Annotated in this window: 47 protein-coding genes and 1 tRNA gene (1 of these 48 running past the window's edge); 26 read left to right on the top strand and 22 right to left on the bottom strand. The window is 36.5% G+C overall.

The window, feature by feature from the left end:
* The first annotated feature begins 194 nt into the window (after positions 1–194).
* The 17 genes from QSE00_RS09295 (at position 195) to QSE00_RS09215 (ending at position 9772) form a co-directional block, all read left to right on the top strand.
* A complete protein-coding gene (locus QSE00_RS09295) occupies positions 195–713 on the top strand; it encodes a DinB family protein (RefSeq protein WP_286105722.1) in 519 nt (172 codons plus the stop codon).
* 28 nt (positions 714–741) lie between these two features.
* Positions 742–951 carry a hypothetical protein gene (locus tag QSE00_RS09290; protein ID WP_286105721.1) on the top strand — a complete coding sequence of 70 codons (210 nt, stop codon included), beginning with the start codon at positions 742–744 and terminating at the stop codon, positions 949–951.
* Positions 952–1044: 93 nt separating this feature from the next.
* Positions 1045–1920 carry a hypothetical protein gene (locus tag QSE00_RS09285; protein WP_286105720.1) on the top strand — a complete coding sequence of 292 codons (876 nt, stop codon included), beginning with the start codon at positions 1045–1047 and terminating at the stop codon, positions 1918–1920.
* Positions 1921–1985: 65 nt separating this feature from the next.
* Positions 1986–2822, top strand: coding sequence for a hypothetical protein (locus QSE00_RS09280; protein ID WP_286105719.1), 837 nt, complete (start codon positions 1986–1988; stop codon positions 2820–2822).
* Positions 2823–2953: 131 nt separating this feature from the next.
* A complete protein-coding gene (locus tag QSE00_RS09275; protein ID WP_286105718.1) occupies positions 2954–3493 on the top strand; it encodes a hypothetical protein in 540 nt (179 codons plus the stop codon).
* A gap of 197 nt (positions 3494–3690) precedes the next feature.
* Positions 3691–3915 (top strand): hypothetical protein, encoded by a 225-nt coding sequence (locus tag QSE00_RS09270; protein ID WP_286105717.1) that lies wholly within the window; start codon positions 3691–3693, stop codon positions 3913–3915.
* Positions 3916–3918: 3 nt separating this feature from the next.
* Positions 3919–4491 (top strand): hypothetical protein, encoded by a 573-nt coding sequence (locus QSE00_RS09265; protein WP_286105716.1) that lies wholly within the window; start codon positions 3919–3921, stop codon positions 4489–4491.
* A gap of 140 nt (positions 4492–4631) precedes the next feature.
* Positions 4632–5594, top strand: a complete 963-nt coding sequence (locus QSE00_RS09260; protein WP_286105715.1) for an endonuclease/exonuclease/phosphatase family protein — start codon at positions 4632–4634, stop codon at positions 5592–5594.
* Positions 5595–5603: 9 nt separating this feature from the next.
* Positions 5604–5813, top strand: a complete 210-nt coding sequence (locus QSE00_RS09255) for a hypothetical protein (protein ID WP_286105714.1) — start codon at positions 5604–5606, stop codon at positions 5811–5813.
* A gap of 15 nt (positions 5814–5828) precedes the next feature.
* Positions 5829–5966: a hypothetical protein gene (locus QSE00_RS09250; RefSeq protein WP_286105713.1), complete on the top strand. Its 138-nt coding sequence runs from the start codon at positions 5829–5831 to the stop codon at positions 5964–5966.
* Positions 5967–6459: 493 nt separating this feature from the next.
* Positions 6460–6702 carry a type II toxin-antitoxin system ParD family antitoxin gene (locus QSE00_RS09245; RefSeq protein WP_103442986.1) on the top strand — a complete coding sequence of 81 codons (243 nt, stop codon included), beginning with the start codon at positions 6460–6462 and terminating at the stop codon, positions 6700–6702.
* Positions 6689–6982 carry a type II toxin-antitoxin system RelE/ParE family toxin gene (locus QSE00_RS09240; RefSeq protein WP_215950066.1) on the top strand — a complete coding sequence of 98 codons (294 nt, stop codon included), beginning with the start codon at positions 6689–6691 and terminating at the stop codon, positions 6980–6982. The genes QSE00_RS09245 and QSE00_RS09240 overlap by 14 nt, the downstream gene beginning before the upstream one ends.
* A gap of 106 nt (positions 6983–7088) precedes the next feature.
* Positions 7089–7244: a hypothetical protein gene (locus QSE00_RS09235; RefSeq protein ID WP_247095232.1), complete on the top strand. Its 156-nt coding sequence runs from the start codon at positions 7089–7091 to the stop codon at positions 7242–7244.
* A 7-nt stretch (positions 7245–7251) separates the two neighbouring features.
* Positions 7252–7587, top strand: coding sequence for a DNA-directed RNA polymerase subunit alpha C-terminal domain-containing protein (locus QSE00_RS09230; RefSeq protein ID WP_286105712.1), 336 nt, complete (start codon positions 7252–7254; stop codon positions 7585–7587).
* Between the two features lie 648 nt (positions 7588–8235).
* Entirely contained in the window at positions 8236–8697 is a 462-nt protein-coding gene (locus QSE00_RS09225; protein WP_286105711.1) for a JAB domain-containing protein, read from the top strand.
* A gap of 43 nt (positions 8698–8740) precedes the next feature.
* Positions 8741–8974: a hypothetical protein gene (locus QSE00_RS09220; protein ID WP_286105710.1), complete on the top strand. Its 234-nt coding sequence runs from the start codon at positions 8741–8743 to the stop codon at positions 8972–8974.
* Positions 8975–9286: 312 nt separating this feature from the next.
* Positions 9287–9772, top strand: coding sequence for a hypothetical protein (locus QSE00_RS09215; protein WP_286105709.1), 486 nt, complete (start codon positions 9287–9289; stop codon positions 9770–9772).
* Positions 9773–9784: 12 nt separating this feature from the next.
* On the opposite strand, the gene QSE00_RS09210 is transcribed toward QSE00_RS09215, so the two are convergent.
* From QSE00_RS09210 to QSE00_RS09140, 15 genes are all read right to left on the bottom strand, one after another.
* Positions 9785–12823, bottom strand: coding sequence for a TraQ conjugal transfer family protein (locus tag QSE00_RS09210; protein WP_286105708.1), 3039 nt, complete (start codon positions 12821–12823; stop codon positions 9785–9787).
* An 11-nt stretch (positions 12824–12834) separates the two neighbouring features.
* Positions 12835–13374 carry a conjugal transfer protein TraO gene (locus QSE00_RS09205; RefSeq protein ID WP_215950072.1) on the bottom strand — a complete coding sequence of 180 codons (540 nt, stop codon included), beginning with the start codon at positions 13372–13374 and terminating at the stop codon, positions 12835–12837.
* A 2-nt stretch (positions 13375–13376) separates the two neighbouring features.
* Entirely contained in the window at positions 13377–14351 is a 975-nt protein-coding gene (locus QSE00_RS09200; RefSeq protein WP_286105707.1) for a DUF4138 domain-containing protein, read from the bottom strand.
* 2 nt (positions 14352–14353) lie between these two features.
* Complete coding sequence (traM, locus tag QSE00_RS09195; protein ID WP_286105706.1) at positions 14354–15364, bottom strand: conjugative transposon protein TraM; 1011 nt, start codon at positions 15362–15364, stop codon at positions 14354–14356.
* A 10-nt stretch (positions 15365–15374) separates the two neighbouring features.
* The gene (locus tag QSE00_RS09190) at positions 15375–15992 is read right to left on the bottom strand and encodes a hypothetical protein (protein WP_103441834.1); all 618 of its coding nucleotides are present in this window, start codon (positions 15990–15992) and stop codon (positions 15375–15377) included.
* Positions 15993–16038: 46 nt separating this feature from the next.
* Complete coding sequence (locus tag QSE00_RS09185; RefSeq protein ID WP_286105705.1) at positions 16039–16950, bottom strand: TrbL/VirB6 family protein; 912 nt, start codon at positions 16948–16950, stop codon at positions 16039–16041.
* A 7-nt stretch (positions 16951–16957) separates the two neighbouring features.
* A complete protein-coding gene (locus QSE00_RS09180) occupies positions 16958–17575 on the bottom strand; it encodes a hypothetical protein (protein ID WP_286105704.1) in 618 nt (205 codons plus the stop codon).
* 12 nt (positions 17576–17587) lie between these two features.
* Positions 17588–19294, bottom strand: a complete 1707-nt coding sequence (locus QSE00_RS09175) for a TraG family conjugative transposon ATPase (RefSeq protein ID WP_286105728.1) — start codon at positions 19292–19294, stop codon at positions 17588–17590.
* 9 nt (positions 19295–19303) lie between these two features.
* Entirely contained in the window at positions 19304–20122 is an 819-nt protein-coding gene (locus tag QSE00_RS09170; RefSeq protein WP_286105703.1) for a hypothetical protein, read from the bottom strand.
* Complete coding sequence (locus tag QSE00_RS09165) at positions 20107–20430, bottom strand: DUF4133 domain-containing protein (protein ID WP_286105702.1); 324 nt, start codon at positions 20428–20430, stop codon at positions 20107–20109. The genes QSE00_RS09170 and QSE00_RS09165 overlap by 16 nt, the downstream gene beginning before the upstream one ends.
* A 12-nt stretch (positions 20431–20442) precedes the next feature.
* Positions 20443–20763, bottom strand: a complete 321-nt coding sequence (locus QSE00_RS09160) for a TrbC/VirB2 family protein (protein WP_286105701.1) — start codon at positions 20761–20763, stop codon at positions 20443–20445.
* On the bottom strand, positions 20735–20965 hold the full coding sequence (locus QSE00_RS09155) for a hypothetical protein (RefSeq protein WP_286105700.1): 231 nt from the start codon (positions 20963–20965) through the stop codon (positions 20735–20737). Before QSE00_RS09155 ends, QSE00_RS09160 begins: the two co-directional genes overlap by 29 nt.
* 129 nt (positions 20966–21094) lie before the next feature.
* A complete protein-coding gene (locus tag QSE00_RS09150; protein WP_286105699.1) occupies positions 21095–21541 on the bottom strand; it encodes a hypothetical protein in 447 nt (148 codons plus the stop codon).
* A gap of 11 nt (positions 21542–21552) precedes the next feature.
* Entirely contained in the window at positions 21553–22236 is a 684-nt protein-coding gene (locus tag QSE00_RS09145; protein WP_286105698.1) for a ParA family protein, read from the bottom strand.
* 459 nt (positions 22237–22695) lie between these two features.
* Entirely contained in the window at positions 22696–22923 is a 228-nt protein-coding gene (locus QSE00_RS09140; protein ID WP_286105697.1) for a hypothetical protein, read from the bottom strand.
* A 163-nt stretch (positions 22924–23086) separates the two neighbouring features.
* Between QSE00_RS09140 and mobC the strand changes: the two genes are divergently transcribed.
* From mobC to QSE00_RS09110, 6 genes are all read left to right on the top strand, one after another.
* Positions 23087–23470: a plasmid mobilization relaxosome protein MobC gene (mobC, locus tag QSE00_RS09135; protein WP_286105696.1), complete on the top strand. Its 384-nt coding sequence runs from the start codon at positions 23087–23089 to the stop codon at positions 23468–23470.
* A 1-nt stretch (position 23471) separates the two neighbouring features.
* Entirely contained in the window at positions 23472–25766 is a 2295-nt protein-coding gene (locus QSE00_RS09130) for a relaxase/mobilization nuclease domain-containing protein (RefSeq protein ID WP_286105695.1), read from the top strand.
* A gap of 173 nt (positions 25767–25939) precedes the next feature.
* Entirely contained in the window at positions 25940–27025 is a 1086-nt protein-coding gene (locus tag QSE00_RS09125) for a Fic family protein (RefSeq protein WP_286105694.1), read from the top strand.
* A gap of 265 nt (positions 27026–27290) precedes the next feature.
* A complete protein-coding gene (locus tag QSE00_RS09120) occupies positions 27291–30443 on the top strand; it encodes an Eco57I restriction-modification methylase domain-containing protein (RefSeq protein ID WP_286105693.1) in 3153 nt (1050 codons plus the stop codon).
* 2 nt (positions 30444–30445) lie between these two features.
* Positions 30446–30877 carry a hypothetical protein gene (locus tag QSE00_RS09115; RefSeq protein ID WP_286105692.1) on the top strand — a complete coding sequence of 144 codons (432 nt, stop codon included), beginning with the start codon at positions 30446–30448 and terminating at the stop codon, positions 30875–30877.
* A gap of 252 nt (positions 30878–31129) precedes the next feature.
* Positions 31130–32197: a hypothetical protein gene (locus tag QSE00_RS09110; RefSeq protein WP_286105691.1), complete on the top strand. Its 1068-nt coding sequence runs from the start codon at positions 31130–31132 to the stop codon at positions 32195–32197.
* A gap of 41 nt (positions 32198–32238) precedes the next feature.
* On the opposite strand, the gene QSE00_RS09105 is transcribed toward QSE00_RS09110, so the two are convergent.
* The 5 genes from QSE00_RS09105 to QSE00_RS09085 form a co-directional block, all read right to left on the bottom strand.
* Positions 32239–32637 carry a hypothetical protein gene (locus QSE00_RS09105; protein WP_286105690.1) on the bottom strand — a complete coding sequence of 133 codons (399 nt, stop codon included), beginning with the start codon at positions 32635–32637 and terminating at the stop codon, positions 32239–32241.
* Between the two features lie 21 nt (positions 32638–32658).
* Entirely contained in the window at positions 32659–35184 is a 2526-nt protein-coding gene (locus QSE00_RS09100) for a type IV secretory system conjugative DNA transfer family protein (protein ID WP_286105689.1), read from the bottom strand.
* Between the two features lie 74 nt (positions 35185–35258).
* Positions 35259–36857, bottom strand: a complete 1599-nt coding sequence (locus tag QSE00_RS09095; protein ID WP_286105688.1) for a toprim domain-containing protein — start codon at positions 36855–36857, stop codon at positions 35259–35261.
* 24 nt (positions 36858–36881) lie between these two features.
* Positions 36882–37724 (bottom strand): hypothetical protein, encoded by an 843-nt coding sequence (locus QSE00_RS09090; RefSeq protein ID WP_286105687.1) that lies wholly within the window; start codon positions 37722–37724, stop codon positions 36882–36884.
* Positions 37725–37847: 123 nt separating this feature from the next.
* On the bottom strand, positions 37848–39071 hold the full coding sequence (locus QSE00_RS09085; RefSeq protein ID WP_286105686.1) for a hypothetical protein: 1224 nt from the start codon (positions 39069–39071) through the stop codon (positions 37848–37850).
* 61 nt (positions 39072–39132) lie between these two features.
* Between QSE00_RS09085 and QSE00_RS09080 the strand changes: the two genes are divergently transcribed.
* Complete coding sequence (locus QSE00_RS09080; RefSeq protein WP_286105685.1) at positions 39133–39972, top strand: M23 family metallopeptidase; 840 nt, start codon at positions 39133–39135, stop codon at positions 39970–39972.
* A 262-nt stretch (positions 39973–40234) separates the two neighbouring features.
* Here the strand turns inward: QSE00_RS09080 and QSE00_RS09075 are convergent.
* Positions 40235–40308: transfer RNA gene (locus tag QSE00_RS09075), tRNA-Met, on the bottom strand.
* 135 nt (positions 40309–40443) lie between these two features.
* On the opposite strand from QSE00_RS09075, the gene QSE00_RS09070 reads away from it, so the two are divergent.
* Positions 40444–40827 (top strand): START-like domain-containing protein, encoded by a 384-nt coding sequence (locus QSE00_RS09070; protein WP_110357155.1) that lies wholly within the window; start codon positions 40444–40446, stop codon positions 40825–40827.
* A 53-nt stretch (positions 40828–40880) separates the two neighbouring features.
* On the top strand, positions 40881–41729 hold the full coding sequence (locus tag QSE00_RS09065; protein WP_110357154.1) for an aminotransferase class IV: 849 nt from the start codon (positions 40881–40883) through the stop codon (positions 41727–41729).
* A gap of 2 nt (positions 41730–41731) precedes the next feature.
* Here QSE00_RS09065 and QSE00_RS09060 read toward each other — a convergent pair whose 3' ends face one another.
* Positions 41732–42004, bottom strand: partial view of a YqgE/AlgH family protein gene (locus tag QSE00_RS09060; RefSeq protein WP_110357153.1) — the 3' end only. Its footprint extends 288 nt past the window's final position; the window shows 273 of its 561 coding nt (coding positions 289–561); its start codon lies beyond the right edge, outside the window; it ends in the stop codon at positions 41732–41734.

The following is a 42004-nucleotide window of genomic DNA, read 5'->3' as shown; positions in this document are numbered from 1 at the left end:
ACGAACCGAAATCACTGGCGCAAAACGAACCGAAATCCCTCAGGGAAGTGGCGCAGTTTGAACCGAAATCACTGGCGCAATGAAACCGAAAAGCCTGGCGCAATTTGGTCCGAAGTATCCAATAACTCCCGACCCACATTTATTTGTTTAATTTTAGAAAGAATATTTTGGAATTGATAAAGTTCAATAACAGGATGAGAATCATATTGGCTATAAGTATTGGGTTATTCATATTGAACTGTCGTGCTCAAAATGAGAATCCGGCAATAAGAACTTTGCTTCTTGAGCAATTGAAGCATACGCATAACAAAGAAGACTGGTTCGCTCCAATAAATGTTGCTTTGGACGGGGTTACGGCCGAACAATCGAATTGGAGAGACAGCTCGGAAAATCACTCAATTGGGCAATTGGTGTCGCACTTGATATTTTGGAACGAACGATTACTCAATGCCTTTGAAGGAAATACCCTCCCAGATTTTAATGATGACAATAATATTACTTTTAATCAGTATAAAGTTGAGGAATGGCCTCTAGCGATCAAAATGTTGGATAGCATTCAAACTGAATGGGAACAGAAGGTACTATCGGCCTCTGACGAACAACTAAAGGAATGGAGCTCGAATATTGCGAATGTTTGTTCCCATAATGCCTATCATATAGGGCAAATAGTCTATATTAGAAAGAGAAATGGATGGTGGCGCAAAACGGAATGACCACTAAATTATAGTTTAAATAAACAGTATGTTAGAAGATGGATATAGGTCACATAGATATAGTGATATATTGGACAACTTAAGCGAGAATGGTTTTCTGACCACTGAGGATGTTGGTAAGCTGCTAAAAGAATTTACAACCACCCAAAAAATTACTTTTGATTGCATAAGCAATGAAAAAGCCAAAATAGTTTCAGAAGCATTAATTGATAATTATCAACGTTCAAAGTCTAATTAAACTATATTATTCTAAATTGGGTATTTAGAGGAGTATTTTACATATCTAGAAAAAAACAATTTACAAAGGCTCAACTCATGAAATAAAATTGACATGGCCAGAAAAGTATATTACAGCAGACCTCTTAAGCATTTTTGGGATAACCTTTATAGGAAGCAAAAGCAGTTTACTCCAGATTTTACAGATGATCAAATATTTGAGGTGCTCAGAAATAACATTTTAAACACCCCAGTAACGGCCTACGAAACGTATGCCTCGAAACAATTGATAGTATCAGGTTGGGAAATGTGGAGAGTCGATTCAAAAGGAGAATTACTACATGTTTTTTTCGTTGACAAACACTTGCGAGACTTCCTTGAAAGTACAACTTTGTCAGATTTGGAGGGTATCAAACACTTTCTTTATGAAAACGGTCAAAACCGAAGTGTATTTCATTTATATTCCAACAAAAAGATTAATCATGTGGTATATCAATTTGCTTTGCACATCCCATATGAATCTGAGGGATATGCCTTTTCTCTTAGTGTGGAAGAAGATGGTAGCCTTGAGCTATACTATTCACTTGGAGAACATGGGGGAAGAATGTCAGATAAATTCTATATTGATGTCAATAAGAAAAATGACAATATCTCATTAACTCATACCAAAATGTTCAGACTTGTCATTAATACAATAGCCTACATGAGTTGCTTCCCTGAATGTGTTGATGATGGGGTTCCAAAGAATTTGTTGGAAAGAAATGAAGATTTGTCAGCAAGAAACTTTTCATTACAGTTATCTGACAAGATTAAAGAAAATGAAGGTTCAAAGCTCTCAAAAAGGCCACATTTCAGAAAGGGTCATTTTAGGCACCTCAGATCAGAAAAATTTGTTAACAAGAAAGGACAGGTAGTATTTATCTCTGAGACCATGGTTAAAGGAAAGGCAAAAACCGTTTCGACTTCTCCTGAAATGGGTAAATTAAAATAAATAAATATATGAACATTATGCCTTTCCAAAATTATAATCTAACCATAGTCAAGTTCAATTAAACGATGAAAATTAAAGATGATTCTAAGGAATTAGCTACCGAAGTCATTAATACTCTTTCTCAGATTTTTATTGGAGTAATGACTGCCATAGCTTCTGGCTCAGACCCATATACGGTCGGTGCAGGGACATTCTTCGGCCAAATAGCCGGTCTTCGAAGTAAGCTGAAAATAAACCGTGTTGAAAATTTTGTTTTGGAACTGGGAAAATATATGGAATTGAAGAATGTTTCCTTTGATTGGGAGAACGTTAATAGCGAGGACTTTGGAGATTTTTTCGAAGAATTGCTGGCATCCATAGCCAAAACCAATTCAAAAAATAAGCTAGACAGATTTAAACGATTGCTTTTTTCTCAAATTGAGAAACCAGCTGATCCTGACATGGCTTCAAGATACCTTGTGCTGACAAGTGTACTTGATGATGGGCATATATTGATTTTGAATCATTTTTTTATGCTCGAAAGAAAATTACATTCTTATAGAAAGTCGTTGGAGAATTTGCATACCTATTCAAATAATTTATTGGCTAATGGCCGTACAGCATCAGAGCTTGAGTCATGGTTTGAATATACACATCCAGAAAAGCACAATAAAGCTGAATCATTAGCTTCGGTTATTCAATTCTATCAGGGTAAACTTGATTTAATTAGTGAAAATAGAGAGAATCTATTCAATCAATTTGATGAGGGGGAGCTAAGATATCTGACCAATGATTTGAAAACCAGGGGACTTTTAATGACAAATGATGGTACTATGGGCTCTCTTCGAAAAGGAGCAATCTTTGGGCATCACTCGATTTCAGCTTTTGGCACAGGGTATATGGAATACGTCAATGATATTTAAACATTAAAAAAATCTTGTACAAAGTATTAGATTCAAAATATCTTGTACTAAACAATGTTCAAATAAAGGATTATTATTCTACTTTTAAACAGTTCGGTTTTACGGGGAGGAGTTCATTATAATAAAAAAATATGTGTAAGAAACTACTAGTTTTTGGGGTAATAGTGTTTATCAGTCATAATATATTTTCTCAGAAAGACAAATTTAAAGACTGGCATCCTACCGAAATTGAATATTACAAAAATCTAAAGAAGTTGGCATACTATGTCGGGGTGAAACCTGACGCTGATTTTGAAATTTCTAAAGATTCAATAATTCAGAAATATTTATATATATATATAAATGAAGAATCAAAGGATTCGATTCATAAAAACACAGTCTACAGTATTGAGTATAAAAATGGATTGTTCAATACTTATTTTACGAAAGCAATTGATAAGCACGGTTTAGAGAACTTGGATGCCCAACCTTTAAGGTTCTATAAAGAAACGGACTCGATTTATCGCCCTTTTAGAAAAGCTTTAAATAAAGTGTCACAGTATGTTCTAGTATATTATCTAAAAGGAAGCCCCGAAAAACCTATAGGAACTCTGGTATTTGAACCGAAATCAAAAAAATTGGCTTCTTGGATTCTATTAAGTCAAGGAAGCTCGGGGTGGTTTTATTTATAATTGTTTTCGAAATTTTAAGTTGGTTATAAGATATATGCCTGTTCTTATAAGTTACACTGCATAGTAAACACAATCATTTATAATAACCACTTATGTAATATAGGTCTCTTGAAACTGACCTCCTCCGCCCCCGTTAAACTAAACAGGCCATAATTCAAAATCATTACTTTAGTAAAGTTTAAATAAACGTAGAAAATATGTCCGAGTTAGAATTAAAAAATGGCAAAACCTTTGTCTTCATTGATCAATACGAAACGGTTGAAGCTAAGATATCTTATGGCAAAACACTTGAAGGATATAATGCGTTCAAAATTTGGTTTAATGGTAAGTTTGTGGTAATATCTAAAACAATTATTCCAATAGTTCATAAATTGAATGAATTGGCGGATAGATACCAGTTAGAAGAATCTAAGTTTAAATAAACGATGATGACAGATACGCCAACATCAATTTTAATATCATATTCAAAGGTTTTATCCAATGCCTTGGTGAAAGTTTATGAAAATGGTCCAAAGAAACATAAAACTTTAAAGATTGATTTAACCGACTTAAAAGGACTTACTCACGAGCAGCTGATTAACTCTAATCAATATTCTGAACTAGTCCAAAAATTTAACACCCTAAAAGACCCCTGTGTGTACTGGTTTGAGATTTTGGGAAATTATGATATTGATACTGTTTGGAACGCCTTCCAAGCATTTAAGGGTAGCCGCACGCACAAGCTTCCAAGAAGTAAAACTAAGGCCCCTAGAGATACAAACATTTTATATTTAGGAAAGGTGAAATTTAATCTATTAAGGCGAATGAAGGAGCACCTTGGATTCACGACGGCAACAAAAACACAAAGTCTACAATTGTGTCACTGGGCTACCGAATTAGGTCTTGAAATTGAAATAAATGTTTTGGAGTTTGAGCAAGAAACTTCAAATTTAGTGGGTGCTTTTGAATTCAAATTAGCTAGGGAGATGAAAACAATTCTTGGTAGTCATTCAACTTAATGGTTCAAATAATGGAAGAGTTAGGACACATTGTCGGCGAACCAATATAAAATGAAAGGTCGAATAAAGGATTTTCAAATATTAAGGTGTTTGCATTGATTAGCTGAGTGATAAGCGTGAAAATAGCTTAAATTTAAATAATGAACTCCATAACCGACATTCCGCCCATTGAGGTCTTAGAAAATCTTGATCTATTACGATCAGATCTGGGATCAAAGATCCCACCAAAAAAACTTGACCAAAATTTATTAATTGCCTCATGGAACATTCGGGCCTTCGGTAATTTGACCCGAAAATGGGATTCGGATGAAAATGATTCTCCCAAGCGTGATCTTCATTCCATTCTCTGCATTGCCGAGATTATCAAAAGGTTCGATGTGATCGCGGTCCAAGAGGTCAAGGACAATATCAGGGCCTTACGGGATACACTCAAAATTCTTGGCCATAATTGGTCCTTAATACTTACGGATGTTAACAAGGGCAAGGTTGGTAACGGGGAACGCATGGCCTACCTGTTCGACACCAGAAGAGTCCAAATGTCCGGACTTGCCGGAGAATTGGTTGTCCCTGAAGAATGGGAGGACGACATAAATGATGGCGCATTGGCGAAACAATTCGTACGATCTCCTTACGCTGTAAGCTTTCAATCCGGTAAGCACACTTTTATTTTGGTGACCTTGCATATTTTATACGGGGACAGTCCTAAAAGCCGTATCCAAGAGTTAAAGGGAATCGCGAAATGGTTATCAAGCTGGGCGAATGATATGAACGCTTATCATCATGACCTTATTGCCCTGGGAGATTTCAATATAGATGAACGCGGGGATCTTTTGGACAAAACGTTCTTATCGGAAGGATTGTACGTGCCCCCTCAGCTTCGGAAAAAGGAAGTGACGAGATCGATTTTTGACCAAACCAAGTACTATGATCAAATTGCCTGGTTCGATGGCCCGCCGAACGGGCCAAAGCTTTCAATGGAATTCCTGAACGGAGGCAACTATGATTTTGTTCCAATAGCACTTCAAAACCGTGGATTGACCAAAAACAGCCTTTCTTGGCTCATATCGGACCATTATCCGCTATGGGCGGAATTCAAAGTTTAAAATAACGAAATGTTAGAAGATGGATATAGGTCTCATAGATATAGTGATATATTGGACAATTTAAACGAGAATGGTTTTCTGACCACTGAGGATGTCAGAAGGCTGCTAAAAGAATTTACCACCACCCAAAAAATTACTTTTGATTGCATAAGCGATGAAAAGGCTCAAATCGTGTCGGAAGCATTAATTGATAATTATAATCGGTCAAAGTCTAATTAAACGATTATCAAGAACATGAGATATAAAGTTGCTCAAGGCATAATAAGCTTTGTTATTCTTACATTAGTTGGTTGCACAAAAGAGGAAGAATGTACAAGGATTGATAAAATTGGTGGTGGATTATTACACGAACAGGAAATTGAAGTCCCATGAGATTTTCCAGAGCCCAAACCCTTAGGCACGCTTCCAAATCAAAAAATCTAAATTGGGGTGAAGTAATCCCGAAACATAAAGTCTAAATAAACGATATTACATGACCATAAAAGAACCAATCATATAATTCATGATGATGAAGTTGAAATAGATTCCTTTCAATTGCAAATAATGTTTGGTCCTTCATATAAAGAGGACATAGAAATTGCGGTGAACTCTATATTTTGTAATTGTGGTGCCCAAAGTAAAAAGTTGGTCAACTATAAAAGTTATCTAAATAACCTTAATGACGTTATTTTAAAAGGGTTGTGCAATTCTTGCAATACCTTTGCCGCAAGATATATCGAGACGGGAGAGCGCAAGGGCATCGAGAAAATCGCAAACCGAATCAGAAAATTAAACAAAGCTTAAAATTCAAATAAAGGGTGGTTAGAAAACAAGTAGTTTTGAATATGGTGCAAAAAAGAACTATATTGCACCATAATTTAAAATTATGGAAACAGTAAGAAAATCAATCACTTTTACCGATCAACAGGATGGTTGGATAAAGCTTAGGGTTCAGGCGGGGGACTTTACCAATGATAGTGAATACATAAGAGATTTGGTAAGAAAGGATCAAGAACAGAATATGAAGCTCCTAGAACTTAAAACTGCCATAGATGAAGGGTTGCAAAGCGGAAGAAGCAATCTGAAAATAAGCGACATTATCGCAAAAGTGGATAATGGGGAATTATAGTTTATCTGCAAGGGCACAATATGACCTAGTGGGTATGTATAAGTACGGAATAAAGTTTTTTGGCCCTGACCAAGCGACCAAGTACTTACTCGATCTGGAAGGTTTTTTGGAAGAACTAGCTGAACGACCAGAATTGGCCAAAGATGCCTCGACAATTGCCGATTCCTTAAAATATTTCAGTTATAAAGCCCATGTAATTTTTTATCAATTTCACAATGCAAACGAAATTTTTATTATCAGGATTTTGGGCAAACGCATGAACTTCATTGAACATTTATAAAGTTTAATAAAATGATGAAAGACCAAAAGGGCATATTGATAAAATGCATCAAAAATGATGTCCCGGCGTTCGTGACTGTCGGTCACGATTTGTTTACCGTGCCAACTTGGAGGCCTATTATCAGGTCGCAAAGGAAAACGGGGCGGATACCGAGTTTTTGAAGGACATGAATCTTGTCGTACAGGAAATAAAAGATTTTCAACAGCAGGAACCGGATAGGGTACGCATACCCAAGCTAAAAGCGTTCGAGATCGAAAAATAAAAAGAACATGATCAGTTACTATGAATTTTTGGAAGCCCTATCCACCATAAGAAAATTCAAGAAACAAGTTCCTCTCCTTTATAAGGAAATGGAAGAGGAGGTCAACTTGATATCCAAATTTGTCAACGTCGACAAGAACACCAAGATCTGCCAATTGCCGTTGTCCACCCGGGCATTGAACGTATTGAAAGCAATAGACCATATCGACATATGGGAAGGAACGACCCAGGACTTGGCCAAGCTCTCGATGAAGAAACTTTTGGGCACCAAGAATGCAGGAAGAAGAACTGTCGACGAGATAAAGGAACTTTGTCTGTTCGCCAATCTGCAAATGAAACCTTAGCACATTAATCTTCTAGCCAAACTTTCAGCAGTTCTTTTGCTACTTGTAATAGTTCTATTGAATTTACATATGTAAATATGTAAATTATTCCCAATCCCAAACTTACTTGCCATCATTTCCATTTAGGAAACTTTATCTCTATTTTTTTTATTCTTATCATTTTTTCCATTTAAAAGACAAACATTTTGACCCTCTACTAGCAAGATATCCATTTGATATATGCAAAAAAAAGGACATCGGTTCGAGTTAGCGTGTAACATGAACATTGGGATTCCGTACTTGCGTAATTTTTCAGGAGTAAGGGATCGACTATGGGCGGAATCGTCCTAATATCAATATTTTATAGTTACAATTAATTTCTATACCGATCTAACTGGGTTCGTTTTAAAAAGGGAATCGAACCCTTCCAAAATGATCTGGGAGTTTCTTATATATAAGGGTAGGTGCCAGCCTAAAAATTCATTTTTCATACTTATGCCGCAATTTAATCAAGCCGCATTTGCCCTGTCCATGTAGTATTTGAAAAAATGGGGTATCCCTCCTGTCGGGGGAGCCCACCACAATTTTTTAAAATCTCCACATGGACTTATCCCCACCGCTACGCTCCTGTTGATTTTTTTCGCCGCATAATCTTAAAAACATACTATTATGAAAGAAATTCGAATCGCAACCTTTAAAAATTTCGTTGGAGAGCTAACGGCCATTTACAGGAGAACAGAACTACCCACTTTTCAAATAACCTCTTCGAGTTCCGTGAGAGAGTTCATTTATCCATATTTTGACGATGTAATGGACGATCACGAAGAAGTGAAGGTCATACATTTGAACCGTAAAAATCAGGTGGTGAACATACACCATCTAACATCTGGCACCGATAACGGTTGTCTCATTTCGACAAAGGATGTGCTGCGACATGCAATCCTGATTAAAACAAGCTCCCTGATCCTGGTTCACAACCATCCATCCGGCAATCTGAAACCTTCAGAAGCAGATAAACAGATCTCCAACAAATTGAGGGAAGCCTCTAAGTTGGTGGACATATCAACCCTTGATAGTATAATAATCACAAGGGAGGGATATTTCTCTTTCGCAGATGAAGGGCTTTTTTAAGTCCTTCAATTTGATTAAAATATATAATTTAAATTGTACGCTTTTGAGTACATTTGTAATAAGTTCAAAAATTTATACCACTATGGATTATAAGTTTATACCCCTAAGAAATTGGTTGTTAGAACGGGAAGCTCTCTCTATTAGGAAGTTGGAGGACAACTGTAAAATGCCAAGAGATACCCTACGCCATTTCCTGAATGAAAGAAGGAACTTTCCTGAAAAGCATTATGAATCTTTATTGAAAGAGTTGGTAAAGTATGGGTTTAGTCGGGATTAAATGCTCTACTTAAGAATTTAAAGAAACAAAACCCTAAAGCCAGAGCCATGAGGCCACACAGGGCAACAGGTGCTACACTAAAGGGTTTTTGTAAATTTATGGAAGTTTAATTAAATGAAGATATAATTAGAGTTTTAATTATTGCCATACCTACGCTCATAATATTTATCTTTATGCAAAGGTCTAAAACATGTTCTTATGAAATAAGCCATGACAATTCTTGATATCAACGCGATGATTATTGGCGAATTACACCCGCCTGAATGAAGTAGTCGGGCAGGTCTGACCTTTTAAAAACAAAAAAATAAACAGATGAAAATTATTACTAATGTTTTTCTCATTTTTTCTATTTTGATATTTTTTGCATGTAGTAATGATAATGACCATGTTTCAGAATCGGACAGGGCTCAAGCGCTTCTGGGCCAATGGGAATATCAATCTATTATCACGGACAGAGCAGTGGATATCAATGGGGATGGATCGGTAAATATCGACTTGTTCAATACTCAAGAAATTAGGCAATGTTTAAAGGATAATCTTACTTTTTTTACAAAAATGGGAGTAGGGGAGAAAGGGGCATACGCTATCAACGAAAATGGCTTGTCATGTGATGATCAAGACCCTTATTCAACAATTGAAGAGGATAGCTACCAATTAATAAATAATTGGATTATTCAATTTGATATGAGAAATGAGATGCGGATTCTCGAGCTTAACAGAAGTAAGCTGCAAATTGAAACAAATGATAATTTAGGTGGTCAGAATGTTATTGTAACAATCACATTTAAGAAAAGCTAGTTATAAGAAAATTTAAACACGAATGATATTTCCAGTAGCCTTTTCACTCCATTGCCCATTAGAATCAAAAACCCTAACTTCATAAGGCTGGTCTTGATATCGAAGTCTATTCTCCCTTGGTTCTTCCTCTAGTTCAAAATAGCGTTCAACACCTGATCCTCGTGCGTCATTGTAATTGAATAGCATTGTATCCCATCTACTTGTATTTCTATTGAAGATTCGCACCTCCACCTGTTGTAAGGTGGCACCATTATAAGCTTCTGAACAATTTGCAGCAAAACAGGTATATATCCGAACCACGTAGTCACAGCCATTAAGACCACCACATCGTATATTATGCTTCTCTCCTTTGACGGCTGCTGTGGGCTTTTTAAGCATTAAAATCGATTCACTGGCAGTCTGTGATATCCCGGTTGAATTTTCGACACGAAAATTAATAGTAAAACTGTCGTCAATTTGTGGATAAAATTGCATGGCAACTGAACCATACTCCAAGGGAATAACCTCACCTTCCCTATATATCTTTCCCTGGTGATTTATATAACCCCCATTCATATCGGCAAATTCAAATGTCATTTGGTACATGACAAATGTATCGTGTCCAGATGTGGCATTTGTGACCACATTTAATAGGAAGGGTTGATTTTCATATTTGTCTAGTGTTGATTGTCCGATGGTAAGTTCAAAAAATTCTTCATATTTTTCAAAATTGATATTTACATCTGCTGTTTTTTCAACCTCTGAAGATGATCTGACCGTAAACTCAATATTATGGTTGGATTCAGATATACCAGTATACCTTCCTTGAAAAGAGCCAACTGGAACGTTAAAACTTTCTCCTGCGGCATAGGTATCGCCTTGATATTCAAAGCTACCATTACTGCTTCCCGATGAAAAATACATCACATAGCTATCACCTCCAATGCCCAATTCACTGATATTGAAATTAATATCAACAATCTCTCCTGTATATACCTGTGATTGTGTCGCGTTTGCATTAAAATTATAATTCTTTGGTGTTACGTCGATGGATATAGTAACCGTTTTTTCAAGACCGGTATCGTTTTGAACATAAAAAGTCAAATTAATACTGCTCTCGTCGGTGCCTTCCAGGCTCCAGTTGAAATTTCCTTTGGGAATATCATAAATATTTCCTGCACTCACTTCTGTGCCATTTTCATTCCTAATAAGGGCATTGCTGTTTGAGCTATATCTGATATTATATTCTGAAGAACCAATACTTTCCGAAATGTTGAAGTTAAGCGAGGTGATTTCTCCGACTGAAATATCTGTTTTTTGACTTCCACCTGTGAACAGAAAATCCACTTGGTTGAAGTTCACCATAGTATTCGCAGTATGCGTCACATTTGCACTTGACTCTACACTCAGAACAATATCATGCTGCCCCGCTTCTGTACCGGTGTAGACCACATTATTATTATTAGGACTCAATTGGAATTTCTCTCCTGGCCCATACTCCGTTCCGTTTACCCGCAATGAGCTATTCTTGCCGGATGAATAAAAGGCTTCATAAGTATCATTGGTTCCTTCAGGTATTTCATTGATATCGATAATTACATTTACCGGTAAATTTGCAAATTCCGAAGTTTTCGATGGGGTCATATTTACAGTAAAATCGTTCTGTTTGGTTTCAAGGTCAATATTTACTGGCCCCACTTCCTGCCCGTAATTGTCGGTTACAATAAATGTAATCTGGTGCGAACCTAAACTTTCAGGAAAATAGAAAAGTGAAAAGTTACCAAGTTCCACGGGATAGCCTGTTGAGTTCTGTAGGGTGTTGCCATTCATCCCGGCCAGCTTTCCGTTGCCCTCCACAATTTCATAGGAAATATTGTAATCTATGTTCTCTGTATTGCCATTGGATTTAATATTAAAATTAAGTTGAGTACGCTCATTTAAAAAAACTGAATTACTTTCCGAATTACCAGAAAAAGTAAATGGGATGTTCGCCACCTCGATTTCAACGCTGTCCTGTTTTATCTGTCCGTTGGAATCCCTCACATCAAAGAATATTGTCCGTTTTCCCAGTTCAGTACTCGTAAAAGTGAAATTGTAGGAATTGGGAATTATAGGCCTATATTTACCTGGATCCATTACACCACCGTTCTGGTCGCGCACGGTACCTGCACCTTCGCTAGTAGGTGAAAAGGAATGGGTAATTTCATATGCTACGTCAGATTCTTCGTCTTGGGTCCTCAGATCTATGGCGACGGCCAAATTAGTATTCAATTCCACTTGAGTCGATGCAGCAGTGGTATTAATTGTAAAGCCGAGGTTAAGTACAGTAAGAAGAAGAACCTCGGTCAAGGTAGCACCATCAGGAGCTTTGGCCGTAACGATTAATCTATGTTCGCCCAAGGTGTCCGGAAGGTATCCCATCTCCGAAATTCCTTTTGGTAAATTAAATGGTTTTCCAGCGTCAAAAGCTTCTTCTTTCAAATAGAGTTTCCCGGTTCCATTTTCAATCTGATACGTTATTTCAAATTCCCCATTATTATCCGAGTTTTCGGTTTCCTTATCCCTAAGTAGGGTTACGTTCACAGGATTCTTGGAATTGATGATAAAATCGTTGACCCCTTTGTTCAGCAAAAAGCTAAAACTCGCGTATTTGGCATAGTGCAATAGTTCCAATTTTTTCTCCCTGGCATTTGAATCCCAAGCAATGAAGTTAATTTTATGCATGCCTGTATCGATGGCGACATAATTATAAGACCACTGCTTGTCGATAATGTTCAGCGTATCATTCTCAAGGATAGTATCGCCTAACATGTTCATGAAGTATCCTTTGCCCTTCAAAGTCGTATATCGCGCATAATAATGAACAGTACTTATTTCTTTTTCAGGAACAATTGAAAATAAAGTTTTGGCACTTTCAAAAACGAAACTGGTTTCCGGCTGTTCAATGGAGAAATTGAAATCAAAATCATCCAAAATAATATCCTCAAAATCCTTGCTACAAGCAATGATAAGCACTGATATTAAGACGACAAGCCCCAGTACTACTTTAGTAACTTTTTTGTAGTTTTTCATCTTCAATGAGTTTAGAACAGAAAATAGCGAAGACCGATTCCGACATAAGGATAAAAATTTCCTATATCGCTATTGACGTGATAGTATTCGTTGGCCTTTAGTAAAAAGGAGAAATCATTGCTGAGGGTTATTTCCCCTTCCAGTCCCAAATAGGCTCCATATATAAATTGACTTTTAGCATCTATGATAGCTCCGTTCTCAAGCAAGTTGCTGCCATTGTTAATGACCTCGTATCCGATAATTGCCCCACCGCCAAAATTGACGGCATACCGTTTAAAATTTTTCTGTTCCCAAATTTTGATGAAGTATCCGGGCTGTACAGTGAAAATGTTATAAGGAATATCAAACGTACCTTTATCCTCTGCAATGGCGGCGAATATGCTTAATTGCACATAACGCTCTCTGTTTACGTGGTAATTGAACGTGGCCATTATACCATAGCCATCCTCCGCGTAACCCCCGCTTATTCCGACCGATGAGGCATAATTGCCGCTTTGCGTGTATGCCGTTGTCGTAATGAAAAGTGCCAAAACGGCTATAGAGTTCCTCATTTTTAAAAGTTTATGGGATTATTGATAATTTCATGGCCAATGCGCAATGAAAGATTGCGGTTGCCGGACTCTTCGTCCAATTCCACCAGAACCTCTTTTTTCTCATCCAAGGCAAACTTTTTAAATACCACAACAAAATGGTTCTCGCTTTTTCCTGCTATGGTTTTAGGTTGTTTGTAGACAAAAACCGGTTTGAGCTCCATTTTTTGGTTACTACTGCTATTTTTATAGTTGGTTGCAATTTGATGCTTTATAAAATTGATATCCATATCAAGGCCTTCCTTGTTTTCTATTCTATATTGAAAATAAAGCTCGTCCTCGTTATAGTAGACACCTTTTAGCCATAGGAAAACATTGTCCAATCTAGAAAAATACCGACTGATTTTAGGCTTGTCGAATTGCATATAATAACATCGAAGGCGATAATATTCCAAGGGGTCGGATAGGTACAATTCTTTGGTAGCACTATCTTTAGAATTACCAGCAACTATTTTGTCGGAGTTTTTAATATAAGAAATAGTGTCCATTTTCTCCATTTCATTGTTAAGCTTCTCAGGTGTTGCTATCTGCCGCTGATTTTCATTCCTTTTTTCAATTGGTTTTCCCTCAATGTTGGCAACGGCCATTTCTTGAGTGATGTACCATGTCGTTTTTTCCGGAACCGCAACCAATTCCAATACAAAATCGTAAACGTTTCCAGTATCAGTAATGACCAAATAGTTGGTTACATTTTCTTTTTCGATGGCGAGTTCATCGTAATAGAGTTTTATTATTCGGCCACTAAATTTGCCGCCTTCCGGTTTTGGTAAGTCTACAATAAAACCGAAATCGTTGCCGATACTACTTTCCGAAATGTTTTCAGGAAAAATAAGAATGGTCTTGAAGTCCTTGGATATTTGCAAGGTATCGCTAGAGGCTTGGCCAACCAACGCATACCCTGAAAATAGGACCGATATGAGCAATAGTGCATTCATCATCTCTATATTTTTTTTGGTTTTAGAATTACACGGTCTCCATTTACCAAAAGTATCTTGTCTTTCTGTTTGTATTTTTTCTTTTGGAAAAAATTGCCAAAGGTGCGTACCAGGTTTTGTGCCAATGGAATTTCTACTGTTTCGCCGACAGCCTCCGATAATTCGTTTACACTTTGTTGTTGAATATCGGCTGTGAATTCCTGCAACAATTGACCCGCTCGCTCATTGTGCAGTCCGACCATGCCATCTTCCTGATCAATTGCGGTCAATTCCATTTCCAAATTGTCAATATTGGTTATCTCCAATAAAACCCTTGATCCTTTCACGTTGGCTGTTGCGTAAACAAATGTATTCCTAGGGAATCGCCTACCCTTGTAATAGATATCATCCTTTAACATTAGGGTAACACGGTTACCCGGTAAAATAAACTGGTCACGGTAAATTGCTGCATCGAATGCTATTGAATTTGTCTTTGAGTCGGTGGATGGTTCTGTATATGGAGCGGAATAATCCTGACTACGGGCAAGCCTTTGATCCCTTGCTTGCATTAATAGATTTCTGTATTCCAGTTTTTTTTGTGCATCCGTAGTTTTGGAAGTGTACTCGGGAATAATTGTTTCGGGATATGAAGTGTCCTTGACACTCCTATTGCTACTGTTTTCTTTTTCATCCAAAGAAAAGTTATTGAGTTCCTCTAAAATACGTTCTAACGAATCATTCTCTTTCTTGGTTTCTAAAATGCTCTTGAAGAGTCCTTTTGACCTCAATTGATCTAGTGAATCTTGTTGTAACTTTTTGTAAATATCGTTAGGTTTCGTAGCATCGAGTTGTTTGTTATGGTCTGGCAAATTATTGTTGTACGCATCGTCACTGTTACTTTTTTGTTTGTCCTTACCCATAGAACTGATACTGGTCATTACAAAGAATACTGCCAGAAGAACTATAATAGGGGCAAAGAAAGCGAACAGTCTATGCCGTTTTATCCAAAGATTGAATTGGTCAATTTTGCGGTTCATAGGTTGGTAATTATAAATCTTGGTTGTTTAAAACGTCGAACTTTATAATCTTAAGTCCGTTCAAATTATTTGGAGTTGAGTTGGTCTCTACCAAGTACCCTTTGGTTATCATATTCCGATATTCCACATTGCCACTCTTTAAAATCCTTTGTTTTCCAACGAATCGAAATGGAAATGGATATTCGGAGTAATCCACGAAAATTGAATCCTTTTCTATCTCTATCGAATAGCCACTTTTGGCGATATCCTCGTAATAGTTTTGATCGATCAAACGATTGTACAGCCTTTGTACCGAATGATCGGCCATATACAGCGCCTTATCTTCGATATTTCTCTTGATATGGCGTAAATCGGGTTCCAACGCAAAAAACAATTCATGGAAATTGGCAATATGGCCTTCACATAAAATATCTATTGCCCGCTTGTAGTCCTTTATCCTGACGGCAGCCAGCTTCTGGCCGTTATCGAGCAGATAGAAATTGTTTTTGGCGCTCTCGTTCGTCTTGTAGGTATAAAAGATATTGAGGATAGTGGTTACGAACGTGAGAATTAAAGATACATATAGCACTTTGTTACTCCTACTACCAATCTTGCTTAAATCGTTGAAAATCTTATAATTACCGTCCATCTGTTTTTTTGATATCGTTTAAAGTCGATTTTTATCGTTAAACTGCTTATTGTATTAGGGTTCTTACTCCCTTTGTAGCTCCTCCCGTGTTGGCATCAACTGTCGTTTGTGCTACTTTTTTCACATAGTGTTTAGTCTGATCCTTCAAATGGCTGGCACTGACGTTCATTCCCTGCACGATGAAGTTGGATAATATAGGGGCCTTTAGATAAACGAAAACGTTCATTAACATCAACAAACCGCAGGTGAGCACTAAACCTAAATTTGCATCTCCTTCGGACAGTAATGAGTCTATCAGCTTATCCAATACGTGCAGCATAAAGTTATCAATAAGGTGAAGCATGGGTATCCAGAGGCAGACACTCATGAATTTTTGTAGCCATGCCTTCCACATACCTGAAAATACTGGTATGAAGGACAACCCTAGATTCAATGGCCCAAATATTATCAACACGAACAAATACACTACGGACATCGCTTTTATTCCCACAAATACAATTGCAGAAATAACGGATGCAATGGCAGTAACACCGGAAGTGAAAGCCCCGAGAACAAGTACTTGTATAGCCTCCGGATCTCCTTGTAGAAGTACCCAGGAAACACCAAAATCTACCATAGCTGTTGTCTGGGCCACCAAAATTTTAATATGGAGGACGTCCCATGAAATATCATTAGCCTTTAGGGACATTCCAATTCCTTGGTAGAATTCAAGAATGGTCCTTGTCAGGGCCCGATAATTAAAAAGGACAAAGGCCAATGGCACCCATTTGAGATGTTCGAAAATATCAGCTCGCTTATCCTTATTGAGAAACACTAGAATGGCATAAACCGAGATACCTATACATGCGAAAACCTGACCGATTTCTATCATCGGGTCTACAACTTCGTAAGCATCTAAAATATATTGATCAAAAAGTTCATTGACCGATTCCCGTATTCCTTTGTCAGTGATGTTCATACCATGATTAGTTTTTATTCATATTGATCAGTGTACGGCGAGATTCTCGGAGGGAATTGATTTGTGATAGTTTATGATTGTAAACAATTAGGTTGTCCAAAATGGTTTCCAGTTTAAGGTTAATGGCATCGACCTTCTTTAACCGTTCTTCAGGCAAAATGATGGCTTTGGTATTTATAATTTCATTGCATTGTTGAAATAGATTTTTAGTCTCCAAAAGAGCATTGGTGGCATAACCAATAAATTCATCGATTTCCTTTCGCTCCAAATATTCCAATTCTTGGACGGTCTGTTTGGAAGTTCTATATGCTTCGAGAATCTTTGTTTTTAGTTCTATGGCCAAGCTCACATCTGTCGATCCGGTCACATATTTGGGTGCCTGTTTCTTAGCTTCCAATTCTTCTTTCAGAATTTCTCTGGATTTGGAGGTTTCATTATTGTTTTTCTCCATTAGATTAATCAACTGGGACAAGTTTTTATTGACAGCTTTTAGCTCTATGTTGATATTCATGAGCTGGCTGTTGACCATTCCAACGCTAGCGTTTGTGGCAACATCTGTTACTGGAATCTGGGAAAAAAGCGCCAGGTGCAGCAATAGGCTCAGAATTACTGGAGTTAGTTTCATTTTTTTTTGGTTTTATGGAGTATTGTCAAAGGCATATGCCTTAGCCGTCAACTCCCAATTTTTATGATTTTTATTGTATAGTTGTTTGATCTTAGCATTTTCGGTGGGGTTGGTTTCATAAATACACTTTTCTTCCAAAGACGTTTCCACGCCATACACCTTTACCTTGTCCATCCAACAAAATGCAACCTCACGGAATTTCCTGTCTTTTGGTAGGTCTTTGTTGAGAGAAAGAATGAGTTGTTTCTGTTTTTCACCCAATCCCATTAGGGACTGTATTTTATCAAAGGATCGGGCAAAGTCGCGCATATCCGAAAACACTTTTATATGCGAATTGACCACTATGGCATTTTTGATGATTTCAGAGGACATAAAATCATCAACTTTTTGGGAAATGAAGATTGGCTGGCCGCCCAACTTTCTGGCCATTCTGGACTGGCTGTTAAAGTAGTGTACAAGTTCCGGTCTTACTAGAGCCTTCCAGGCTTCGTCGACGGCCAGTATTTTATTAATGGATAATTTTGTAGGGTCGTGCATCTTCTTGTTGAATATTTCCATAATCATCAAGGCGGTAATAGGAAATAGCAGTTCGTTATCGATCAATTTGCCCAATTTGAAATAAATAATCTTTTCATCACTTAGGCTGGAAATCCGATCGTCCAATTTGTTCAGTAAGTTTCCCCTAGTGCCATTGGCATAGTATTTTTCCAAAAGGAACATGAACACATCAGAATCGAACTTTTCCTTTGGGACTTTTTTAGTTTTAATATAGGTTGCAATGTGGATTTTGCAGTATTCAAAAAAGGTATCGAACTTATAATTTTTGTCTCCATTTTTCCACATCCATTCGTAATAGTCGGTAATCAAAAATTCCAAAACGGTATTTGTTATTTCTGATCCGCCTATATTCCCATCCTGACCAATAATCAATTTTAGAAGGGTTACAAGGTAAACTAGCTTTCCTTGAGCTAAAGTTTTGCCCTTGACGTCGCCTTCAAGAGAATCATATTTGTCCAATAAAAAGGGGTTGAATGTAAACGCCTTTTCATCATCGTGCTGCAACGTTACACCGCCAAATACTTCAGTAAGTCTATCGTATGAGTTGCCATCTTCCATAATTATGGCCTCAGCGCCCTGTCTTAATTCGGAAGCAAAATAATGATTGGCTAAATAAGACTTGCCACCACCCGACCCTGAGGCGACCAACATGCCCCGATTGAAGATCCAATCTTTTTTTTCTGGTTCCCTGTACACAGATACTGAAAGCGGTTGGCCAGTAACACGGTCAACCAATCGCAATCCATCAACAGCCCTGGTTGCATCTTTATAACCGCCTTCAAGATAGAGTAGGGCCGTGGCCATATCGCTGGGCATGGGCAAGTACATATCGGAAGATATCCCGATCGCGTTACCAGCTATTCCTGCAAAGAAAAGGTTCTTTCGGTCTATGGTGTTGTGTTTGGCATTTATCTTTAGTTTTTTGAAAGCGCCTGTAATGGAGTTTTCCATTTGCTTGGGCTGATTCCCTACTTCTTCAAAACCAAAAACATTGAGATGGTAAAAAACAGATTCCTTATGATTTTCCAAAATTTCTTTGGTATAATCATAAATCTGGTCCGCATAGATGGCATTGCTGTCATCTTTTTTGCCATTACCGAATCGCAGAAATCTTTTAGCTTTTTTTCTTAAGCCTGTGAGGACTTTTTCTTGGTTCGGAATATAGATATATTAGTTAATAACGTGCTCATGAGGAACTTTGAAACCTAAAGAAAAAAGATTGCCTATAGGAAACCGATTTTGTCGGGTAGTGAACTTTCCATAAAATTCGTAGGTACCGATATGGTCCTTATTAAACTGGTCCAAGTTTTCAAGGGTAAAAAATTGTCCTTGTTTATTTCCCACATGTATGGTGTTGTTGTCAAAATCTACATCCACCAGATTTGTGTTATTTTCCTTAAGACCAAAATATTTGGCGTAAAGTCCATTTTCGGAAAATAAGTCGTTGTATTCAAGAATATGCGATGCTATGAGTCCAGAGGAATTGATCAGATTGTTCACGTTCTGTACCTGAGCTTCAAAATCTGCTAGCAAACTACTATTGATGAATTCATCGGGAACGGTTTGGGTCAAATAGAAATCACGGTTTTTCTCTAAAAAGGAGTTCGCCCGTTTGGAACTGTATTTGATATAGTTTTCTGGAACAACACTGATATATAAATAGTGCGTTCCGACTAAATAGGGGCGACCTTGAAAATGCTTTTCGTTTGCCCTTTCCATCATATCGCCCTGCAGTCTTTCTGATAGGGGTGTATAGTTTTCCTGGAGGAAGAAATCTTGCCTATGCAAGAGTCTATTTGGGCCTAAAATATTTATGATGTTCAAGAAAAGTTCTTGAAGGGTTCCATAGTCTTTGGTGTCCAATGTGAACACTTCGGGAAGAATAAGCTGTAATGGAATTGTTAAACATCCCCTTTCTTTTGATATTAATGCCTGCCGTTCATATCCGTATATAGGGAATGCATCCCAAAGAGCTACCTGTTTTCCCATAACAATAGATTTTTATAGTCATTGGCTATTTTGATGGAATCAGGTTTGGAAGCATCGGCAAGTTTTTTAACAAAGCCATTGGCGCCATAGGTTTTGGAGTAAAACAGCAAAATCATGAATACGACGACAATTGCTATACCAGTTATTAGCAAGGCCAACAACATAGAAATAAAAGCGGATAGGACAAGACCGGTTATAATGGCGGCCGTACCAAGGTATACACAGTAAAAAATGTATTTTGCATTGAGACCTTTATAATAGACATCTTTTTGCAGCCCTTTCTTTATAGGAATGTGGCAGTTTTCCATAATACGGGAAATTTAGATGTTAGCTATTTCCTCACCTATGGCGATCAGAGCAAAAAAAATGGCGATACCAATAATAATCTTGCCCAATTTATTGGCCAGGTCCGTCTGCTGATCTCGAATATATAGATAGGTCAAACCGGTTATGGCAATGGCCACACCAGCAATAACCTTAATAATATCGACAATTTCCCTGGAGAGGTTTTTCGAATCGTTCTTGAAATCCTGTGCTTCCTGAAGCAGTTGATCGAATTGACCATAGGAGCACATGGTTATGGATAAAAGAATTAAAAATAGAAGAAATGTTTCAATTTTCGGATTCCGGCGGTATTTCATCGGCCGTATCCTTGTTGCGGATGACTTTGAGTTTTTCATGCTTTTTGCGAGTTATGGAATTTGAATCATCTTCAAATGAACCCTCTCTAAAAGCCTCCAAAAGTTTAGAAGTGTCTTCCACTTCGGTTATCTGGTCGAGTACAGCGTTTAAATCGGTCTTATCATTATCTGATTTATATACAAATTTATCATTTAAACGCAAATAATCTAATTTTTTTGAATGTTTTTTCGTTTTTATAGTTTTTTTGGATAGTAGCACCCACAAGATATACCCGTACCAAACAAGGGCAAGACCGAACAATATGTACCAGTAACTGCTCAAATTTCAGTTTTATTTTTGCTCAATGAGTGCAATTAATTTTTCATAATTTCTATTCGTAAAATCAAGTAAAACCTTTCGAATCAAATCGTTCCTTGAGGTCTTAACGCCCATTTTATAGGAGATACCCATTGCCAGTTTTTCATATTTCATCGCACAATCGTTGTTGATGGTCATAAAAAAAGTTTCTTTTTTATTTTTCAATTTATCGGTTTGCAATAACACATCCAGCTTTTTTCCTATACTAGGATTGTTTTCAGAGGGACTCTCTTGCTCTGGTTTCCCATTTTTCTCCAACTTGTTGATATCGTCTTCCTTTCTAACGTTTTGGGAGGCCGTTTGTTGTTTTAGGCCCAAACGATCCAGTTTAAGCTGCTCTAGCGCGCTTGATGTATCCTGGTTTTTATTTGCCATTTGTTGGAGCAGATCAAGTGTGTTGATTTTTTTCTGTTTTCCCATTGAAATCTAGTTTATAAATTTGATAACTGTTCTAATTCTTCGAAGAATTTTTTAATATCCATATCCCCTTCTTCCTTATTTTCGGGAATGGGGTAGAGGGTATTCCTATATTGTTCCTTGTAAATGGTCCTGTCCTTGACCACACTTTTCATGATAGGGATGCCGGCTTTTTCGAACTGTTGGCGGAGCAGTGAAAACTTGTTTTTCCGTACCAATTTAAATTTGTTAAAAAATAAGTTGACACTTTTGAGTACCCGCTCCTCATTATCCAGAAAGTTGTTTTTTAGGGTAAAATAGAAATTAGAGGTGCTGTCTATCTCCAATTCGTCGTGGCTAAATGGGATGAAAATATGTTCCACATATAAAAGGCCCTTTACCATTTCTACGTTGAGACTCCCAGGGAGGTCCAGTATAATATAATCCATTAGACCGTAATATTTCATAATTGTGTCTTGGATAGATCCTACTGTTACCCGTTCTATAGTGTAAGGTTCCAATTCCTTAATTTCCGAAGCATCCAAAAAACTAAGTTCACGTTGTCTTTTTTTATAGATGGAATACTGTGGATTGTCTCCATCAAGGAGCACTACTTTTTTTCCTTTCGCATAATGAAGATTAGAGGCAAGGATAAGGTTTAAGGTCGTTTTTCCAATACCACCTTTTTCACCTACGATACTTATAATTTTTGTTTCCATGATATAGATATTAATTTTGATATATACATATATTATTAATCAGTTATAATCATATTTTGGAATAAGAATATATATTTATAGGGATATATGTACATATAAATATATTTGACTATGCACCTATATTTAAGTTTAAATATAGGTATATAATTAATTAATAATCAGGTTTTTATATAATATATTTTACTGTAAGTCCATATGAAACCATATCAAAACAGATAGGTACAGCGGGAGGTTCCATATGGTTTTATGCATTGGTTTTTTGATGAGGATTCTTTGTACCTATTACCAATCATATAGAGAATATTATTTCCATTTAAAACACCTAGATAAGGTTTTGATTTTCCTTTCATCACCTCAATATGGTTTATTCCATTATTAAGTTTTTGAAGGGACGGGATTTAATAAAATGTTGGTTTCTGTATAGTTCCAAATCCCTCCGGAAGTCGAGCAACCCTTCCACTACAATCCTCCCAATGCGGACACGCTTCGCCGGTCCTTTTTGGAAGTCTTTCCGTTCCTGTTTTCCTCGACACCCTCGGTACCGCGCAAAAGTACAAGCGCCCAAAAAGTCGCTTGACCTTTTTTCACCCGACCCACAAAAAATAGTTGTATTTCATTATTTCTCAACATTTCCAAGGCATCAAATAAGACCATATAATTCTTATGCCTGTACCCATTTATATCCATATGGCCTGATATGTATTTGAGACATAAAAAACTGATTGTTAGATTGTTATAATCAATTTTATTCTACTATATTTATCCGTGTAGACGGATAGCAAGTTATGTTTTAAGCATCTTAAAACGCCTACTTCTGACGAAGTGAAAACTGATAATTTAGAGGGAGAAAATGGCAATCAACAAAGGCGGGAGAAAACGTTTGGGGGACAGGAAGCGGGAGCATACCATAACGCTTAGGTTCAATGGCCGGGAACTTGAAAAAGTAAAGACTATCCTGCAGTCCTATAATCTTGATTTTCGGAAAAGGGGAACTGTTGGGCCTTTCCTAAGAAAGTTTATCCTTAACAGGGAAACGATAAAAGAGAAGCGGATTCCTGATAGTATCTCGAACCTCAATTACCAATTGAACAAAATAGGATCCAACATCAACCAACTGGTAAAGGTGGCCAACTACAAGAATATGCGAAGCCCCAATGCGAACCTGGAACGGGAGATCGAAAAGGCCAACGAACTGATGCTCGAACTTATAGAAACGATCAACAACGGAAGTTAAAATGATAGCAAGGATACTATATCGGAATAATGTGCAGGGGGTAATGAATTATGTATTGGGCAAGGCCGATAGCACCATACTCGGCTTCCAGAACACCTATTCGGATACGGATACCAACACAGCATTTTTCGGTAGGGTCCTTTACTATCTCGGCAATCGGCACGATTCTGAAAGACGATATGTACATGCGACTATCAATCTTCCCCGAGGCGAACATTTGGAAGACATCGACTTTTTCGAAATGTCCAAAGCGTACATGGTACATATGGGCTATGGAGATCAACCTTATATGGTGGTACGCCACCATGATACCAAGCACGAACATGTCCATATAGTCTCGACCACCATAAGGGAAAATGGTCTGCAAATAAACCTTTCCAATGATTTCAAGAGGAACGTAGCGATACAGAAATACCTTGAAAAACAGTTCGGGCTCTCCCCGTCGCCTGAAACACGACAGGACAGGGAGCTACCGATATATCGGATCGCGCAATTCAAGAACGAGGACATTAACGGAGTCAGGTACTATATACAGGATATCACAAACAACATGCTGCAGAAATACAAGGTGCGAGGCTTTAAAGAATTGTCCGAAATATTGAGACCGCACCATATCCATTTAAGGACGGTAGACCACAATGGCAGGGATGGCGTATCTTTTGGCATCGAAGTTGAAGACGGTTACAGATCAAGATTTATCAACGGGTCCACTGTACATCCACAACTTAGCGGTCCAAAATTGCAAAAGGTCTTTGAGCGGAACAAACGATCCAAACTATTGCCAATGGTTAAAAAGCGTTTGGAAAAGCAAATAATGACCACATTTAAACTGTTCGAGAGCATTCACTTTGAAGACCTTCCAGATGTACTAAATTCCTATCAGAATCTAGATTGTGAATTGCTTTATGAAAAGAAAAGCCAACTAAGTGACGTTATCATCTATGATAAATCAGGATTTATATGTAGTACTTCGGAAATAGGTTCAGAAATAGATGTCGTAAACCATCCACAGATAAACAATTCCGAGGATGGGGAAACCAGCATAGATGTGGATAGCAACCAGTTTGTTCTTGAAATACAAAAACTAATAAAAAATGCCTTTTATAAATCCTACTTGGATGCCAATAAAGGTAATATGATGTTATCGGAATTTGTAACAATAAAAAGCTTTAAGGATTTGCTGCCCTTTTTAGCTAGTTCTGAACAATATTCATTTCTAAACCATTATATGCCCGAAAATAATGGTAGTACCTTATTGATTTCGGTACAAAAGGAATTTGAGAGCATGCGAATGATGTTGGGTATAAAGGAATCGAAAAAAGAACTAAAAACACTGGAAAACAGGGTTTCGATTTTAAAAAAGGTATTGGAAGCCAATGTATTCGATATTTCTGGGAGCCAAACTACCTTATTTCATTTGCTACAGGGTTTAGGCCTCAAATATAGTAATGGTTCAATTTCCTATAGCAACTCCAATGTCCATTCCGTTAAGATGTTCCTGGACAATTATCATATTCCAAATGAGAATGAAGCCTACATATCCTTTGGTTGTATCAATCAAAATGAAAAGGTATTGGAAGTGTTAATGGAAGAAAAAGGGTGTAAGGCTCTTGATTTAAGCGCCACCGCTTTTTTCCTTCCCATGTTACTGCCCCAATTATACAGTTCAATGACTCTGGATTATGGAAAGCGGTTTGAAGAACATAGCTTAAAGGCATATCTCCATAAAACGGAACGGCTCCATTTGCCATACGAAAAATCCGCAAGCGATTATATAAAACTGTTCAACGCCAAGGGATTTAATTTTAAGCAAATAGAGGATGATATTTGCATCAGCTCTATTTATTCAAAACATGGGGTCAGTATTCCGTTAGCATTAAAAACCCAGGCATATCTTAAATCGATCAAGAATTTGGATCAAGTGTTGAACGAGCAACCCAAAACCATATCCTATATAATGGACGAGGGTAGGGGACAGCTCAAAAATTTATGGCTTTCTTATTTGATAGAAAAAGAATTATACGGTAAAGCTGCTTTTATGATGATCTACGATAAATTACGTCCAAATTTGGATAAGGACGTTATGGAATACCATTTAGAAAAGGGGTTGCGGGAATGGTTACTTCAAGTATCCAAACAAAAGTTGAATTCACAACAGGCAACTATTTTCCGTAGGAGTGCCTTTGCCTTCAGTTCTCTTTTGGGAGGTAGCCATTATAAGGAGGAAGAAGTATTTAATGGGTTTAAAGACGAGCTTACGGATTATTCCAAGCGAAATGGAATTTACCTCTCCTGATTAATTGATTATTGAGGATATGAAAACATAGCAATGGCAATTATGCAAGAGGGAACAGGTTAATCTAAATTATGAACAAGAGTAAGTTTTACCCTTATATCGATAACAAAGGTAAATTTTCGTTATATTTACCCTCGTTAATTCAACGTAAGTAATAATTACTCTTGTTCAAAATGACAGCATTTAATAGAAATACGCCATACAATAACCTACCCTTATTGCCACCGAAAGCAACCTTGGAAACTACAAAGGTGTTGCGTAAGACCATTGATGCCAGTAGGGCATTGGCACAACTAAATGGTATGCTCACCAGTTTACCAAACCCAACGCTGTTTTTGGACACCATACATCTACAAGAAGCAAAAGCGAGTTCCGAAATAGAGAACATTATTACCACCAATGATGATCTGTATAAATCTATGGTGGCGGATAAAAAGTTTGATAATCCTGCAACAAAAGAAGTGATAAGCTATAAAGAAGCCCTTTGGAATGGACTGCGCGATATAGAAAAACGCCCTTTTATAAGTACAAATTTGTGCATTGAAATTGTTCAAAGTATTAAAAAGAATACTGCTGGCATTAGAATAACACCAGGAACTGCTTTAAAAAATCCAAAAGGTGAAACTATCTACACGCCACCTATAGGTGAAAATGTGATAAGAGAGAAATTGGCAAATCTAGAAACCTTTATTAATGGTGAAGATGCTATGGACCCATTAATAAAAATGGCATTAATGCATTATCAATTTGAAGCCATTCACCCCTTTAATGATGGTAATGGAAGAACAGGACGTATTTTATTGTTACTCTACCTAAAACTTGAAAAATTGTTGGATACACCTGCTATTTACTTAAGTGAGTATATTATAAAAAATAAGGCGGACTATTATAACAAATTACGTGAGGTTACCGAAAATAATGCATGGGAATCGTGGATAATATATATGCTCGATATGGTAGAATATACTGCTAAAAAGGGATTACAGCGTTTAAAGGACGTAACCGATTTAATGCAAATAATGACCACAGAAATTAAAGAAACCTTGCCCAAAGTATATACTAAAGAGCTTGTGGAAATATTATTTAGATTGCCATATACTAAAAGACAATTTTTAATCGATGCCAAATTAGGAACACCCAAAACTGTTGGTAATTATCTAATAGCATTGGAAGAAGCTGGGTTTTTAATATCTGAAAAAGTAGGAAAGGAAAAATTATATCTCAACCATAGATTAATGGCCGTTTTAGAAGCCTCTTAAGTGTTTAGTATCGGTTTAGGAAATGTGCAGTAAAAGTGCAATTTATTCATATTATACAACCTCATTTTTTAAAGATTCACATCAAATCCATAACCCAAGGAATGCTAAAAATAGGGACATTTGGAAAAATGGATAATGGTTTGAAACAGTGTAGTAAATAAAATTGAATTTTGTAAATAAAATACTAATAGCATTATTAGTTTAAAGTATTAATGCTCATTAAGTTTTACTATTTTAGAGGTTCAATATTACTCTACAATAGTTAATGGCATTATTCCAATCATCCGTACTTAAATCACATCTAGCTTTACTTAATCAAGCAACAGTCGATAAAGCATACAAAAAGTATCAAAAATACTTCTGGAACACTACGATACAAGAAAATATCAAAAGTGCAAAAGAAGAACAATATCAAGCTACATTTCTGAATGAATTATTCGTCAATATATTAGGATATACGTTATTTCCTAACCCTAACTCAAACCTGACTACAGAGTTTAAAAACGAAAAGAATTCACGTAAGGCAGACGGTGCAATTTTGAAAGATGGAAATGCTATAGGAGTTATTGAGTTAAAAGGGACCAATACAAAGGACCTAGAGAGCATCCGAAGACAAGCGTTCGATTATAAAGCAAATCAAAAGGGATGTGTCTATGTAATCACATCAAATTTTGAAAAGCTACGATTTTATATCAACGATGCCACGGAGTTTGAAGAGTTTGATTTGTTCACACTTTCAAATGACAGATTTAAACTACTGTATTTATGTTTACATATTGATAGCATTCTTAAAAATACTTCACTTAAGATAAAGGAGGCATCTGTTCTTAAAGAAGAGGAAATCACCAAATCTTTTTATAAGGATTACTCAATTTTCAAGCGTGAACTATACCGTGATTTAGTTAAAAGGAATGCTAAAAGTGTAAAAATCAAGTTAGGGGCAATTGAAGGTATAGAAAATCAAGAAGATGTTACACGTCTAGAGAAGAATGTAAAATTAACCTTGTTCAAAAAGTCCCAAAAACTTATAGACCGTTTCCTGTTTGTATTTTTTGCAGAAGATAGAATGTTATTACCTTCTAATTCTACGCTTCAAATATTAAATAAGTGGAAAGATGATTGGGATTTCGGCGATGAACGTCCGTTATACAATCTTTTTAAGCAGTATTTCAATTTTCTGGACATAGGCCGGAGAGGAACAGAAAAACGGGCGGAAATCTACGCCTACAACGGAGGTCTGTTTAAACCGGATACCATTCTTGATGCATTGGAAATCGATAATGAACTTTTGTACAAATACACAACCAAATTATCTAATTATGATTTTGAAAGTCAGGTAGATGTCAATATACTAGGACACATTTTTGAAAATTCACTAAACGAAATTGAAAGTATTAACGCTGAAATAGAGGGTGATCATTTTGACAAAAAGACCAGCAAGCGTAAAAAAGATGGTGTTTTCTATACTCCCAAATATATAACCAAGTATATTGTAGAAAATACGGTAGGTAAACTTTGTGAAGAAAAGAAAAATGAGTTAGACTTCCACGAAGATGAATATTTCAAAGGACGGAAAAACCGTAATAAAACCACCATTGCAAAACTTGTCAATATACTTGATGAATATCGAGAATGGTTATTACAATTGACAATTTGTGACCCTGCCTGTGGTTCTGGAGCGTTTTTAAACCAAGCTCTTGATTTTTTAATTAAGGAGCATACATATATTGATGAACTAAAAACCAAAATTTTAGGTGGTGGTTTGCAGTTTCCGGATATTGAAAATACCATTCTTGAAAATAACATTTATGGTGTAGACTTGAACGAAGAAAGTGTGGAAATCGCCAAACTTTCCCTTTGGTTACGTACTGCACAACCACGTAGAAAACTGAACGATTTAAGCAGGAATATCAAATGTGGCAACAGTCTAATCGATGATAAAAAAGTGGCTGGTGACAAAGCTTTTAAATGGGATACCGAATTCCCTGATGTTTTTGAAAATGGAGGATTTGATGTAGTTATAGGGAATCCGCCTTATGTTCAATCTCACGCTATAGATGGAAAAATTAAAGATTATTTTTATAAAATTTACCAAACTGCTGAGTATCAAGTAAATCTTTATGGATTATTTTGTGAAAGAATAATTTCGATAATTAATAATAATGGCTTGTACAGCATTATTATACCTAATTATTGGATATCCACAAAGTATGACGAGAAATTGAGGAACTTCTTATTTAAACTCAATTTTTGCTCAGAATTAATTAATCTTTATCGGGTTTTCGAGGATGCCACGGTAGATACTCTAATTATTACTGGTCAAAGAACTAACGTGCCTATTTATCCGAAAATCACTCACATGCATAGTGTTAGTAGTTCATTAAGTTCAATTAAAGAAAGACTTTTGGCACTCTCTCATAAGGACTGGGAGCTTTCTAAACAATTAATAATTGAGAATAGTTCGAATAAAGTAAATATAAGTTTCAATGTCAATCTAGAACTGAAAAGCACTAATATCTTTGGAGATTTTTTTGAAGGATATCAAGGAATGAAACCTTATGAAAAAGGGAAGGGAACACCTCCTATGACAAGAGAGATGATGCAAGCACGTATTTATCATTCTGATGTGAAAAAGACTCAAATGCATTTCCCTTTAATCGGTGCTAGCAATGTTCAAAAATATTTCATAAAACAATTTGACAATTACATTTTGTATGGTAAAAATTTAGCAGCACCAAGAAAGTTAGAAATATTTGAAGGTCCAAGGATTTTATTGAACAGAATATTATCTAGATCAACCATAGATGTAACATTTACTGAAGAAACTTTTATTAACAATACAGATGTATTTATAATTAAACCTAAAGAAGGGTATGAAGAGAGAACCTTGACTGCATTAGCAATATTGGGAAGTAATCTGTGCGCCCAGTATTTCAAAAAAAACAATGTTAACTTGGGCAGAAAAGCTTTTCCAAAACTAAATGTCAACAATATTTTAGATTTTCCAATATCGGATAAGAACCTTGACAATAATTTAATCAAAAAACTTTTAATAATATCTGATGAAAATGAGATATTGAGAATTAAATTTTTAAAATATTTAAAACAAACTTTTAGAATAATTAATTTATCTCGTAAACTCGAAAACTGGCACGAACTACCTTTCGGAGATTTCATCAAAGAACTCAATAAAGCTATTAAAGCAACAAATAAAGAAAGAGCTAAGGAAAATCTCGAGCTTGTTCCAGAATTGTCTAAAAAGGATGAGTTTGAGTGGATGGACCTCTTTGAAGAAAATAAGAAAAGAGCACAAGAGCTACAAAATCAAATAGCCACGACAGAAAAGGATATAGACCAGATGGTTTATGAGTTGTATGGGTTGAGCGAGGAGGAAATTGGGATTGTGGAGAATAGTTAATTATGGGAAAATCTAAAGAAGAAATCGAAGAGTGGAAAGAATATCGCTTATCTGTATTAGAGCAGAAAAGCAAAAGCGATGATGACTTTGAAAAATATATTACTTTTATTGCTTCTGGCGCACTTGGTTTAACAATTACTTTTATTGACAAAATAAATCCAATAAATGAGTCTATAGCTATTTGGGTAATAGCTACTGGGTGGGTATTGTTGGCTCTTACGCTATTCATTAATCTGCTATCACATTTTTTATCAAGTAAATTCAACGAGAAAACTGTTCAAGATATTGATGATGAAATTGAATATGATGTTTTAATAAAAAGAATAGACAGTAGAAATAAAATTATTTCATATTTGAATTTATTATCAATAATCCTTTTGGGTTTGGGCATTATTTCAATTTTAATTTATACAATCATTAACGCATATCACTAATGGCAAAGCAAAACATTCCAAAACCAAGTCAGAAACCTTCAGAACCACGTCATGGAGGTAATAAAGGGCGTACAACGCCAAAACCATCGATTAGACCGAAACAATCACCATCTAAATAAGTATTACTATGGCAAAGCAAGACAAATCAAGTAAAGCAAAAACGGTAAAAATTGATTTAGGCAGAACAACTTCAAAGCCGACAAACTCTTTGAAGCCAAAAGATAACAAGACTAACAAATAATATTGAAGGTATTGGAATCACTTCTACTTTACAAAAAGGTCATAAAATGGATATTTTGGGCTACAATAGCATTAATCATATTTTTAACCTTTCAAGCAATATATGAAACCGATAATTGGAAAGTATTTGATATTGATTTTAGTACTAAAGATCACATCATTTCGGCTTATGGAGCTCTTGTAGGTGGTGTTTTGGCTTTTTTATCTATTCTATTTGTTTTGTATCAAGTTTATGAACAACGAGAACAAATTTTAATTGAAAAACAAGATTCTATTGAGGAAAAAAGCCAAGATTTAAAAGATCGCCTATTATTGCTAACCAATTACTTAAAAACGTTGGAAAAGGATATAGTAAACCATGGTGAACGTATGGAAATATTTTTCAAAGCTGAAAAAAATTATCCTTCAACCATGAATACTATGTATTTTAATACAAACAAAAACTTTGAGCGAGTAATCGAAATGGATATTCTTTCTAATTTCAAAGCTTTTCAAACTTTCTTTGGAAATGATGAAGAAGATTGGCAAAAACAATTTATTAACCTTTATGAAATTTCGGATTTCTATAACGAAGCATTTAAGGATTTAAAGAAAAAGTACACTTTTCATATTGAAGATAAAGTAACTAAACAAAAACAAATTGCCGCTGATATGATGGAACTTTTAAACCAAAACGGAAGATTAATAGATGATTACAGGATAAAATTTGGTGCAGATGACTATTTGACAAAACCGTGGTCAAGTTTAATCAATGAATATAATCCAGCCCATTATGGTTATTTACAAGAAGTACAAGAAACTAATGATGTGCCCGATTTTAGGTATATTTCAGACAACTTATTATTACCCTTTATAGAAGCGGCAATGGATATAAGAAGGGATGAAGGATACGATGATCTAGGTAGTCGAAACATTATTGAACTAGCCTCTACAATTAGAAAGAAAATATGGGATGTTGAAGTTTACAGTCTTCAATATGCGGGTGATATAGAAAAACAATTTAATAATTATTTTAGTCCAGATAATGAAAGTATAAAGGAGCTTCAAAATATAAAATCCAAAATTGATGCTAAACTATAAATAAAAGATATTTTTATTTACTGCCCTTGATTAATCTATTTTTAAATTTTCTTCTTAAACTCCGTAAGGGCGGTGACAATGGCATATTCCAAATCCTTGTATTCCTCTTGTACATCGGTCTGGTACACTACATTCTCCCCAATATTGCCCTTAGGTATAAACTCGTTATCCTCTGTGAGGATCCAAGCTGGATTATATCCCAGTGAGTAATAATATAAAACCAATTTTATGGTGGTCAAGGATATGGCCCCACGTTCTACATTGACCAAGGTATTATAGTCCATGTCAAAACGTTCGGTTATGGATTTAATAGAAAACGCGCTTGAACGTTTATTGCCGGTATCCTTTTCTATCAGTTCTTCGCGAATCATCCTTAAACGTTCGCTGATGTATGCGAAATCCTCGGTGGAGGCTCTCATCATCTCGTCAATATCTTTCATGTTTTTAATTTTAAATATAGATTATTCCTTGTACATTTCTATAGGATAGCTGGACAATAAGGTTTCCAAACTTTCCAAAGAATCAGTAAATACGTCTGTTTGGTTAACCGTCGAAATGCTCTCAAAAGTAGGTGTTTCATATTGCCTACGAAAGGCATCTGCCAACTCCCTACTGGATTTACTGCGGTATTTCTTCATAAAATCTTTTGCAATGACCTCGTCCTTTTCCAGGGATGCCGCCATTTTCTCGCCAATTTTGAGTTCGTCAAAAATAGCCAACTTTGGTTTATTTCCAGTACAATGAACGTATTCCCGTTCAACAAGCTCATTGATATCTTTGATCACCTTCAGAAAATTAGCGTCCAGAATCCTATCTATTTCCTGGTCTATGTACATGCGATCTATCAGGTTGGCAATATAATGCTGTATATTTTCTGTATGGTCGGAATGATTCTTTGTCAATTCCTCCAACTTTTGTAGATGGTCGAACAATTTTAGCTCATGGGCCAAAGGGACAAATTGCATTTGCTTTATATGATTATCGTATTGATCTTCTGCAAACTTCTTAATGTAAGTGGTATAAAATTCTAAATAATTCGTTTGACCAAAATCGAGGTTCCGTACAACATCAAAAAAGTCAAGGCTGTGTATCAGTTTCATCTTCGAATCCACCAATTCCTGATGATTTTCACTTTTAAATTTGTTATGCACTGGCATTTCGTATTTCCCTTGAATTTTTTTGGATTCCAAATTGGGCTTTAGCAAACCAAAACACAGCTTTTGCTTAATAGGATTTTCAAAGGTATCTGCCACAATACCCCCAAAATGGCCTGTAGACATACTAGTAATCTTGCTTTTTGGCAACAATTCCGAAAGAATGGTACTGAAATTTACAGTGGTGTCGTTGTTGGAAATTGCCTTGCTTTTTTTTCCTTGATGTATACGTCCAAATATCTCACTGATCCTTCGGGCCGTTTCCCCTTTTGCAGCTCCACTGAACACATTGGAGCAGTTGTCAAAGATGACCTCTGCCAGTTCCCGGCCATAATCGGCTATCAATTGCGTAATGCTCTGTATCCCCAGTACCGTGGCAATATAATGGGACCTTCCGGTATCGATTATCTTGCGAAGTCCCATAATGAAAACGGTTGGGAGTTCATCCAGGATAAGACCCAAAGACCTACAGCCAGGTTTATTTACCACTTGCAAAACCTTATTAATATAGAGTCCTATGGGAGCGGCATAGATTTCAGAACGGTCGGGATTATTTTGAATACAGACTATTTTAGGTTTTTGTGGATTATTGATGTCCAACCTAAAATCGTTGCCGGTCATGATATAATAGATTTCCTTGCTGGCCAGCATGGAAAGTGATATTTGGGCGCTTGCGGTCTGACCGGCCAGCTGCTGGCCCGCTTGCCGCTCCATGGCATCCTTGAAAGGAATCATCAGACTGCGGACTTCTACTTCCCTCATCATAATTTCCAACAAGTATTCAATGTTTATGGTGGATAACGTTATGACATGTGGCAAAGTGCAGATATTCTCACCCGTCTCCTCGGATTTTTTCTTCAAGTACCAGATTAGCCCCGAAACAAAACTAATGGCACTTTTTGAAAAGAAATCACTGCGCTTTATCCAATCTTTGTTCAGATTTTTCATGATAATTGTAGCAGCATCTGCGGCATCGGTCTGGTTTCGCATTAAATATGGGTCGATAGGGTTACAGCGATGCGATTTTTCTATATTGTCAAAACTCAAGGTAAAAAACTCGGGTAGTTTGGATTTTTCTTGGACATCGTTTGTGCGCTCCATTTTTCTTCGCCAATAGTTGTAGGCAACCTTACTAAGCGTATCGAATTTAAAATCATAAATCAATAGCGTAAAGTTTTTTTCAATCATTTGCTCTATAATCTCTTCAATCAATGCAAAAGATTTTCCACTGCCTGGTGTGCCTATGACCAACAAGGCCCGGAATAGATTCACAAAATTTATCCATCCTTTCCGCACTTGCCCTTGATATTGGTATTCATAGGGAATGTTTACGGAATACTCTGTATCTATGCGTTCTTCCATCTGCCGGAACGTTTCGTTCCGATCGTTAAAAGGGTCATCCTCGGCATTATTGACAAAGTCCATCACCTGGAAAAGATGTACCGAACCAGAAACACAAAACAGGAAACCGATATTATATAAAATCAAAGAGCACCAGAGCAAACTTATTTGGGAAGGTTTAAAATATCCTGTTATAAATAACAGTACACAGCCAATTCCAAAATACGTTAGGCCCGTCAAAAATGATTTGCCCTCTTTTTTTCTGGGATTATATAGCATGACCGAACCTAAAATGAAAATCAATAACATTGTTCTTCCCGGTAAGGGCTCTTGCAAAGGCTTAAATCGAATAAGGAAATTATGTATGATTTGTGAAAGTTGTGAATCCCATTCCAGATATTGCACGATCGGGTAATAGGCAATAAAGCCTATAATAGCAAAAAAGGTTACCGAAAGTAGCATGGCTGAGAATGCCAGATTCTTGTCGTTCATAATGAAACTAAGGTGTTATAAATTTACCTAGTACAGATTGTCCTTTAATTCTTCTAATAAGGCGTCTATGAGTATCATTCTATCAAGTTTTGTAAGTTATTGTTCTTCTTTATTTCCCCTTTCTTTTTTTCAGGAGTAAGGGCTGCATTTTTCTTTAAAAACGTCCGGATTTCCGAAAAGGGAATGGTATAGTTATATTCCAATCCAAAATCGCATTCCACGCTGTTGCTATTTATTGATTTTATGATACCAAGGTTAGGTGCGCCTTCAGGCCCTTTGGTTGTTTTCAATTCAATTTGATCCCCGATGCCCATAAAATCTGTGTTTATAGTTTCAAATTTTACGTATTTGGCATTCTTGTAATCCTTAAGGTCATCGTTCCAATCCTTTCCTTTAGATTTATGTATAGTGGCTGGGAACATTAGATAAATATCGGTAATGGTTTCTATCAAGGATTTGAACAGATTTTTACCTCCGTTAACTTGATTAAGTTTTATGATTTCAGGTAAGGAAAATGCCAATATAATCTTGTCTTTATATTTTATCCATTTAATCGAATTAGAAATAAGCTTATCCCTAACTTTGAGTGACTTAAATTTTACCTCCAGCAAGGTGATATGATTGGTCAATTGAACCCCGACTTCTGAGGTGTTGTTAATGGTTAGCCTTACATTTCCGTGGCTATATGAACTTTCCAAATATACCTTTGGATTAAAACGGTTGATAAGGCTGCTAAACAACTTTAGGTCGAACTCGAAACCTTTGATATCATTGTCCATTATGGATATCATGGATACACTGTTTGTCTTAAGGTAAGGTTCGGTTAGTTGACCGAAGAAATCTAACTTTTTTTGATACACGTTGCCACTAAAGGATACATAAAAATTATCTTGACTACCATGTAGTTCATGGTAGGAGAGGAGGTCTATGCCACTTTCCGCTACTATTATTTTTGAAGGATTCTTGATGGGGTTGGAATAAAATAGGAAATGATCTTTTTGGTTCAAGACTAGGCGAAACTTTTTAATTTTATTGTCCCTTCTACTTCTATATGTTTTGTTGTAAAGAATATAATTTTGGGGATGGTCGTCCAAGTCGTACTTTGGAAAAGCAATATTGGCATTTTCATAGCCCTTGTCCCTTATGGAATAGGCATTTAGCAAACGGCCCTTAAACAATGGATCGGTAATAGTGGTCTTTGATATAAAACGTTGCTGCCTTAGATAATTGGAGTTTCGCAATGGAACGATATTAAAATTTTCCTCTAAGGGTTTCCTTACTGCCTTGTAACTTTGAACTTCCATAGGTGAATTTTCTATAGTTCCAATTCCATTCACGATTTCGAGACCGGCCTCAACAGCCTTATAAAAATTAATGTTACGCTTCATTAAGAACATAAAGAAAAGCCCTTTGTCCTGGGAATCATTTCGGTTAAAATAGGTTACTGGTTTCCGGGCCATTTGCAGTACAATGCGATCTTTGTCATTCTTAAATTCCATGGAACCTGTACTTTTCTTTATCAATTTGTACCCATTTTGATGTAAGTACATCGGAAAATTGGCCTCAGTATTGATTTTAGAAATCAATCTTTTATAATGATCAGGGTCGTCTATGTAGGTAGGACTTTGCATGTGTGTATGTAAAATGGCCGACACCTCAAGCATGTTGGCCATTTGCATTAGTTAGTATGAATTGAGTTACATGCTTATGGCGTTTTTAGGCTGTTTCTTTTTTTTTTCGCCTTCAATGGTTTTGTGCTCCTTGACCTCTTTATCAAAAATATTGGTTTTCTCCCAATTTTTATAAAGAAATCGCTGGTTTTTGGCACTCCATCTTACCAAATACGTTAAAGGTCCTTTTTGTGTCTTGCGAATGGTGATCTTCACTTCTTCGCCTTTGTTCAAACTGTCAGCCTGTTGCTTGGTCAATATTTGGCCCAGAACATACATATTTGCAGACACAGCCGATTTTATACGGATATCGTTCAATTTTGGCTCGTAATAGGCCAGTTTTTGGAACGTATCACCGCTCAAGGAAGTGCCAGTAAACTGAATGGTCTTGCCTTCCTGTACCATGGCATGGTATTCATCCTTGGTAAATTGATATTGAAAGGCATTGGCATCTTCAAGTTTAACCTGTTCCTTACGTCTGATCTGTACATCCAGTCTGGAACCGTAAGTGGAGTTGTATAGCATTTGGACCATCTTGACAGTTTCCTTTAATTTGCCGTCATTGATGTACGTTGTCTCGATCAACTGCTCCTTACCTTCTAGAATTGACTCTTGAATGTTGGGTTCCAACTTCTCAAAACTTATGTAAGCCCCTTCCAAGCGTCTTTTTGCGTCAGCTTCGGCAAATTGTTGGTCCTTGTTTTTCATAACCTCCACATTCCTGCTGTCCTTCAACATTTCAAAGGATGGATAATTACCGGCTTTTATTTTGAAGGTCTTATCGTCTATGGATATTGCTTCGGCCTTTTGCCAAACCTGGTTGACATTGACGAATACTTTTTGAATCGTGTTTTCTGCTTGATTTTTCATTTTTGAGTGATTTTTAATTGTTACGGAATTTGAATTTGTTACTTTTGAATAACTTTCAAATCAGGAGTGATTTGTGAGTTACGGAATTTGAAGGAAAGAGGGCGGGAGCGCCCTTTTTCCATTTTATAAAGCGATTCTATATTCTTTCAATTGCACCTCCTTCCCTTCATTAACTTGGTTTTGAGTATTTTTCCATTCAGTATACCAATTGTCAGACTTTGGCTTTAGAATATCTATCGTTTTGTTCAGATAGTTTTTGTAATAAGACCAAACTATCAATTTAATAGCATTGGATTCAAGAGGCAACCTAATTTTAATGTCTTCATTATCCTTTGAAACCAGAATACTGTATTTGTTCAGCCTGTTTTGGTCGATGATTTTATTAAAGTTCAAAAAGCTTTGGGCCAAGTCTTGGTTAAAGCGTCTGGTGTGATCGTAAAAGCGGGAGAAGGATTTTTCATTTGACAAGGGGAAGCGTAATAAAATATCCCTATCGGTCAAGGTTAGATTAAAATCGGAATCTTTTGTATATGATATAAAGTGGAGATCCCGTAAATAACCCTCAATTTTTTTATTTCCTGTAAAGCTTAAAAAGAGTTTGTCCATTTTCGTTAGCCGCTGTATCTGGAAAAGTATGTCGGTCGTATGGGAATTTATTTCTCCCAACGCCATGTAAACCACATTTTTTAATCGGAATTTTCTATGGAAGGCCAAAGCTTCCTTAGGATCTTTAAAAAGAAAAAGACCCTCTATTTTCTTTGGAATATTGGAGTACCAAAGGGAGTGTTTTATCGCCGACTCTTTGTAAGGAACTACTTCTTCGTCCGTATCTAGGAAATATCCACAGACCTCGTTCTGCAGATTGAACAAGGGAAAAAGGGGACTACCTTCATGATTTTGGAAAACACGCCCTGAAAAGGGAATAGAGCTTTGCACACCCTGATACAGGTCTTTCGAAGTATCTTCGAGCGGTGACCTGTATGATAAAAAATGATTAAAGTCTTCAGGTACTATTTTAAGCTTATCAATCGGGTTATTGGCTATTAATAGGGTTTCCGTTTCCAATACTTGGTTATATAGACCATCAACCTTATCCCAAATCAGCTCCTTGCCAATCCCTTCAACTTTTGAAACATGTTCAGTAACTAGGTCGGATGCGGATAGTTTTTCCTGTGGCCGTTGCACCTTATAATAAAAATATCCTTTTTCGGTATTTATGATCACATAGTGCTTACCACCATTCTTAAGTATAAGGTGGGTATTTTCGGATTGCACAACTCGGTACCCAAAATGTTCAAAGAGATTTGGAAGGTGTATTAGGTGGTCTTTTGATAGCCAGTTGTTCATCTTAGTCTAAAAATTTGTTTATTTGTATATAAATAGTTACTTTGTGTATAATTACAAATATATGATTTTTTTTGAATATACAGCTTTTTGGAGGAATAAATTGGGTTTTACTAAACCAAAGCCAATTAAAACCTTAGGAAAAAAGGAACTATCCTATATTCTTTTTCTGATCATTATATGCCTGTCCTATATAATATGGCACAGTCCTAATATTTCAACTCAACGACTGCAGGATAACACGGATACAATGGACCTTTATGAAGAACGCCTTCAAATTAATTTAGAATCTACATTAACGGATTCAGTCCTTATAGAAAGGGAACGAAATCAGTTGCTTATAGCAATTGAAGAACGAATAGTTGGATTTTTATATCAAATCCCTGACTATTCCTATATGGGTTCATTAGAGACCTACCTAAAATACCAGCCTCAGTTGCTAGAGCAATTTCCATCCGCTGTTCCGTTGGAGAAAGGCAATTATTCCATTACTAGTAACTATGGTATTCGTGTCCATCCTATATCAGAAAAAGAGAAAAAACATTTTGGAATCGATTTGGCAGCCCCACCTGGAAAATATGTTTACGCCTCGGCATCAGGTACCATCCAGGATATCCTCTATTCAAAAAAAGGCTATGGCACACATATTATTATAAAGCATCGCTTCGGTTTTGAAACATTATATGGACATCTAAACAAGGTGCTTATCCGAAAAGGGCAAACTGTAAAACAGCACGAGATCATTGGCACGGTGGGCAGTACTGGAAGTTCTACTGGGTACCATTTACACTATGAGATACTGAAAAACATGATCCAAATAGACCCAAAACTTTCACTCAACCTAAAGAAGAATATTTACACCCATTTAATTGAATCAAACAAGACCAAAGATAGAGTTGATTAAGAAAAAAATCTTAATGGACCAAAGGTGATAATTCGTCATATTTAAGATTTTAGTAAGTTGATTTAACGGTTTTTTGAAAATTATCTCCCCAATAAAATTGAGTCAAAAACCAATTTATTAGAAAAATTAGAGTGAAACGTGTAAATCTTGCTTTTTTGAAAGTCAAAGCAATTTTTACAATAAAATTTAAAATGTTGTACATATGTTGTACAGAAGTAAAAAACCCAAGAGCATAAACTCTTGGGTTCCTTGTTTTTACTTGTAGCGAGAACGAGAGTTGAACTCGTGACCTCCGGGTTATGAATCCGACGCTCTAACCAACTGAGCTACCTCGCCATGCCGTTTTTAACGGGTGCAAATATAAAGTTAATTTTCTGTCCTTTCCAAATTAGATTGCTAAAAATATTATCTCGGTTTTATTTTTTAATCATTTATAAATATATATATTGTCCGCCATAAACACTATTCAGAATGAGCGATAAAATTAAATTTGAAGTTGAATTTGTAATTCAATCCTCACCACAACTATTATATCAATATATATCTACCCCCTCAGGACTTTCCGAATGGTTCGCAGATAACGTAAATTCCAGGGGTGAAATGTTCAATTTTATTTGGGATGGTTCCGAAGAGCAAGCTAAATTACTAAAGCGGAAAAGCGATGAATTTGTAAAATTCACCTGGGTAGCGGAAGATGATGATAGTTTTTTTGAAATGCGCATAATAGTTGATGAAATAACCAAGGACGTTTCCCTATTTATAACAGATTTTGCCTATGAGGATGAAGTGGACGAATCTAAAATGCTATGGGAGAACCAAGTATCCAGTTTAAAACAGGTATTGGGCTCCGCCTAATACATTAAGGGAATATAATGTATCTTTGGCCTTGATTTTTCAAGGCTTTTTTTATGGTTAATTTTAACGGAAATCTACTTTCTAAAAACACTTCTTACCTTAATCACCAGAATAGGGGACTGCGCTATGGCGATGCCCTGTTCGAATCCATTAGGGTAGTAAACGGAAAAATATTCTTTTGGGAAGACCACTATCTCCGACTCATGGCTTCCATGCGGATTTTGAGAATGGAAATTCCCATGGATTTTACCATGGAATTTTTAGAGGAACAGCTTCTGGCCTGCGTGGAAGCCAATGGCCTATTGGATAAACCGGCCCGGCTACGCTTTACGGTTTTTAGAAATAATGGCGGACTATATCTTCCTGAAACCAATGACGTATCCTATATCATTGAAGCAAGTTTAATGGATTCCCCTTTCTATACATTGGATAATAGTGCCTACGAAGTAGAGCTCTTTAAGGATTTTTATGTGAATCCGGATATGCTCTCTACCCTAAAGACCAATAATAAGGTAATCAACGTAGTGGGGAGTATTTTTGCAGCTGAGAATGGTTACCAGAATTGTTTATTGCTCAACAATGAAAAAAAGGTAGTGGAAGCCTTAAATGGCAATCTCTTTTTAGTGAAAGACCATACAATTAAGACCCCTTCCTTAAAAGACGGTTGTCTTAATGGAATAGTTAGGAAAAAGTTGATCGCTATTCTAGGGGCACTGGACAAGTACCATTTTGAGGAATCTTTCATTTCTCCCTTCGAGCTACAGAAGGCGGATGAGTTGTTCATAACCAATGCCATAATTGGTATACAACCCATTACAAAGTACAGAAAGAAGGAGTACGAAACAACAGTAGCTGCCGATTTATTGGGCAAACTCAATGCGACTGCCCGGCTGGATCAGTAAAATTAATTTAAGTTGGGGTTTTCAGGGGCATTGGACCATATGAGGTAATTTCCACCCAATTCCATCATTTTTTCCTTCCAAAAAGCATTGGAAGACTTTTGAATAATGGCACTTTCATAGACATTCTTTACTACGACCCACGATTTGGAACTTAATTCCTGATCCAATTGCAGGGAAGACCATCCCGAATAGCCTAAAAAGAAGCGGATATCGTTTTCAGAAATGACCTTATTGTTGATTAAGTCCACAATAGCTCCAAAATCCCCACCCCAATA

This window comes from Arenibacter flavimaris (assembly GCF_030291335.1).
GTDB lineage: Bacteria > Bacteroidota > Bacteroidia > Flavobacteriales > Flavobacteriaceae > Arenibacter.
The sequence above is the reverse complement of the archived record's forward strand: the minus strand, read 5'-3'. Positions and strand labels throughout refer to the sequence as shown.

Bases quoted from the DNA above. Each gene is read 5' to 3' on its own strand.
- QSE00_RS09295 (WP_286105722.1), top strand. From the start codon at position 195: ATGAGAATCATATTGGCTATAAGTATTGGGTTATTCATATTGAACTGT.
- QSE00_RS09290 (WP_286105721.1), top strand. From the start codon at position 742: ATGTTAGAAGATGGATATAGGTCACATAGATATAGTGATATATTGGAC.
- QSE00_RS09285 (WP_286105720.1), top strand. From the start codon at position 1,045: ATGGCCAGAAAAGTATATTACAGCAGACCTCTTAAGCATTTTTGGGAT.
- QSE00_RS09280 (WP_286105719.1), top strand. From the start codon at position 1,986: ATGAAAATTAAAGATGATTCTAAGGAATTAGCTACCGAAGTCATTAAT.
- QSE00_RS09275 (WP_286105718.1), top strand. From the start codon at position 2,954: ATGTGTAAGAAACTACTAGTTTTTGGGGTAATAGTGTTTATCAGTCAT.
- QSE00_RS09270 (WP_286105717.1), top strand. From the start codon at position 3,691: ATGTCCGAGTTAGAATTAAAAAATGGCAAAACCTTTGTCTTCATTGAT.
- QSE00_RS09265 (WP_286105716.1), top strand. From the start codon at position 3,919: ATGATGACAGATACGCCAACATCAATTTTAATATCATATTCAAAGGTT.
- QSE00_RS09260 (WP_286105715.1), top strand. From the start codon at position 4,632: ATGAACTCCATAACCGACATTCCGCCCATTGAGGTCTTAGAAAATCTT.
- QSE00_RS09255 (WP_286105714.1), top strand. From the start codon at position 5,604: ATGTTAGAAGATGGATATAGGTCTCATAGATATAGTGATATATTGGAC.
- QSE00_RS09250 (WP_286105713.1), top strand. From the start codon at position 5,829: ATGAGATATAAAGTTGCTCAAGGCATAATAAGCTTTGTTATTCTTACA.
- QSE00_RS09245 (WP_103442986.1), top strand. From the start codon at position 6,460: ATGGAAACAGTAAGAAAATCAATCACTTTTACCGATCAACAGGATGGT.
- QSE00_RS09240 (WP_215950066.1), top strand. From the start codon at position 6,689: ATGGGGAATTATAGTTTATCTGCAAGGGCACAATATGACCTAGTGGGT.
- QSE00_RS09230 (WP_286105712.1), top strand. From the start codon at position 7,252: ATGATCAGTTACTATGAATTTTTGGAAGCCCTATCCACCATAAGAAAA.
- QSE00_RS09225 (WP_286105711.1), top strand. From the start codon at position 8,236: ATGAAAGAAATTCGAATCGCAACCTTTAAAAATTTCGTTGGAGAGCTA.
- QSE00_RS09215 (WP_286105709.1), top strand. From the start codon at position 9,287: ATGAAAATTATTACTAATGTTTTTCTCATTTTTTCTATTTTGATATTT.
- QSE00_RS09210 (WP_286105708.1), bottom strand. From the start codon at position 12,823: ATGAAAAACTACAAAAAAGTTACTAAAGTAGTACTGGGGCTTGTCGTC.
- QSE00_RS09205 (WP_215950072.1), bottom strand. From the start codon at position 13,374: ATGAGGAACTCTATAGCCGTTTTGGCACTTTTCATTACGACAACGGCA.
- QSE00_RS09200 (WP_286105707.1), bottom strand. From the start codon at position 14,351: ATGATGAATGCACTATTGCTCATATCGGTCCTATTTTCAGGGTATGCG.
- traM (WP_286105706.1), bottom strand. From the start codon at position 15,364: ATGAACCGCAAAATTGACCAATTCAATCTTTGGATAAAACGGCATAGA.
- QSE00_RS09190 (WP_103441834.1), bottom strand. From the start codon at position 15,992: ATGGACGGTAATTATAAGATTTTCAACGATTTAAGCAAGATTGGTAGT.
- QSE00_RS09185 (WP_286105705.1), bottom strand. From the start codon at position 16,950: ATGAACATCACTGACAAAGGAATACGGGAATCGGTCAATGAACTTTTT.
- QSE00_RS09180 (WP_286105704.1), bottom strand. From the start codon at position 17,575: ATGAAACTAACTCCAGTAATTCTGAGCCTATTGCTGCACCTGGCGCTT.
- QSE00_RS09170 (WP_286105703.1), bottom strand. From the start codon at position 20,122: ATGGGAAAACAGGTAGCTCTTTGGGATGCATTCCCTATATACGGATAT.
- QSE00_RS09165 (WP_286105702.1), bottom strand. From the start codon at position 20,430: ATGGAAAACTGCCACATTCCTATAAAGAAAGGGCTGCAAAAAGATGTC.
- QSE00_RS09160 (WP_286105701.1), bottom strand. From the start codon at position 20,763: ATGAAATACCGCCGGAATCCGAAAATTGAAACATTTCTTCTATTTTTA.
- QSE00_RS09150 (WP_286105699.1), bottom strand. From the start codon at position 21,541: ATGGGAAAACAGAAAAAAATCAACACACTTGATCTGCTCCAACAAATG.
- QSE00_RS09145 (WP_286105698.1), bottom strand. From the start codon at position 22,236: ATGGAAACAAAAATTATAAGTATCGTAGGTGAAAAAGGTGGTATTGGA.
- QSE00_RS09140 (WP_286105697.1), bottom strand. From the start codon at position 22,923: ATGGATATAAATGGGTACAGGCATAAGAATTATATGGTCTTATTTGAT.
- mobC (WP_286105696.1), top strand. From the start codon at position 23,087: ATGGCAATCAACAAAGGCGGGAGAAAACGTTTGGGGGACAGGAAGCGG.
- QSE00_RS09130 (WP_286105695.1), top strand. From the start codon at position 23,472: ATGATAGCAAGGATACTATATCGGAATAATGTGCAGGGGGTAATGAAT.
- QSE00_RS09125 (WP_286105694.1), top strand. From the start codon at position 25,940: ATGACAGCATTTAATAGAAATACGCCATACAATAACCTACCCTTATTG.
- QSE00_RS09120 (WP_286105693.1), top strand. From the start codon at position 27,291: ATGGCATTATTCCAATCATCCGTACTTAAATCACATCTAGCTTTACTT.
- QSE00_RS09115 (WP_286105692.1), top strand. From the start codon at position 30,446: ATGGGAAAATCTAAAGAAGAAATCGAAGAGTGGAAAGAATATCGCTTA.
- QSE00_RS09105 (WP_286105690.1), bottom strand. From the start codon at position 32,637: ATGAAAGATATTGACGAGATGATGAGAGCCTCCACCGAGGATTTCGCA.
- QSE00_RS09100 (WP_286105689.1), bottom strand. From the start codon at position 35,184: ATGAACGACAAGAATCTGGCATTCTCAGCCATGCTACTTTCGGTAACC.
- QSE00_RS09095 (WP_286105688.1), bottom strand. From the start codon at position 36,857: ATGGCCAACATGCTTGAGGTGTCGGCCATTTTACATACACACATGCAA.
- QSE00_RS09090 (WP_286105687.1), bottom strand. From the start codon at position 37,724: ATGAAAAATCAAGCAGAAAACACGATTCAAAAAGTATTCGTCAATGTC.
- QSE00_RS09085 (WP_286105686.1), bottom strand. From the start codon at position 39,071: ATGAACAACTGGCTATCAAAAGACCACCTAATACACCTTCCAAATCTC.
- QSE00_RS09080 (WP_286105685.1), top strand. From the start codon at position 39,133: ATGATTTTTTTTGAATATACAGCTTTTTGGAGGAATAAATTGGGTTTT.
- QSE00_RS09070 (WP_110357155.1), top strand. From the start codon at position 40,444: ATGAGCGATAAAATTAAATTTGAAGTTGAATTTGTAATTCAATCCTCA.
- QSE00_RS09065 (WP_110357154.1), top strand. From the start codon at position 40,881: ATGGTTAATTTTAACGGAAATCTACTTTCTAAAAACACTTCTTACCTT.